Raw genomic sequence first — 57,671 nt, forward strand, 5'->3', positions numbered from 1 at the left:
ATTTCAGAAACCGATAACCTATCCATCCTTAAGAATCTTTTTTAAGTGTGTGTAAACCATTTGTTCCATAGGATCGTATTCACCATCAGCAAAAGCCATCAACTTAATGTCTGCAAATAAATCTACTAAATCATTACGGAAATAATCATGTGCATTTACGCCTTCAATAATATTTTGGAGTGCTTGATAATCATTATCAATTTCAAACTGCGTACTAACACGTTCGTAAACATGCTTATCAACCCGACTTAAAATATATTTTTTCTCTTTTCTAGATTCATACAAATCAGAGTTAGATACATACATTAAGATATACGCTAACAATTCATCTTTTGTCCATGTTTTTGGATTTTCCATATCACCTGTTGTTAAAGTACCATACTCTGTCCAAGAGCCATCATAAACTGAAATGTTTTTATATCCAGAAATTTCAGCGCCCAAAGCTAATACACAGGCAGTAAGTCCAGATCCACAAGAAAAAATAATGGGCTCATCCTGCTCTGCGACCATATAAAATGCTTTAGCTAAATCTTTTTTAGACTTCAAAACACCTTCATCTAATAAATCTATAAACGGCAAATTAACCGAATTCGGAATCGTCCCCATTCTTAATCCAGCTCTAGGTTCAGGTACTTCACAATTAAATCGACCTGCAGAACGTGCATCAATTATTTTGTGTGTTTTATGCTGTGAGGCATAATGTACATCCTGAAAAAACTGCATGTAACCAGATTGCAAATGCGCAACAAAATCACCTTTTTCACCGTTGTAATTTTGCATAAGTTCAGTATCATAATTAGCCTTTTTCCATGCCGGTAAACCGCCATTTAAAACAGCAACGTTATTAAACCCAAAAGCTTTAAATAGCCACCAAACACGGGCACTAGAATAAATACCTTTATCATCATAAACCACAAGAGTACTATCTTGATTTACACCTAAATTTCTAGCCTCTTTTTGAAATTGTTCAGCAGAAGGAAATGCACTAGGAAACGGATTAGATACATCACTAAATTTCTTTTTAATATCAAAAAGTCTAGCATTAGGAATTTGCTCTAAAGTAATATCAAAAACCTTATTAATCGTTCCATCTAGAATAATAAGATTCTCAGCATTCATATTCTCATTAAGCCATTCAACTGAAACTATTGGAGAATTTAGATTTATTTTTAAACTCATTTGAAACTAATTAATATCAATACTGCAACTGTGACTAAGACTGCGACTGCAACTGACAACTAAAACTAAGCATCCTGCACCGTTTTCCGTAACCTTGTACGTCTGTCAAACGCCTGAAGTTTATCTAAAACCTTCATTTCTAAAAAGTCAATCACTTTTTCTTCAATTTTAGTTTTCAGTTTATACACTTTATTAATGTATGTAATACCACCAGGCGACATCACATTAACCTCAACCAGTTTTCCACCAATCACATCAATCCCAACAAAATAGAGACCATCGTTTACTAACTTAGGTCCAATTTGTTTACATAATGCTTTTTCCTCTTTAGTAAGCGAATGCCTTTGCACACTACCCCCAGCTGACACATTAGACCTATGGTCATCACTCCCTGGAACGCGCTTCATGGCACCAACAGGCTCTCCATTTAGAATTAAAATCCTCACATCGCCTTGGTCAGCACCTTCAATATAATCTTGTAAAATAACATAACTAGAAGATCCATCGCTATTATTAATATAAAAATCCAACAACGAATTAATATTACTCATCGCTGATTTTTCAATCAAAATCACTCCCGACCCTCCAAAACCGTTCAAAGGTTTTAAAATCATTTTATCAGCAGTAGACTCTTTAATTTGTTTAATCAGGTAACGTTTACTTTTTGATACATGAGTAGCAGGAATTATATTACTATGTGCATCGCCAAAAGCAGCTGTGTACAATTTATTATTAGCCTCTCGCATACCTTCTAAAGAGTTCATAATAAACACATCGTCCTTAACCGAATCCAAGAAGTTTAACATAATTGGGTCTAGTGGTGGGTTAGCTCTAAAAAATATCACGTCAAACCCAGCAAGTGGCAACATTTCTTCACGCAATTCAGCCTTTTTATAAAACGATTTTAAAGAACCCGGTGTTTTCTCCATCCGTCCTATTACCCTGCAATTTGCAGTTGTTACACTATTCCTAATCGTCAAATCCGCTGGAATACACATCGCTACACCATGCTTTCGCTTCACACATTCCTTAATCAAAGCCAGCGTCGTATCATTATCAGGGTCAATATCCTCCCACGGATACATTATAAAACAAACGTTCATATCGTAATTTTTTGGTTTAGTTAAATTTAAAAGATTTTTAGTACATCCCAAAATTCTAACAAGAGTTATTTGGGCGTTACCTTGAAGGGGTCGAGCTTTCACTACTCAATCCCGCCTACGTCGGGGATTTCAAACAGGCCGTTCAATCCCTAACGCATACAAATCAGCCAGCAAAAGATCTACTTCACAGCATCATAATTATCATCCCACTCCTTAGGTTTTGGATCATGAAGTTTATCTAAAGATTTTGCAACAATCATAGAAACCGTAGCATCACCAGTAACGTTAACCACCGTTCTGCACATATCTAGAGGCCTATCAACCGCAAAAATAAGCGCAAGACCAATAGGTAATAATTCCGCAGGAAACCCAATCGATTCTAAAACAATAACCAACATCACCATACCAGCACTTGGCACAGCAGCACTACCAATAGACGCCAAAAGCGCTGTTAATACAATAACTAATTGATTTGTAAACGTTAAACCTTCTGGCCAAATAACCTGCATAATAAATACCGCCGCAATACCTTGATACAAACTAGTACCGTCCATATTAACCGTAGCACCAACAGGAAGCACAAAACCAGAAACCTCTTTATCTACACCTAAATGCTCTTCAACACGTTCCATAGTTACAGGAAGTGTTGCAGCACTACTACTTGTAGAAAACGCTAACAATTGCGCAGGACTTATTTGTTTTAAAAACCACATTGGTGATTTTTTAGTGTACACGCTTACAAGTAATAAGTAGAAACCAATCATTAAAATCAGTCCGCCTACAACACAAAACGCGTAGTATAATAGTTTAATTAAAATTTCAACATCATCAAAAGCAATAATAACGTTGGCTAAAAGTGCAAACACAGCATACGGTGCAAATAACATAATTAAATCTACCATTTTCATCACCACTTCATTTAGCGAATCAAAGAACTTAACTAAAGGCTTAGCTTTTTTATCTCCAATTAAGAGTAAACATATCCCAACAAAAATGGCGAAGAAAATCACTTGTAGCATAGACGCTTCAGCAAAAGATTTAAAAATATTACTCGGAAAAATATCTACTAAAGCTTGTAACGGTCCAGCTTCTTTTTGAGCAGAAGCTTTCATTAGCTTATCCGTTACGCCTGCATCATTTTCATATTTAAGCTTTATTTTTTCAATAGTTTCCTGTGGCATCCCATTTCCAGGCTTTACAATATTTACAATGCTTAAACCAATAACAATAGCAACTAAAGTGGTAGCAATATAAATACCTATAGTGCGTAAGCCCATAGATTTTATTTTAGAAATATCTTTTAAATCTGAAATTCCTTTAATAAGCGAAGCCAAAATTAGCGGTACAGCAATAAGCTTTAGGAGATTAATAAATATGGTACCAAACGGTGCAATCCAATCGGTTACAAAACCTTTTCCACCATCAACTGTATTCATAATAAACCCAAAAATGATTCCAAGAACCATTCCTATAATAATCTTCCAGTGTAATGCTAGTTTTTTCATTTCTTCTAATTGGTTTTTGATGTAAAAAATTCACTTACTTGTTTTCTAACAGCAATTATTAATAACCCAACAAAAACAGATATTAAGCTAATTTGAAGTTGATAATTATCTGCTTCAAGATATGGATTTCCTATAAATTGTTCTGAACTTATATTTTTTTGAAAATAAAGAAATAGCTCATAAATAAGACTCGGCAAATTATATGAAATAAGATATAAGCCTATTAATGCACAAGCCATTTTAACAACATACTTACTTTCTACGTTAGAAAAATTGAATGCATCACTTTCAAATCCCTTTGTGAGTTTCAATGCATTAGTAATTACATCAGCTTTTAAAAGCATCAAATAAATTAAAACAACGTAGAGTAAAATAGCCCCAAGTAATATAAAAAACGAGGATATATCTGAGTCAATCCAAAAAAACATATTTGGAATTATAGGCAAAATTCCATTTACAATTATTAGTAATGAGAGTATTTTAATTACTGCAATGAAGAAATCTTTAGGACTCATTTAAAACTTTTAAAAATTATTCTTTGACAAGATAAGTGTTTTCCTTGTTACTGCACAGAAATATGAAATTAGGTCTAATCTATCAAATTTAAACTTAATATTCTAACATCCTGCATAGGTCTATCTAAGTCATTAGTTTTAATATTAGCAATTGAATCTAAAACTTCAAACCCACTAATTACCTCACCAAAAACAGTATAATTTTGATCTAAATGTGGGGTTCCTCCAATAGTTTTATAAACTTCACGCTGTACTTCTGGAATGACATGATTCTTGAAATCTTTCTCCTTTTTCGCTAAATCTAGAATACTATCTCTCAATAACTTATAGTCATCAAATTTCCTGTTAAGCATAGCTAAATCTATTGCATTAGTTAATGATTTTCTTTTAAACTGTCTTTTAAAATAATCAACTGCATTATTTTTATTTATATAGCTTTCTACTTTATCAAGTAAGCTATCATTAAAAACCTTACCCTGCACAATGTAAAATTGCATTCCGCTTGATTCACGCTCGGGATGGTCTTCTCGTGCAGCAGCTAAAGCTCCTTTTTTATGAAACAAGTTTTTATTAAATTCTGCTTTAACCACGTAAGGTGCATCACCTTCGCCTAGAGTATCAGTTTCTTTAGCAGATTTACTATCTGGGTCGCCACCTTGAATCATAAATTCTTTTATAACACGATGAAAAAGTAAACTATCATAAGCACCATGCTTAACTAAGTTTACAAAATTATCACGGTGTAATGGTGTTTCATCATATAGCTCTATAACCATTTTACCAAAAGTAGTACTCATTTCTATTTGTTTCCTTGCTTGTTCTTTAGGCGCATTTTGGTGCTTATTACAAGCTATAAATATTAGAATGATTAATGTAATAAACGCACTAGAGTAAATTTTCATTTTCTATTATTTTAAATTATATTTTGACTAATGCTAAAGCCTTTTCAAAAGATTTAACAGACCTAGAAATATCGTTTTCTGTTGTTGCCCAAGAACACACACTAACTCGCATGACTTTTTTACCAAACCAAACAGAGCCTCCCAACCAACATTCTCTAAGCATTTGAATATTACTTAACACTATATCTGTTAATTCATCAGAGTCGCATCTTACTACTACCTGATTAAATACTACATCATTTTCAACATAAAATCCAGGTATTTGGCTAATTTCATTTGAGAATTGTTGTGCTCTTTTGTGCATAGTTAAAATCATCTCATCTATTCCATTTTTCCCTAAATACTTCATGATTGACCACAATTCAATAACTCTAGCTCTTCTAGACATTTCTGGTGTAAAGAACATACCATCTCTTTCTGTACTTTCTATAATATAACTTCCCGTCATATGAAGCGCAGAGGTTATAGCTTCTTTATCTGCACATAAAACAATACCGCTATCATAAGGGGTATTTAATGTTTTATGACCATCGACCGCCCAAGAGGATGCTTTTTCGATTCCTTTGGTTAAATATTTTAATTCATCTACAGCACCAGCCCACAATCCAAAAGCGCCATCAATATGAATCCAAGAATCAGCTTTATTTGCTTTTTTGCAGATGACATCAAAGTTATCAAAAGCGCCACTATTTACATTTCCTGCTTGTAATATGAGTATCGTATTTTCATCTAATTCTGGAATAGATTCTGGGATAATTCTACCTTGATTATCAACATCTACCCATTCTATATTTTCTTTTCCTAAACCTAAAACCGACACAGCTTTTAATACTGTAGAGTGTGCGTGTTTACCCGTTACTACTCTAATTTCTGGAGCGTTTCTGAGTCCTTTTTCATTAATATCCCAATTATTTTTTTTAAGAATTCTATATCTTGCAGCAGCTAACCCACATAAATTAGCAGCAGATGTACCGCTTACAAAACCAGCTGAAGTCTGTTTAGGCAAGTTAAATAAATCTATAAACCATTTTTCAACTACAGCTTCTAATTTACTTCCAATGGGAGAAAGCACATGTAATGCTGGTGACTGATCCCAGAATGTACCTAACTGTTTTGCTGCTAAACCAACAGGAACCACACTACCACACACAAAGCCAAAATAGCGCCCTCCCAAAGTTGCTGTAGTCGCTTCATTACCATATACATGCAATTGGTTTAATACATTTTCTGCTTTTGTAGACTCAGCAGGTAGGTCTTCATCAAAATTTGATAAATCGCTTATAGCATCTTCTGTGGGATAGACGTTTCTATCAAAAATATTTTCTAAATACTCAAAAGCATACTGTTGTGATTGCTCAAAGATGTTTCTGTTTTTAATTTCTTGAAACATTTTATCTTGCAGTTTGCTCATCAGATTGGTTTTTACTAGTTAGTTGATTCTAACAAATATATGGAATACGCAACTTTATTGTAAAGCTATTGATTAAAATCCTGTCTTTTGATAAATGACAAACTTTGGCAGATGGTTTAGCCCCGATTGAAGTGGCATCCTTTTTGCGAAGATTTAAGTAATGACCTTATAAAATACAACTCACCTAGGGTTAAGCAATATTCCTATACAAATTATGGACTACATCGCAGAAAGATATAGTAGAAAGCGGGAAATAGCTTCAAATAAAAATTCTAAATTCCCGCAATTTCGCCTATTTCAGCAATAAATTTATCGGCTAAAGTATCGGCCTCTTGCTGCGATTTTGCTTCAGTATAAATTCTAATAATTGGTTCGGTATTACTTTTACGTAAGTGTACCCAACTTTCAGAGAAATCTATTTTAACACCATCAATAGTTGTTAATTGTTCGTTTTGATAACGTTCTTCTATGGTTTTTAAAATTCCATCAACATCCAAACCTGGTGTTAATTGGATTTTCTTTTTACCCATAAAATAGCTTGGGTAGGTTTTTCTAAGCGCGCTTACACTTATGTTTTTATCTGCCAATAAACTTAAAAATAGTGCAACACCTACCAACGCGTCACGACCATAATGCGCCTCTGGATATATGATACCGCCGTTACCCTCGCCACCAATAACAACTTTGTTTTTTTTCATGAGTTTTACAACATTTACCTCGCCTACTGCACTAGCTTCATACATGCCACCGTGTTTTTCAGTAACATCACGTAACGCTCTTGTTGAACTCATATTACTCACTGTATTTCCTGGAGTTCTGCTTAACACATAATCTGCACAGGCAACTAAAGTGTACTCTTCTCCAAACATCTCTCCATTTTCATCCATAAAAGCTAAACGATCAACATCTGGGTCTACAACAATACCAAAGTCTGCTTTGTGCTTTTTAACAGCATCAGATAAATCTGTTAAGTGCTCTTTTAATGGTTCTGGATTATGTGGAAAATGTCCGTTAGGGTTGCAATGTATCTTTATAACATCAACCCCTAAACGCTCTAAAAGTAATGGTATAGCAATACCTCCTGTGGAGTTTACACCATCAACAACCACTCTAAAACGCGCTTCTTCAATGGCTTTAACAGTTACTAAATCTAAATCTAGAACTTCAATTATATGTAAATCTATGTAAGCTTTATTTTTTGTTATTTTACCTAAACTATCTACATCGGCAAAATCCATGTCGTCACTTTCAGCGATATCCAAAATTTTTGCACCTTCAATGGCATCTAAAAATTCACCTTTAGCATTTAAAAGTTTTAAAGCATTCCATTCTTTTGGATTATGACTTGCAGTTAATATAATTCCACCATCAGCATGCTCTAAAGTTACTGCAACTTCAACAGTTGGCGTTGTAGATAAACCAACATCTACAACATCAATTCCCAAACCAATTAGTGTATTCATGACTAAATTTTGAATCATTTTTCCAGAAATACGAGCATCTCTACCAACTACAACTTTATGATTATCTTTATCTCGTTGTTGTTTCAACCAAACGCCATAAGCTGAAGCAAATTTTACTGCATCTATAGGTGTTAAGTTCTCGCCTACTTGCCCTCCAATGGTCCCTCTAATTCCTGAAATTGATTTTATAAGTGTCATATATATTTTTATTAAAAAGCAAATATAGTATTTCAAAATCGGTTTTCTTAATACGGAATTCGTAAATTTCACGAATGAATTACCTAGCGCACATTTACCTATCTGGTGATAACGATTTAATTACCATCGGAAATTTTATTGCAGATAGCATAAAAGGTAAGCAGTACAAAAAATATCCGAAACACATCCAAATTGGTATTCTATTACACCGACATATTGACACTTATACTGATGCGCATAAAACATTTAGATTAAGCACAAAAAGGCTTCATGAAAAATATGGACACTATTCTGGGGTAATTGTTGATATACTTTACGATCATTTTTTAGCAAAAAACTGGAATACATATTGTGATATACCATTAGATGAATACGTAGAACATTTTTACGATTCTCTAGAAGCTAATTTCGATATACTACCTGTAAGAATCCAAAAAATGATGCCATATATGTTAGCAGATAATTGGTTATTAAGTTATGCATCTATTGAAGGCATCTCTAGGGTTTTAGACGGCATGAATAGGCGCACAAAAAATCGCTCTAGCATGAATGAAGCTGTTGTGGAACTAGAAACCTTTTATTCAGAGTTTGAAAATGAGTTTTCTACTTTTTTTGATGAACTAATTAACTCTACTAAACAAAAACTAAACGATTTAAACCAAGAACTAAATGATTAAACATTGTTTACCCATCGTACTAGCACTATGCCTTTTTATTTCGTGTAAAAAAACTAAAAAAGAACCCGTAAAAGGTTTAATTACTAAAAACGCCATGGTTGTTTCTGCCCGTGCAGAGGCTTCTCAAATTGGTAGTGATATTCTTGAAAAAGGTGGTAACGCTTTTGATGCAATGTGTGCTACGCAATTAGCCTTAGCAGTTGCTTACCCATTTGCTGGTAATATAGGTGGTGGCGGTTTTATGGTTTACAGAAAAGCAAATGGCGAGATAGGTTCTATCGATTTTAGAGAGAAGGCTCCAATGACGGCCACCAAAGACATGTATTTGGATGAAAACGGAGAAGTAATCCCTGAAAAAAGCACCTTAGGAGCTATGGCTGTTGGAGTTCCTGGAACAATAGCTGGTGTTTTTGATGTTCATAAAAAGTTAGGTGTTTTACCTATGGAAGATATTCTAAAACCCGTAATAGCTTTAGCGCACAAAGGTGTTGTTGTTACTAAAAAACAAGAAAAAAAAATAAAAAAATACCAGCCTCTATTTTTTAAAGCAAATAAAGATTCTATTCTCTTTGATAAAACTTGGAAAGAAGGCGAAGTTATCAAATATCCTAAATTAGCCAATACCTTCGAGCGTATTTTAAAACATGGTAGAGATGAATTCTACAAAGGTGAAACAGCCAAAAGACTTGCCAAATTCATTCAAGATAACGGAGGTATTATTACAGAGGAAGATTTAGCATCATACGAAGCGAAATGGAGAGAACCAGTTACGTTTACTTATGATGATTTAAAAATCATTTCCATGGCGCCACCTTCAAGCGGCGGTGTGTGTTTAGCACAAATCATGAAAATGATTGAGCCATTTCATTTGGATGAATACGGGCATAATTCATTAAAAACAATTCAAGCCATAACAGAAGCTGAACGACGTGCATATGCAGATAGAAGTTTCTATCTAGGAGATCCTGATTTTGTTAAAATCCCCTTAGAAACATTAATTAAAGAAGATTATTTAAGCGGAAGAATGTCAAATTTTTCCTTTGACAAAGCTACCATATCAAGTGATGTGTCTCACGGCAACATTCAAATAATAGAAAGTAATGAAACTACACACTACTCTATTGTTGATCAATTTGGAAATGCTATTGCTTGCACAACCACATTAAATGGTGCTTATGGCTCTAAACTGTATTGTTCAGAACTTGGTTTTTTCTTAAATAATGAAATGGACGACTTCAGTAGTAAACCTGGAGTTCCAAATATGTTTGGGCTTATTGGAGCTGAAGCTAATAGTATTTTACCTGAAAAACGCATGCTAAGTTCTATGACTCCTACTATTGTTGAAAAAGATGGTAAATTACTTATGACGGTAGGGACCCCTGGAGGTTCAACCATCATCACATCTGTATTACAAACTATTTTAAATGTGCATGAATTTGATATGACAATGCAAGAAGCTGTAAATGCGCCTCGTTTCCATCATCAATGGCTACCAGACGAAGTTAGAATGGAACCCAATTTATTTGATAGAAACTTAATTAAACAACTTGAAAATTTAGGTTATTCGATTAACGAAAAAGACTCACCAGTAATTGGCAAGGTCGACGGAATACTTGTTTTAGAGGATAACTCGTATGAGGGTGGTGCAGATTACCGAGGAGATGATACTGCTGTCGGTTTTTAAGCATTTTCTTTTCCTAAACCATTCTTGTTTAATAATTTAGCCATTAACAAACCCAAACTAAAAACCCGTTTTATGGCGGTTAAACCTAAAAAAATATTAAAAATAATAACAGGCGTCATCATTTTTTTGACACTTCCAAGTCTGTTGTTCTTTGGATTTCTTTACTTTAAATACAACGAAGATTTACCTACAGGAATAGAAAGCGAACAAGCTGATACTTTGGCTTATAAAATGTTAGAAGCTCTTAATTACGAAGCTTTCAAAGAAACCAATTATATAGAATGGACCTTTAAAAAAAGACGCCACTACGAGTGGGATAAAAAAAATAACATTTGCACAGTTTTTTGGAAAGAAAATAAAGTTGTTCTTAATTTAAATGACACTTCAAAAAGCAAAGTCTATATTCATAGCTTTAAAAATGAAAGTGACATGGCCAAAGAACTTATCGAAAAAGCTACTAATTACTTTTACAACGATTCTTTTTGGATGTTTGCGCCTTACAAGGTTTTTGATAAAGGTGTAGAGCGCAGAATAATAAAAAACAACAAAAACGCATTATTGGTAACTCATACATCTGGCGGCGTTACACCTGGAGACACATATTTATGGCTGCTTAATGATAACGGCAAACCAAAAGCCTTTAAAATGTGGACATCTTTACTACCAATAGATGGTTTAGAAGCCACATGGAGTAATTGGACAACTACAGAAAGTGGCGCGCAACTACCAACGTTTCATAAGTTTTTGTTTTTAGGTCTAGAGATTGATGGTGTAAAAGGAACCAAATAATTGTTTTTCATGGCGCAACCCTAAAGGGTCGGGCTATCCGTTACAAGTCCTCGCGCAAAAAAGCGCTGTGGGCTATCCACTTCTATCCCTTGCGCATCAATCCGCTAAATTTAACATTCAAACCATAAGGCAAAATTATCCGCATAAAACTTTATACCAATTCTCAAACCAAAAGTTAAAATTTTGTTAAACACTAAAAAGTGGCTTCAAAGTAATTCCCTATAAACTAATACCCCAAAAACAGAAAATTAGCAAATCCCCTAACACTAACATATACTCCTAAAAAGGTTAAAACCACTATAAATCAAAATTTTAAGTTTTATACCCTCCAATAAATAGGGTTGTCAAAAATCAGCTAAAAACAAAATGATAGTTTTACTATTAGTAAAGCATATTTTACTTTTTTATTTTTGTTAAACAAGTCAAAAATCTAACAGTTATGAAAAAAATCCTTTACTTATTATACTTTGTTTGTGGTGTTTCTTTTGCAACTACAAGTACAGATTTGAACAATAATGACCCAAAAGTTGGAGATGTTTTAAAAATTAAACAACCAAAAAGTGTATCATTTAAACACATTCATTTTCCAAGATTAAACTTCATTGTTAAACGTGGAGGTTTAGCTAATTATAATAGCGTTTATGAAGAGTTGGTAATTGTTAAAAAAGTTACAGATAAAAACGGAAAGGTTCAAGTTACTCTTGAAAGAAAAGACGGGAAAAAGTTTTTCGGGTATTTAAAAAATGTTACTGCTAACTATACGGAATCTATTGATGCTGGAGAAATTGTTAAAGTAAAACCATAATTAATAAGCAAAAACAAAAAAAGGAAGTAGATTACTACTTCCTTTTTTTTGTTTTATGAGGGTTTAACTTATCAATAATTTAACAAACTACAATCTAAACCCACTTCCTTTTTAAACTCAAAACTCGTAACTTCGCAACTTTTGCCAATTTATGAGCCAATTCACAGATAATATTGAAGTTAAAGGAGCTAGAGTACACAATCTTAAAAATATTGATGTATCTATTCCTCGTGAAAAACTTGTAGTTATAACAGGCTTATCAGGTAGCGGAAAATCCTCTCTAGCTTTTGATACTATTTATGCTGAAGGACAACGCAGATACATCGAAACATTTTCCGCTTATGCAAGACAATTTCTTGGTGGATTAGAACGTCCAGATGTGGATAAAATTGATGGCTTATCCCCTGTTATTGCCATAGAACAAAAAACAACAAGCAAATCGCCACGGTCTACAGTAGGCACCATTACTGAGATTTACGATTTTATGCGTTTACTCTTTGCTCGCGCCAGTGATGCTTACAGTTACAATACAGGCGATAAAATGATTAGCTATAGTGATGAGCAAATTAAAGCGCTAATAATAAAAGATTTTAAAGGCAAACGCATTAATGTGCTTTCACCAGTAATTCGTTCAAGAAAAGGACATTACAGAGAATTATTTGAGCAAATAGCAAAACAAGGATTCGTTAAAGTAAGAACAGATGGGGAGATTCGTGACATTGTAAAAGGTATGAAACTTGACCGCTACAAAACTCACGATATAGAAATTGTTATTGATAGGCTAGTTATAGACGATACTATTGATAATGATAAACGCCTTACCGAAACTATAAATACAGCCATGTATCATGGTGAAGATGTGCTTTTAGTCATCGATCAAGACACTCAAGAAACACGTTATTTTAGTAGAAGTTTAATGTGCCCAAGCTCTGGTATATCCTATCCAAATCCAGAACCAAATAATTTTTCATTCAATTCTCCAAAAGGCGCTTGTTCAAATTGCAACGGTATTGGAGAACTTTATCAAATCAATGAAAATAAAATAATTCCAGACCATTCTTTATCAATAAAATCTGGAGCTTTAGCGCCTCACGGTCCTCAAAAAAACAGCTGGATTTTTAAGCAATTTGAAACCATTGCTCAACGCTTCAATTTTAAATTAAGCGACCCCTATAAAGACATCCCTGAAGAAGCAAAACAAATTATTCTTTATGGAGGTAATGATAAATTTTCAGTAGAAAGCAAAACTTTAGGTGTTACTCGAGATTATAAAATCGATTTCGAAGGTGTAGCAAACTTTATAGAAAATCAATACAAAACAGCAGAATCTCGCTCTCTAAAACGATGGGCAAAAGATTACATGGACAAAATTAAATGTCCAGTTTGCGAAGGGTCTCGTCTAAAAAAAGAATCACTTTATTTCAAAATAAACAACAAAAATATAGCAGAACTTGCTAACACAGATATAGTTGAACTCGCAGAATGGTTCAAAAATCTAAATGAACAACTATCTGAAAAACAATTAAAAATTGCAGAAGAGGTTGTTAAAGAAATTAAATCTAGACTTCAGTTTTTATTAGATGTTGGTTTAGATTATTTATCACTAAACAGAAGCTCAAAATCATTATCTGGTGGTGAAGCACAACGTATTCGATTAGCAACTCAAATAGGTTCGCAACTCGTTGGTGTGCTTTACATTTTAGATGAACCAAGTATTGGGTTACATCAACGTGATAATGAAAAACTTATCAACTCGTTAATTTCACTTAGAGATATTGGTAACTCAGTAATTGTTGTTGAGCACGATAAAGATATGATTGAGCGTGCTGATTACGTTATTGATATTGGTCCAAAAGCAGGAAAACATGGTGGAGATATTATAAGTATTGGAAATCCTGATGAGTTAAAATCTCATAACACCCTTACTGCTGATTATTTGAATGGTAGTAAAGAAATTGAAGTTCCAAAAAAACGTAGAAAAGGCAATGGCAAGTTTTTAGAACTCAAAGGTTGTACAGGAAACAATTTAAAAAATGTTTCAGTAAAATTTCCATTAGGAAAAATGATAGGCGTAACAGGGGTTTCAGGAAGCGGAAAATCAACATTAATAAATGAGACGCTCTACCCTATTTTAAACGCTCATTATTTTAATGGTGTTAAAAAACCAATGCCATATAAAAGTATTAAAGGGCTAGATCATATTGATAAAGTCATTGACATAAACCAATCGCCAATAGGCAGAACACCAAGAAGTAATCCTGCAACTTACACAGGAACATTTAGTGAAATTAGAGCATTGTTTGCAAAAATACCCGAAGCTATGATTCGTGGTTACAAAGCAGGTCGTTTTAGTTTTAATGTAAAAGGTGGGCGATGTGAAACCTGTCAAGGTGGAGGTTTACGTGTTATAGAAATGAATTTCTTGCCAGATGTTTATGTGGAATGTGAAACCTGCCAAGGCAAACGTTTTAATCGTGAGACTCTAGAAATTCGATACAAAGGTAAAAATATCAGTGATGTTTTGAATATGACCATGAATGAGGCTGTAGAGTTCTTTGAACATATTCCGAAAATCTATAAAAAATTAAAAACCATAAAAGATGTTGGCTTAGGTTATATCACGCTTGGTCAACAAAGCACAACACTTTCGGGAGGTGAAGCACAAAGAATAAAACTAGCAACAGAACTTTCTAAAAGAGATACAGGAAACACCTTTTATATTTTAGATGAACCTACTACAGGGCTTCATTTTGAAGATATTCGTGTTCTTATGATAGTTCTTAACAAACTTGCAGACAAAGGTAACACTGTGCTAATTATTGAGCATAATTTAGATGTTATAAAAACCGTAGACCATATTATCGATATTGGCTATGAAGGCGGTAAAGGTGGTGGACAAATTATTGTAGAGGGTACACCAGAACAAGTTGTTAAACACAAAAAAAGCTACACCGCAAAGTTTCTTAAAAAAGAACTAAATTTGAAATAATTGGATATTTTAAAAACAAATAAACAATTTAAAGCATAAACGCATAAACTTTAAATATGAGAAAAGAAAAACACTACAAAGGCTGGAATGAAATAAAAACAAACGATTCTTGGGCTATTTTTAAAATCATGGGAGAGTTTGTAAATGGTTATGAAAAGATGAGCAAAATTGGTCCTTGTGTTTCTATTTTTGGTTCAGCTAGAACTAAACCAGATCATAAATACTACAAACTTGCAGAAAATGTAGCTAAAAAGATTGTAGAAGCTGGTTATGGGGTTATAACTGGTGGTGGACCAGGAATAATGGAAGCTGGAAATAAAGGCGCTCATTTAGGAGGAGGAACCTCTGTTGGTTTAAATATAGATTTACCATTTGAACAACACGATAACCCATATATAGATTCGGATAAAAGTTTAGATTTTGATTACTTTTTTGTTAGAAAAGTAATGTTTGTTAAATACTCTCAAGGTTTTGTTGTTATGCCTGGTGGCTTTGGTACTTTAGATGAACTTTTTGAAGCCATCACATTAATTCAAACACATAAAAGTGAAAGATTCCCCATTATTCTTGTTGGAACTGATTTTTGGGAAGGCCTTATGGACTGGGTAAAAAAGACACTTTTAGATGAGTTTGGAAATATTAGCGCTAAAGACCTAGATCTTATTCATTTAGTTGACACAGAAGAGGAAGTAATATCTATTCTTGACGCATTTTATAAAGAATCTGGCTTAAGTCCTAACTTCTAAAAACAATCAAGTAAAATTAGATAATATTTATTAGTAATTATGTATGCATAATAATTATTAAGTCAATTCTCAAACCACCATATTTTACTATATTGCGACGCCTTACATGAAATTATTAACCGTAAATGCTATAGAAATTGAGAAAATACACTCTTAATTGTATTATTTTACTATTTATCTGCTTTTCTACTTTTAGTCAAAATAAAATTGACTTAAAAGCAGATTTTGATATTGAAAATAGGCAAATAGCGATTTCTCAAACCATTCAATATCAAAACACAACAAATGATGTTTTGCAAACTATCTATTTGAATGATTGGAACAATAGCTTTTCTACAAAAAAAACACCTTTAGCTATTCGAATAGCAGATGAATATAATAATGATTTTCATCTAGCAAAAAACAAAGATAGAGGTTACTCTGTAATAACTTCAATTAAGCAAAATGGAGAAGATCTTACTTACAACCAATTAAAAAATCAAATAGATGTTCTAAAAGTAGAATTAAAAGAACCTCTAAAGCCAAATACATCTTACACTATTCAATTAGAATATTTAGTAAAAATACCTAGTGCAAAATTCACAAAATATGGTATTACAAATGAAGGAGATATCAACTTAAGATACTGGTATATTACACCTGCTATTTATGACGGAAAATGGCAATACTACAGTAATAAAAATTTAGATGATTTATTCATTCCTAAATCTGATGTTTCTTTGGAAATCGAATACCCAAATGGATACGCATTAACTTCTGAATTAAATTCAAGTAATACAACTCAATATCCTGACAAACAAATAATTAAATTAAAAGGAAAAGGCAGGGTTGATAATAAATTATTTTTAAATAAAAATTCTAATTTTAAGACACTTCAAACAGATAAGCTCTCCATAATATCAAATATAAAAGATGAAGGATTAGAGGTGCTTGACAAAGTATTAATCACTGAAAAAGTAACTAACTTTATTTTTGAAAATTTTGGTGATTATCCACATAAAAAATTACTACTTACTCAAATTGATTATGATAAAGATCCGCTTTATGGACTTAATTTTTTACCCAGTTTTATCAAACCATATCCAAATCATTTTCAATATGAATTGAAAATCCTAAAAATAGCATTACACAATTACCTTGAAAATACACTTTTAATAAATCCTAGAACAGAACAATGGCTTCTTGATGGTATTCAGATTTACTATCTGATGAATTATGTAGAAGAACATTACCCAGACATGAAGTTTCTTGGCACCATAGCTAATTTATGGGGCGTTCGCTCATTTCATGCTGCAGACATGAAGTTTAATGATAAATATGTTTTAGCATACATGCTTATGGCAAGAACAAATAGAGATCAACCATTAACTATGGCTAAAGATTCTTTATTAAAGTTTAACAAAAGCATTGCTAACAAATATAAAGCTGGTGTTGGTCTTAAATATTTAGATGATTTTGTTAATCAAGATATTGTAGAAAAAAGTATTGAAGCTTTCCTAAAACAAAATAAGCTAAAACCAACAACAACAGCTAGTTTTGAAAATTTCATTAAATCAAAAACTAATAAAAACATCAATTGGTTTTTTGAAGATTATATATCAACAAGAAAGAGTATCGATTTTAAAATCAAAAAAGTAAAAAAAACCGAAGATTCCATCACTTTAACCATAAAGAATAAGAATGAGAATAAAATGCCAATTTCTCTTTATAGTCTAAAAAATGATAGTATTATATCTAAAACTTGGGTTGAAAATGTTAATGGCAATAAAACTATTACAATACCTAGATTAGACGCTAACAAACTCGTTTTAAATTACAATAATAAAATCCCTGAATTTAATTTAAGAGATAACTGGAAGTCATTAAAAGGTTTCTTTTTTAACAACAAACCATTGCAATTTAGAGTTTTTCAAGATGTTGAAGACCCAAATTATAATCAAGTCTTTTTTATGCCTATTGCAGAGTTTAACAATATCTATGATGGTTTTACAGCTGGTGCAAAAATTTACAATAAAACAGTACTAAGAAAACTGTTCAACTACAAAATTGCTCCTCGTTACGCTTTTAAGTCTAAATCAATAACTGGGTCTGCTTCAATATTCAAAACACACTACGTTCAAAACAAAAATCTTTATGCTATTCATTATGGAATTGCGGGAGGTTATAACTCTTATGCCGAAGATTTATTTGTTAGACAAATTACCCCTTCAATACAATTTCAGTTTAGACAAAATGATGATTTTAGGTCTAATAAAAGGCAATGGTTAAGTTTAAGACATGTAAACATTAATAGAGATAGAGACGTTAATAATATTTTAACCACAACAGAACCAAACTATAGTATTTTCAATATTCGATATGTTAATTCTAATGACAATTTGATTAATTATAGTAAATGGAATACTGATTTTCAAGCTGGTAAAGACTTTAGTAAAATCTCTTTCAATTATGAATTTAGACGCCTTTTTGAAAGTAATCGACAAATAAATATTCGATTTTTCGCAGGGACATTTTTAAAAAACAATACTGACCCAGCTTCTAACTATTTTAGTTTTGCCTTGGATAGACCAACAGATTATCTATTTGACTACAATTATTTAGGACGCTCAGAAGCTTCAGGAATTTTTAGTCAGCAATTTATTGAGGCTGAAGGTGGCTTTAAGTCAAAATTAGAAACACCTTTTGCAAACCAATGGATAACCACAGTAAATACTAGTACAACACTTTGGAAATATATACTTGCATATGGTGATTTAGGCTTCGTTAAAAATAAGTTTGACTCAGCTAAATTTGTTTACGATTCTGGAATTAGAATCAATTTAGTTACTGATTATTTTGAAATTTACTTCCCAATGTATTCTAATTTAGGATGGGAAATTGGTCAACCCAACTATGATCAAAAAATCAGATTTAAGTTTACTGCAGATCCTCAAGTACTGCTAGGTCTTTTTAGAAGACGATGGTATTAAAATTGAATTATTCTTATTTAAAATCGAATAATTTTACATAATTTGTAAATTATTTATTTTAAAAACAAAATAATTACATTATTCGTATTTTTTTAACACAAATTTAAATTGCAAAAAAGCTGGATTTTCGCTACTTTTGCAAAACTAAAGCATGAACCTATGCAAACCTTAACCAACTTGAAAAACAATTTATCATTCGAAGATTTTAAAGCTGAAGTCATTAATGACTATAAGACAGCTGTAGTAAGTCGTGAGTGTAGTTTACTAGGGCGTAGAGAGGTATTAACAGGTAAAGCAAAGTTTGGGATTTTTGGAGACGGTAAAGAAGTTCCGCAATTAGCAATGGCTAAGGCTTTTATGAAAGGAGATTGGAGATCTGGATACTACAGAGATCAAACCTTTATGATGGCCATTGGTGAATTAACTCCTGAGCAGTTTTTTGCTGGATTGTACGCAAACACAGATATTAAAGAAGAGCCAATGTCTGCTGGTCGACAAATGGGTGGTCATTTTGTTACACATAGTTTAAATGACAATGGGAGTTGGAAAGATCTAACTAAGCAATACAATTCTAGCGCAGATATCTCCCCTACCGCTGGACAAATGCCACGTTTACTCGGTTTAGCACAAGCTTCAAAAATATTTAGAGAAGTAAAAGGTATAAACACCACCAACTTTTCAGTAAAAGGTAATGAAGTTGCTTGGGGAACTATAGGTAATGCCAGTACAAGTGAAGGCTTGTTTTTTGAAACCATAAACGCTTCGGGAGTCTTACAGGTCCCGATGATTATAAGTGTTTGGGATGATGAATATGGTATTTCTGTTCATGCAAAACACCAAACTACTAAAGAAAATATTTCAGAAATCTTAAAAGGATTCCAAAGAGATAAAGACAATAAGGGCTACGAAATTTTACGTGTTAAAGGTTGGGATTATGCAAATTTGATTGAAACGTATCAAGAAGCAGCTGCAATTGCTAGAGAAGAGCATGTTCCTGTTTTAATCCATGTTCTAGAATTAACCCAACCTCAAGGTCACTCAACTTCTGGTTCTCATGAACGTTACAAATCTGCAGAAAGATTAGATTGGGAAACGCAACATGATTGTAATACCAAACTACGCGATTGGATTATAGAAAGTGGTATTGCCACAAATGAAGCCTTAGTAGAAATTGAAAGAATAGCTAAAAGAAATGTACGAGAAGCAAAAAAGAATGCTTGGAATACATTTTTAAGACCCATTAAAAAAGAACATCAAGAGTTAATTTCAATTTTAAAACAAGTTGAATCTAAGAGTGTTAATCGCGTATTTTTATCTAAAATAAAAGATAGCTTAATTACTATAGATGAACCAACGAGAAAAGATATTTTATCTCATGCTCGTAAAGCACTACGCTATATTGTAGGTGAATCTTTTACTGAAAAAAGCATATTAACCAAATGGATAAATGATATTTTTGAAAATGCGCAACCAAAATTTAGTTCGCATTTATATTCTGAAACTCAACGTTCAAATACCAGAATTAACGAGGTAAAACCAACATACAACGATGATGCTCAACAAGTTGATGGCAGAATCATTATTCGAGATAATTTTGATGCTATTTTCAACACCTACCCTGAAGCCCTAGTCTTTGGAGAAGATACTGGTAATATTGGAGATGTTAATCAAGGTTTAGAAGGTCTACAAGAAAAATATGGAGAACTTCGTGTAGCTGATGCTGGTATTAGAGAGGCTACCATAGTTGGCCAAGGTATAGGTATGGCATTACGTGGATTAAGACCTATTGCGGAAATTCAATATTTAGATTATATTTTATACGCTTTACAGATTATTAGCGACGATTTAGCTACTACACATTATAGAACTAAAGGCAAACAAAAAGCACCACTTATTGTTAGAACTCGTGGACATAGACTTGAGGGCATATGGCACTCTGGATCGCAAATGGGCGGCATACTAAATTTAGCAAAAGGCGTTAATTTATTAGTGCCCCGTAACATGACTAAAGCCGCTGGTTTTTATAATACGCTTTTACTTGGTGATGATCCAGCTATTGTTGTAGAATGCTTAAATGGTTACAGACTAAAAGAAAAAATGCCTAACAACCTTGGTAACCTAAAAACACCTATAGGCGTTGTTGAAACCATAAAAGAGGGAACAGACATTACTCTAGTTTCCTATGGTTCTACGCTTCGTATTGTAGAGCAAACTGCCAAAGATTTATTAGCAGTAGGTATTGATGTAGAAGTTATAGATGTACAATCTCTAATGCCTTTTGATTTAAACCATGATATTGTTAAAAGTATAGCTAAAACTAATAGAGTCATGATTATTGATGAAGATGTTCCTGGTGGCGCCTCTGCTTATATTCTAGATAAAATTTTAAACGAACAAGATGCTTTTCAATATCTAGACAGTGCACCAAAAACCTTAACTGCAAAACAACACAGACCTGCCTATGGTAACGATGGCGATTATTTTTCAAAACCATCAGCAGAAGATATTTTTGAAGCTATTTACGACGTTATGTACGAATTGAGCCCTAATGATTTTCCAAAGCTGAGATAATAATATTATTTTAGAGTTCTAAAATAAATTATTGATTGTTTCCAGATTTTAATATAAGAAGTACCCCACTCTTAATTCTTGTTATTCAAGGATTGATTTTTGCTATTTTGCTACTTATAAAGTATAAACGTAGGGGTAACATATCCGATTTATTTCTAGCCCTTATTTTATTATTAACATGTTATAGTCAAACATGCTACACCTTAGGTTTTATGGGTTGGTATGATGAGTTTAGAACAACAAAAATCAACTATTTTCTATACAATATCACAATCTTACTTGCTCCTCTGATATATTTTTATGTAAAATCAGTTACAACTTCTGACTTTAAATTTAGAAAGCAAGATTGGTGGCATTTTACTTTTGCTATCACATTTGTAATTTATAAATTAAGCATATTTGTTTATGATGCTCTACAGCCTGACTTTAATGAAACCCAAAATGGAATTTTAAAAATTGATATAGATGAAGCTATAATACAGCCTACTATGAGTTTTATTGAGTTTCCTTTTATGTTATTATATCTGGCTTTCACACTACAATTATTCTATAACTACAGAAAAAAAATAGAACAGTACTTTTCGAACACATACAAGCTAGAACTCAATTGGATTTTAAGTTTTTTAGTCTTATTTACTTTGATGTTTTTATATGATACTATTCAAACACTTATAGGTTCATTAGTTACCGATTTAAATTATGAGCAACGCTGGTGGCTAAATTTATTCGCAGCTCTAATAACATTATATATTGGTATTAAAGGCTATTTTACTGATACTACTAAACTTCAAAAACTTAATTTTAGTTTTTCTCCTAGTTTAGATGCTATTCCTGAGATTAATCAAAATAAAGAAAAAACAATATCAGATAGAGACATAAAATTAATAACGCATTTAATGGAAAACAATAAGGTTTACTTAAACCCAGAACTAAATTTGTCTGATTTAGCAGAACAAGCCAACATGTCTCGTGGGCAACTCTCAGAAATTATAAACTCCGGTTTCAATAAAAACTTTAATGACTTCGTAAACATGTATCGTGTAAGTGCCTTTAAAAATATGATTAAAGAAAACAAACACAAACAACTTTCTTTATTAGGTATTGCACAAGAATGTGGTTTTAACAGCAAAGCAACATTCAATAGGGTATTTAAAAAACTAACAAACCACTCGCCAACTGAATATTTAAAGTCTACTACAAATTAAGACGTCTCAAATCGTATTTTAAGTCGTGCCAATACTATTTAAGTCGTCTATCGACTCATAATGCTAGAATTTTGTATCAGAAACAAAAACAAGTATTATGAAAATCATTAAACGAATTATTACTCCTATCACACAAGAGCATTGGTTTGCAGATGTGTTATTCGCGTGTATCCGCTTTATATGTGGTATGCTTTTAGCCATCGATTTTGGGGCGTCAAAATTTGGTATGCCTTGGACGCCAGATGATAAAAATTTAAAACTATTTGAAGTTGCTTCATGGTTCCCAGAAGATGTTGCCTCTTATGGCGGTTTATTCGCCATTGCTCCTTTACTATTTGCTTGGTTGGGAGGTTTTAGTGAAGCCGTTGGAGGGCTATTTTTAGCTTTCGGCTTAAAAACAAGACTTGTCTCCTTCTTGATTATGTGTACCATGCTAGTAGCCATTTTTATGCAAAAATGGGGACAAGGAACTTGGGGTATGCTTCCAGCCATGGGATTTCTTTGGATATCTATTTACAATCTATACTTAGGATCAGGACGCTTCGGCTTAGATTATTTAATCAGCAAAACTTTAAATTAAAAATTATGAAAAACTTATTATTTACAACAGCAATTTCCTTATTCACATTAATGCTACATGCCCAAAGTTCAATATCTCTATCAGATTTAGAAATATTGAATAATACTGAATGGGAAGGAAAACTAACTTATATAGATTATCAATCTGGAGAAGCTACAAGTATTGATACTAAAATGCAGATAAAGATTGATGATGGTAAGATCATTTATAATATGCAATATGTATATGAACCTAAAAAAAACAATAACTCATCAGTAAGCATAAAGAAGAATGGTACTTATTATGGCAATGAAAAAGTAATTTCAAACACGGTAAATAATGATTCTAGAACAATTATCACTTCATATAAAGGAAAAGATAATGGTAAAAAAGCTACTATGTTTATTTCTCGAATATTTAACGAAACAAATTTATCAATCATTAAAAAAGTTGTGTTTAAAGATGGAAGTAAGCCCTTAATTAGAAACACTTACACATTCACTAAAATTAATTAAGATGAAAAAAATAACACTATTACTAATACTTGTTACAGCAACGGGATTAGCACAGATAAAAGGAAATGAAAATATTGAAACAAAAAAATTCAATATTGAAAACATTAGGCAAGTTAAAATCAATTTTTATGCAAATATAACTATTGATGCTTCTTTAGAAGAGTCGTTAACTATCACAACAGATTCAAACTTATTTGATTTAATAGATAAAAAAGTTATTGATGGCATCTTATATTTAGATCAAAAAGAATGGATATCATCATCACAAAAAACAATCATAACCATTGGCGCACCTAATATATATAGGGTTGAACAAAACACTCATGACACCACACGTATTATAAATATTGACAATGAAGAATTTAGGATAAATGCTCCAAATGGAAATATATCTATAGAAGGAGAAACTGATGAATTAAGAATTGGCTCTGAACGTTCTAATATAGATGCTACAAAAATAATTGCAAAAAAAGCATTTATTAACCTTTGGGACCGAGGGAAAGTTAAATTAAACGTAACAAATTTCCTTTGGGCAAATGTTTCAAATAATGGCACATTAATTTACACTAAGAAACCCAAAAAAATAGATATAAAAACTAACGCCAATGGTAAAGTAGTTGCATTAAGCAATACTGAAAAATTAAAAAATCCGGATGCGAAGTATATCAATTTCAATATAAAAAACAATTCATTTAATAGAAATCATTTCTTCGTTATTGGCCCCAAACCTAATGGTCAAAAATTCAGTTATGGTTTTCCTATGATGCCACAAGCAAAAAGGCAGGAGTATTGGACAATAGGAACAAAAGTGTATAAGGTTAATAAATTAGGCTTGAGAAAATTATTAATTACCTTAAAAGCAGAAGACGAAAACAAAACGGTTAAACTTTTTTGATCAAAAAGAATTAAAACCATAAAAACCATTGCGCTAGTAATGGTTTTTTTATATTTATAAACTAATCAAAACTATGAATAACAATTCTAAACTAATAACCAGAGATTGGCTAGCGATAGAGCGTACCAAACTAGCAAATGAACGCACGTTTTTAGCTTACTTCAGAACCTTTATCGTATTTCTAGGAACAGGTATAACTTTACTTAAGCTCGAGTTTTTTTCAGAGATGAAATCGTTTGGATATATTTTACTCATCATCTCTCCAATAATTTTAATCATTGGGTTAATGCGCTTAATTTCTGTAAAACGAACTATTAGAAAACACTATAACCTATAAAATGAAAGCTATACCATTACCAGAAATAAAGAAAGAATTAAAAACCCTTTCAACTCAAGAGATTGAGGCCTTGTGCTTACGGTTAGCTAGATTTAAAAAAGAAAACAAAGAACTCCTCACCTATCTATTATTCGAATCACATAACGAAAGTGGTTACATAGAAACTGTAAAACAATACATGGACGACGAGTTTGATCTCATCAATACGGATAGTTATTTCTACATCAGAAAAAGCGTTAGAAAAATACTTAGAAACGTTAAAAAATTTATTCGCTACTCTCAAAAAAAAGAAACAGAAGTAGAACTCCTAATCTATTTCTGTGGTAAACTAAAAGATTTTAAACCAAGTATAAATAGAAGTACACAACTTTTCAATATGTACAATAGGCAAATCGCTTTAGCTAAAAAAACAATTGATAAATTACACGAAGATTTACAGTACGATTATAATTTGATGCTTCAAGAACTATAGTTTTACAATTGATAAACTTATTTATTCATTCAACAACCCCTCAACAAAGCCTTCAAACTCTTTTTTGAAAGCTATATATTTTTCACCAGTAGCTGGTCCGTTAAACCCAGTATGTATCTTTCTTACCTCACCTTTTTTATCAATAAAAATAGTAGTTGGATAAGACAGTACATGATTTAGCATTGGTAGTTTTTCATTCGCTTTTACTTTACTTGCAGAGCCATATTGCGCTAATAGAATAGGATATTCTATACCAACATCGTCTTTTAATCTTTTTATGTTTTTAAAGGCTTTATCTTCAGTTTTAACATACTCAAAAGCCAATGCAACAATTTCTAAATCTTTGTTTTTATTACTTTTATAAAACTCAGAATAGTATTTACTTTCATCTAAACAATTAGGGCACCAAGTTCCCATAATTTGTATCAATACCACTTTATCTTTAAAACGTTCATCATTTAAAGACACTTGATTCCCATTTTCATCAGGAAAAGAAAATTCCACTTTATTATAACCTTCTTTTAAATACGTAAGTTTATTTGAATCTGGTAATTCAAAATTATCATTTCGCTTTGCAACAAAAGGTTCTTTCCAATGAGTTCCAGAATAAAACATACCTTTCATTTTGCTATCATTAACTTCAGCAGTAAAAAGAAAAGCATGCGCACCATCAAACGTAGAAAGCTGCAATTGATTTGCATTTAAAACACCTTCTAAATAACGATAATCTCCAGTTGTTGTCCTAAAAGTACCTCTAACCTTATTCCCTTCTTGTTTAAAAACACCCTTTGCTATGTATTTATTATCTTCAGAATTTGGGCTAAAGGTGGCTTCCCAATTTCCCGAAATATTATATTTTGAAAGACGCTTGTCTGTTTTAAATCTGATAGGGTTCTTTTGAGCAGTAAAGTCCATAACTCTATTTAAACTAGGCTTAACAAAACTTCCATTTAGCTTTCCGTTTTCAATTTTAGCAACTATAAATCCTTCAAAAACGGGCATTTGTATATAAACTGAATCATTCTTATAAGTAATATCTTTAATTTTAATAATTTCTTCAGCATTAAAAACTTGAAATTCTTCTTCAGAGACTACTTCAAAATTAAAAGGTAAACCTAAAGTATCATTTACTTTTAACTCAGCTCTATATCTGCCTTTATCTAGTTTAACTATTTTATTTTCTTCTTTACAAGAAACCAGTAAAACAGCAAATATTATAACTACTATATATTTCATAAAAAGGAATTTAAAATTTATTAATCGAAATCATAGCAATATACTAACAAAATATTAGGCTTTGTTTGAATGCTAGCTTCAATATTTTATCTTTGTTGACTTAAATAGGATATTGATTTATGAAGATTTCTTACAACTGGTTAAAACAGTTTTTAAAAACAGATTGGACTCCAGAACAAACAAGTGAATTACTTACTGATTTAGGACTTGAAGTGGAAGGTTTAGAAACTTATCAATCTGTAAAAGGCGGATTAGAAGGTGTTGTTGTTGGAACCGTTTTAACTTGTGCAAAACACCCAAATGCAGATAAACTTAAAGTAACTACTGTTGATATTGGTGGAGATGAACCATTACAAATTGTTTGTGGTGCCCCTAATGTTGCTGCTGGACAAAAAGTACCTGTTGCAACCATTGGAACAACTTTATATACTGATGAAGGAGAAGCTTGGAAAATTAAAAAAGGTAAGATTAGAGGAGAGGAAAGTCATGGAATGATTTGTGCCGAAGATGAATTGGGCTTAGGGAAATCTCATGATGGTATTTTAGTTTTAGACGATAAAATTAAAACTGGTACCCCTGTTGCAGATATTTTTGATATTGAAAATGACTACGTTTTTGAAATTGGTTTAACTCCAAATCGTGCAGATGCTATGAGTCACCTTGGTACAGCCCGTGATTTAAAAGCTGGCTTAGTACAAAAAGACATTAATCTAGAACTTATAACACCATCAGTTAGTGCGTTTAGAGTAGATAACAGAACTGCTAAAATTGATGTAGATGTTATTAATAAAGAATTAGCGCCACGTTATTGTGGCGTAACCATAACTGGTTTAAAAGTTGCTGAATCTCCTGCTTGGTTACAACACCGTTTAAAAGCAATAGGATTAAGTCCTATTAACAATATTGTAGATGCAACTAATTATGTATTGCATGAATTGGGTCAGCCACTACACGCTTTTGATGCTGTTAAAATTTCTGGAAATAAAATTGAAGTTAAAACTTTAAAAGCGGGAACAAAATTTACAACTTTAGATGACATTGAGCGCGAATTACATGAAGATGATTTAATGATTTGTGATGCTGAAAAACCAATGTGTATTGCAGGTGTTTTTGGCGGTATACATTCTGGAGTTACAGAGAACACAACTAGTATTTTCTTAGAAAGTGCTTATTTCAATCCAGTAAGTGTTAGAAAATCTGCAAAACGACACGGATTAAATACGGATGCTTCATTTAGGTTTGAACGAGGTATTGACCCAAATATTTGTGAATATGCTTTAAAACGCGCAGCCATACTAATACAAGAAATTGCTGGCGGTGAAATTACTTCAGATATTATTGATATTTATCCAAATAAAATTAAAGATTTTGAAGTGCGTTTGAGTTTCGAAAATGCTAAAAAACTAATTGGAGAAGAGATTCCTAAAGAGACTATAAAACAAATTTTAACGTCTTTAGACATAAAAGTAAATAATGTTACTGAAACTGGCTTAGGATTAACCGTTCCTGCTTATAGAAACGATGTTGAACGAGAAGCTGATATTATTGAAGAAATTTTACGTGTTTACGGTTATAACAATATTAAAACTACTGAAAAACTAAATGCTTCAATTTCTTCTACAAGCCGTTTTGAAGATTATAAAATTCAGAATGTTGTTGGCAATCAGTTAGCATCTCAAGGGTTTTATGAAATTCTTTCTAACTCACTTACAACACCTAATTATGTGGCTTTAAGTGAGCAATTAAAAGAAGATCATAATATAACTATGCTGAATCCTTTAAGTAATGATTTATCTGTTTTAAGACAATCGTTACTCTTTTCTGGTTTAGAAGCAATATCATTCAATATAAACAGAAAACGCTCAGATTTAAAGTTATTCGAATTTGGAAAAACGTATCATGGGTATGATGATAAACGGGAAGAGTTTAAGCATTTATCAGTATTTATAACTGGTAATGATTCTTCTGAAAATTGGCAAGGAACAAACAAGAAAACAGATTTTTTCTTGATGAAAGGTATTATCTCATCTGTTCTTGAACGTTTAGGAATTTCCAGATTCCAAGAATCACCAATCAAAAATGATTTATTTGCTGAAGGTATTAGCCTAGGTTTAGGAAAAAACAAATTAGTTGAATTAGGTTTAGTAAAAAAATCTGTTTTAAAACATTTTGATATTGCGCAAGATGTTATTTATGCAGATTTTAAATGGGATACTATTTTAGACTTTTGTAAGCATAATAAAATTAAGTTTCAAGCCATTTCTAAATACCCTGAAGTCAGACGTGATTTTGCTCTATTATTAGACGATAACGTTACTTTTGAATCTATTTATAAAATAGCAAAACAAAGTGAGAAACAGTTATTAAAAGCTATTAATCTATTTGATGTGTATCAAGGAAAGAACTTGCCGAAAGGTAAAAAAAGCTATGCAGTTAGTTTTACACTTCAAGACGAGAACAAAACCCTTACTGACAAACAAATTGATAAGATTATGAATAAACTACAAAGCAATTTTGAAAAACAACTCGGTGCTGAATTAAGATAATTTTACTATGTATAAACAATACTTAAGCCAGCTATATGCTGGCTTTTTTTGTCGGGCGTGTTCAAAAATTTCGTATATTTAAGAAGGAACCTCTAAAACTTTAAGCTATGTCTAATTACATCAGAGTATTTACAGGAAACTTTATTGAAGTACAACGTATCTTTAAAGCACTTGAAAAAGTGAACATTTGCGCCATTATCAAAGATGAGTCAGAATCTGGAAGATTAGCTGGCTTTGGTGCTTCTATTCAAGGTTTACAAGAAATTCATGTTCATAAAGAAGAGCTTGAAAAAGCAACACCTTTAGTGGAATCTTTAACTAAAGAGCTAGAAGCTTAACTAAGCCGTTACAGAATACATTTTATCGCGTAACTCCTTTATTTTTTTGTCTTGCATGTACTCATCAAAAGTTGTGTAACGGTCTATAACGCCATTGGGTGTTAACTCAACTACTCTATTTGCTACAGTTTGAGCAAACTCATGATCGTGTGTTGTAAATAAGATAGTGCCTTTAAAGTTTTTAAGGGAGTTGTTAAATGCTGTTATACTCTCTAAATCTAAGTGGTTTGTTGGCTCATCTAATTGTAAAACGTTAGCTCTCATCATCATCATTCTAGATAACATACATCTTACTTTCTCTCCTCCAGAAAGTACTGATGATTTTTTAAAAGCCTCTTCTCCACTAAAAATCATTTTACCTAAAAATCCACGAATATTAACTTCCTCACGTTCTTCTTCAGTTGTTGCCCATTGACGTAACCAATCTATTAAGGTTAATTCATTATCAAAAAACTCACTATTATCTAATGGCAAATAAGATTGTGTAGTGGTAACACCCCACATAAACTTACCAGAATCCGCTTTTTCTTTATTATTTAATATCTGATAAAATGCAGTAGTTGCTCTAGAATCTCTAGAAAACACTACTACTTTATCACCTTTTGCAAGGTTTAAATCAATGTCTTTAAACAACGTTTCACCTTCAAGTGAAGCTGTTAAACCATCAATATTTAATATTTGATCACCAGCCTCTCTATCACGTTCAAAAATAATAGCCGGATAACGACGACTAGTTCTTCTAATGTCAGCAATATTAAGCTTCTCTATCATTTTCTTTCTACTAGTTGCTTGTTTGCTTTTTGCAACATTGGCAGAAAAACGACGAATAAACTCTTCTAATTCCTTCTTTTTCTCTTCAGCCTTTTTGTTTTGTTGAGCGTGTTGTCTTGCTGCTAATTGCGAAGATTCATACCAAAACGTATAGTTTCCAGAATAATGATTTATTTTTCCAAAATCAATATCAGAAATATGCGTACACACTGCATCTAGAAAGTGCCTATCGTGAGATACAACTATAACACAATTATCATAATTAGCTAAAAAGTTTTCCAACCAAGCAATAGTTTCATAATCCAAATCATTGGTAGGCTCATCCATAATTAGCACATCAGGATTTCCAAATAATGCTTGTGCTAATAAAACACGTACTTTTTGTTTACCATCTAAATCTGCCATCATAGTGTAATGATGTTCTTCTTTAATACCAAGATTAGAAAGCATTGCTGCAGCATCACTATCTGCATTCCATCCGTTCATCTCCTCAAACTTCACTTGAAGTTCTCCTATTTTTTCAGCATTTTCATCAGAATAATCAGCATACAAAGCATCTATTTCAGTTTTAATCTTAAATAGAGGTTTATTTCCTATTAAAACCGTTTCTAAAACTGTATTATCATCATATAAATTATGATTTTGCTCTAGAACAGACATACGCTTTCCAGACTCTAAAGACACATGACCCGAAGTAGGTTCTTGCTTACCTGAAAGAATCTTTAAAAAAGTAGACTTTCCAGATCCATTAGCGCCAATAATACCATAACAATTTCCATTATTAAATGCGGTATTAACTTCATCAAAAAGTACACGTTTTCCAAACTGAACTGAAAGATTTGATACTGATAACATATAGCCAAATATTAATTTTTGCAAAAGTAGAAAATTACATTGGTTAGACGAAAAATAACCCATCTAATTTTAAGCATTTAAGCACGTTTTGATTAGTAAATTTTTAACAGCGCATTAACAGGACTTTATAATAACAAGCTATATTTTTGTTGAAATAAATGACTCAGGAGGGATTTATGAAGTTATACATTACTTTTATTTTTATTCTTATTACACTAATTGGTTGCAAAAAAGATAGTAATGAAGCTATTGTTGACTATGCATACCTTGGTGGTGAAATAATTAACCCAACCGCAAATTATATAGTTTTATCAAAAAATGAGACCATTATTGATACTGTTAATTTAGATGGAAGAAATAGGTTTTTATACAAAATTGATAATTTAAATAAAGGGATATACACTTTTAGACATGGTGGAGAATACCAATTAATTCTACTAGAACCAGAAGATAGCCTATTGTTTAGATTAAACACATTGGATTTTGATGAATCTCTTGTATATAGTGGCAAAGGAGCTAAAAAAAATAATTACTTTATAAATGAGTTTTTAGAAAACGAAGAAGAAGAAAAATACATACTTAAGCTTTGTCAGAAAGAAGGTGTTACCTTCCAAAAACGTGTAGACTCAATAAGAAATTTTAAAATAAAAGCCTTAGAAAGTTTTACAAATAAATATGAACCTTCTGATTTATTTCTAAAAATAGCAAATGCTAATATTGATTACTCATATTACTTTAGTAAAGAAGTTTACCCATTTGCACATTATGGAAGTAATAAAATATCAATTTTAAAATCGTTACCTGAAGATTTTTATAATTACAGAGAAACTATAAATTATAATGATGAATTTCTAAGTAGCCATCATATATACAATAAGTTTTTACGCTATAACTTGAGCAACATCTCTCTTAATTCTCATGACCAACATGATAAGAATGCATGTTATGACAAGAAATCTTTATGCTACAATTTAGACAGGTTAACATTAATTGATAGTTTAATAACGAACCCAGCTATTAAAGACGAACTATTATATCATTTTGCTATAGGTTATCTATCAAAAAGTAAAAATGAAGAACATAATAACAAACTTTTAAAATCTTATCTAAACAAAACAAAAAGTGAAAAAGGCAAGGTTATGATGGCTCGTTATACTAATTCTATTAACCGCCTTAAGGAAGGACATGAGCTACCTGTTGTGAAATTAGTAAGTTTTAATAATGATGTACATAAAATTAATTCTCTAATAAGTGGACCAACTGTACTAAGTTTTTGGTCTCGAACATATTACGAGCATTTTAAAGAAAGTTATTATAAACTTAAAGAACTAAAAGTAAAATATCCAGAGGTTACTTTTATTTCTATTAATATAGATGATTACGACTTAGAAAAATCTAAAAAATTGTTAGAAGGCCATGGGTTCTACAATTCAAATCAATACAAGCTTAAAAACATTGAAGATGCTCAAAAAGTTTTAGCTGTTTATCCAATGACAAAAACTATTCTTGTTAAGAAGAACAAAAAAATTGCCAATAGTAATACTAATATTTTTTCAGCTGAATTTGAAGAACAATTACTAGGATTGATAAATCGGTAATAACATAATTTCAAAAACACTTTACACTTCTGAAAATAATTTTCGCTAAATTTATGATTTAGTCTTAAGCATATATCTTAATGAAAATTATTAGAATTAAAAGATACATATTACTATTTTCATCATTATTTATGATTTTTTTCTGTTGCAGTAAATCAAATAATGAGGATATAGCCCCTGTTAAAATAAAAGAATTAAAAACTTATGAGGTTATTCCTTTTGAGGTTCCAACAAATAACGTTGAATATATTTGTGAAAGGAAAGACCTAGGAGTTACGAAGGGAGATTCTACAACCATTGTTCCGTATTATTTTGATATGTCATTAACATCTGAAAAATTATGGAATATAAAGTACTCTGAAAATACGCTTGAATTAAACCATTTGAGTTCTGGTTGCGGTGATGAATGTGTATCTTGGGATATCTATAAATTCAAAATAGATGAAAATTGTATCGGTTTAAGTTATGCTTATTATAGAACACAGGATTTTTTTGATGGCATAAGAGATATAGAGAAAATTGAAACTAATATTTCTCTTCAAGTTCAAAATTGGATAAAAAATGAACATTTTTCAGGTCAATTAGTAATAAGTAATCCGCTTGATGGCACTGAAAAAATTAAAAAATTCTGGGTAGATATTAAACCCGAAAATTATAGTGAACTAAGTGAAACAAATCCGCTATCTTTTGACGATTGCTTAAAATCTAAATTACCATTATATATAGATTTAAACAATGATAATGTCAATGATTTCGCCATACATTATAATGTTCAACAATATCTAAATAAATCTCCACAAAGAAATAAGTATGCAATAAATCTAGTTTCCTTAAATGAAAATAATTTTATTTTGTACAATAGAAATGGGTTTATACACTCTAATAAAGAAAATAATATAACTACTGAAAACAAAGATGAGACAACAAATGATTCATTTTTGGATGTTTACACAGATTTTAATTTACCGTATCAAGAATATAGTTATTGGCTAAGAGATATAATTGCTTGGTCTCGTCCTGCCACCTTTCCAGATCTAGAAAACAATTATTTTTTAGTAAAAAAAATAGTTAATAACAAGTCCTTCTACGGTTGGATAAATTTTACTATTGATACTAATAACTGTTCATATCAGATTCACGAAACTTTTTTAAACTCTGAACCTGATAAACATATCATTATATAAACTATAATTTATAATGATTCATCAAAAGTTTTTCATAAACCTTATCTGGTAAAATTCGTTTTAAAACAATAGAAAACTTCTGCATAAACTCCCCTACTTTATAATGCACTTTCGGGTTTTTTGTGTTTATAATTTTGTAAACCGCTTTAGCCATCATATCTGGGTCGCTTCCATTATCTACATGATTATTCATCAATTCTAAAGTATCACCATAAGGTTTTTTATATGGAGAATCATCAAGTAATGGTGCATGATATCTACCTGCAGCAATATTAGTAGCAAAATCACCTGGAGCAACATTAGTCATATAAATACCAAAATCTTTTATTTCCATTCTAAAGGCTTCAGTTAAAAGTTCTAGAGCGCCTTTACTAGCGCTATAAATACCTCTGTATGGTAGCCCCATATAACCAGCAATAGAAGTAACATTTATAATTAACCCAGAATTTTGTTTTCGCATTTGCGGTAATACAGCTTTTATAACGTTTATTGGGCCAAAGAAATTAGTATCAAAATTATTCTTAATTTCATCGTTTGGCGTTTCCTCTATAGGCCCTGTAATTCCTGCACCAGCGTTATTAACAACAATATCTAGCTTGCCTTCTTTATCTATAATTGTATTTACTGTATTGGTAATTGTGGCTTCATCTTTTACATCTAAAGCCAAAATAGGAAATTTGCTATCTGCATATTTTTCAGGACTTCTGCTTGTTCCGTAAACGATATATCCTTTTTCTTTTAAAAATTCACCAATAGATTTACCAATTCCTGAAGAACCACCAGTTATTAAAACGACTTTAGACATAAAAGAAGAAATTATTAATACAAAGTACCAAATTACAAAATAGAAATGATAAGAATATCTAAATTTAGCGTACAAAAAAAGGCAAGCTACCTACATCACACCGCTACGACCATTTACCTTTGCTTCGTTCCCGACCTGGAGGATTCAACAGGAGCTGGTTGTGTAGGACTTGCCGGCTGCAAAGATACAACCTTTTAAAATTTTCACAATAATTTTTTAAACTGTTTTTAAATAAATATCTTGCTTCAAATTATAATTTTAAAATGGGTACATTCAAATATCTCACTATCATATTTTTAGGTGTTTTACTGGTTTCTTGTGGATCAAATTCTGGTCAGAAAAAAAGCGATTTTACTATTAAAACAAATGCCGAAAAAGGTAATATTGCTAATAATCAGACCTTAAAACTATCCCTAGAAAACAAAAAAAATCATACTATTGATTCTATTTCATATCGCTTAAACGGTAATAGAATTAGTGCAAATACTGCATTAAAAAACTTTAAGTTAGGAAAACAAACTCTTGATGCTACTGTGTATTTTGAGGGTGAGAAACAAACAACAACATCGACCGTAACTATTTTAAATAGTGAGTTACCAAAAGTTTACACTTATAAAATTATAAATGAATATCCGCATGATATCACATCATACACGCAAGGTTTAGAATTTCATAATGATACACTTTATGAAAGCACAGGCCAGCTTAAAGAATCTAAGCTTAGAAAATTAGATTATAAAACTGGGGAAGTTCTTAAAAATATAAATTTAGCAGATGAATATTTTGGTGAAGGATTAACTATCTTAAATAATAAAGTATATCAATTAACATGGCAAAAAGGAACTGGGTTTGTTTACGATGTAAATACATTTGAAAAACTGAGTAGTTTTAGATACGGAAATAGTAAAGAAGGATGGGGTTTATGCAACTATAACAACATTATTTATAAAAGTGATGGTTCTGAAAAAATATGGCAACTAGATTCTGAAACTCTAGCTGAAAAAGAATATATCCAAGTATATACCAATAAAGGCAAAATAGTTGGTATAAATGAAATGGAATGGATTGATGGAAAAATTTATGCTAATCGTTATCAAAAAGATGGTGTAGCTATTATTAATCCTGAAAACGGTGCTGTTGTTGGTGTAATAAACTTCAAGCCTCTAAAAAAACTAGTTACTCAACATGACGGTCTAGATGTTTTAAATGGCATTGCCTATAATCCAAAAACGAAAACTATTTTTGTTACAGGAAAACGATGGGATAAATTATTTGAAGTTGAGATTATAGAGAAATAATTTTACACTCTACGAAACAGCAAATTTATTTATTGTTAGTTTTCGCTTACCAGATGATAATTGAGGTATTTCATCCACATACTCAACATTAATTATAGCGTCATCCCCTAAGAAGTCTTGTAACATTGTCTTCAATTTTTCTTCATGTTGAAAAACTTCATCCAAATTAAGTTTAACGAGATATGTATTCTTATTAGTTTGAATTAATTGAAATTGTTTAAACTCAGGAAAATGTTCTAATTCATAGACAACAGAAGTCATTGGTTTTCCTTTAGTATCATAGATTACATCCATTCTTCTTCCTTCAACTTTCGAAAAAGAAGGCGCTCCATTAAAAAAGTTTTTATCAATTTCCATTACCGCTATATCACCTGTATCATATCTAATCATAGGCACATGGTAATTGAATAAGTCAGTTACTACAACTCGCCCTGGCACACCATATTCAACTGGCTTATCGCTATTCATATCTAAAATTTCAATATAATAACTAGCCCAATTAATATGATAAGCATCTCCTCCATTTTTTATCTGTTGAGAAAGTATACCGTTTTCCATGTTAGAATACCTGGAAAGTATGTCAAAACCAAAATATTTTTTTATAGTTTTTTTTGTATAATTACCCATTGCCTCTGCATTAGCAATCATAGAAGTGACATTAGCTTTAATTGGCTCAGAATTTGTTCTATCTAAATATTTACAAATTTCTTTAAATGCTGAAGTGTAACCTAGAAAAGCTTTTGTGGAATTATTTTTTTTTATATCTTCTATTAGTTTGCAAAAAATTTCATCTTCAATAGACCTAACATTTACTTTTTTAATGTTTTGCACAAATGTAGATAGTCTCCCTTTTGAAGGTACACTATCCCAAGATCTCATATAATACAATTTTTGCCCTAAGAAATAACCGGACTTCTCACTAAAATAAATAGTATCGGCTGTATTTCTACTTTTTTTATTTTTGTCTAAGTAAACTGTAAATGGTGTTCCTGTAGAACCGCTTGTATACACTTTAAAACAAGGCTTGTCCTTATATTCTTTTGACACAAAATCATCATACTTACTTCTTATGTAAATTTTATCAACTACAGGAAAGTCTTCAATTGATTTTAATTTTTGATATTCTTTGTAATAAGGGACAGTTTCTACTGCATGTTTGAGTAAATTTTCTAAATTGAGTGCCCTTTTTTTCTTTGAGGCATCTGCATTGTAATTTTCTAGAATAAATTTTACATCGTTAAAATGAGAGCGTACTTTACTTCCTTTTAAGAAATCTACTCCCCAATAAGAGTAGTATCTTAATTTCTCCAAAAATTTCATTAATGTTAGGGTTGTTACAGCACCTAGGGAAGGTTACAATACGAATATCCAAAAAAAAGAAAGAAAATTAATGCTTTTTTAGATGAACAGTAGTTTTCTTAGTCAAAGAAAACTATAATGTTCTGATTATCAGGTATTATTTTCCTCAATGAAATAAAATGAGTTTAATTTTTTTTGATTAACAAAAAATGAAGATATTATAATAATTTGATAAAAAGATAACGCTAAAACAAATTATAACTTAAACCAATTCTTAGTTATGATAGATTCAATTTGACTGTTACTTTTATGAACAAACTCATTTTTTATAACGTTATACTCATAATCATTTGCCCATGCTTTACAATTTTCAGAAACTTCTTTAATAGCATCACAAATAAATTCAATCTCTTTATTTGTCATTGTTGGATGAATAGACATTCTTATCCAACCTGGACGTTCCATCAAGCAGCCTTCAAGAATTTTCTCTTCAATAGCTTTAGAAGTTAATTGATCAACATGTAATAAATAATGACCGTAAGTTCCTGCACAAGAACATCCCCCACGTGTTTGAATACCAAACTTATCATTTAAAAGCTTAACTATTAAATTATAATGTACATCTTCAATGTAAAATGAAAATACTCCTAACCTATCTTGATGCTTTGGAGCTAAAATAGTAAGATTTTCAACAGATGATAGTTTTTCAAAAACAACTTTATTTAGCTCATGTTCTCTATCTAAAATATTTTGAATACCCATTTCTTCTTTCAATTGAATTGAAAGTGCAATTTTTATTGCTTGCAAAAAACCAGGAGTACCACCATCTTCACGAGTTTCAATATCATCAATGTAATCATGATCTCCCCAAGGATTAGTATAACTAACAGTTCCTCCTCCAGGGTTATCTGGCACTAAATTTTTATATAATTTTTTATTGAATATTAATACACCCGATGCTCCCGGGCCACCTAGAAACTTATGTGGAGAAAAAGTAATTGCATCTAAATACTCTTCCTGATGCTGTGGATGCATATCTATAGCTACATAAGGTGCTGAACATGCAAAATCGACAAAGCATAAGCCATTATTTTGATGCATTACTCTAGCAACTTCATGATAATTGGTTCTTATACCTGTTACATTAGAGCAACCTGTAATTGCTGCTATTTTAATAGGAGTATCTTGATATTCTTCTAATAAAACTTTTAATTTATTTATACAAGGTAATCCTTCATCGTTAGACGGAATTACTTTTACATTTGCTATAGTTTCTAGCCATGAAGTTTGGTTAGAATGATGCTCCATATGTGACACAAAAATGATGGGACGCTTCTCATCTGGAACTATTGTATTTTCTTTTAGATTTTCGCAAAGCTTAAGCCCTAAAATACGTTGAAACTTATTTATAGCACCAGTCATACCAGTACCAACAGTCAAAAGAACATCGTCTTCTGAAGCGTTAACATGCTTTTTGATAATATTTCTAGCATCATGATATGCATGAGTCATAGCTGACCCTGTGATAGAAGTTTCTGTATGGGTATTCGCTACAAACGGACCAATTTCATTAAGTATTTTTTCTTCAATTGGTCTATATAACCTACCGCTAGCTGTCCAATCTGCATAGATTATTTTTTTTCTCCCATAAGGTGAATCAAAATATTCATCAACACCTACTATATTGTCTCTAAATGGCTTAAAATACTCTTCTAGACTATCAATATTAACCTTAGTACTCAACATATCTTGTCGCTTTATAATAGATTATAACTTATTGTAGACAATAGTAATCTAATAAAAAAATATCAAAGTAACTTTTGTTACTAAAACAGTAAAACTATTTAGTCTATTTACTATTGAAAACCTTTAAACCACTCTCTAAAAATTTAGCATATTCATCTTCATCTGGTGTATATCCTACAGGTTCATTTAAAACTTGATTCCCATCAGAGTTTAATAACACATAATATGGCTGCGAATTTGTTTGAAAAAATTGTGTTTGAAAATTAGCCCATTTATGTCCGTAATTCTTTAACAATCTTTTACCACCATTCACTCTATTCACTTCAACTTTTTCGTTAGTTGGCAAATCTTTCTTATCATCAACATAAAGTGAAATCAAAACATATTCATTTCTCAAATAATTATCAATTTTTTCTAATGGCCATACATGTTCTTCCATCTTTCTGCAGTTAACACAAGCATAACCAGTAAAATCAATCATAATCGGCTTATTAACTTGTTTAGCATAAGCAATACCTTCTTTTAGGTCTTTAAATGTTTTAAGATTATTTGTTGAAGTACTTGGATACAGCCAACTATACCCAACAGGTGGAGCTAAACCACTTAATAAAGTTAAAGGTGTAAACGTATTAGTCTCTTTATTCACTCTAAACCCTGATGCCAAATAGATAGTAAATGCAGCAACTAAAATAGCTCCGCTAATTCTAAAAAATGATAATTTCTTAATTGGCGAATCATGAGGAAACTTTATTTTCCCAAATAGATATAATGCTAATCCTGCAAAAATGATAATCCAGATTATTAAAAATGGTTCTATCTTTAATAGTCCCCAATGTTTAACTAAATCTGCATTTGACAAAAATTTAAATGCTAATGCTAACTCTAAAAAGCCTAAAATAACTTTAGTTGTATTTAACCAACCTCCAGATTTTGGCAAAGCATTCATCATATTAGGGAACATTGCAAATAATGCAAATGGCAAACCTAAAGACACTCCAAATCCTGCCATTCCTGCTGTAAGTTGCCATGCGCCTCCATCTGCAGTTAAAGAACCAGCAAGTAAGGATCCTAAAATAGGCCCTGTACATGAAAATGAAACAATGGCAAGCGTTAATGCCATAAAGAAAATACCAATTATACCTCCTGCATTTTCTCCTTGCGTTGTTTTATTTGTCCAACTTGATGGCAATGTCAATTCATAAAAGCCAAAGAAAGAAAAAGCGAAAAACAGAAATACAGCAAAGAAAATCACATTTAGCCATACATTAGTAGAAATTTCATTTAAAATATCTGGATTAACAGAATCTAAAAGATGAAATGGTATACTTAAAATTAAATAAACTAATAAGATAAAAAAACCATACAACAGTGCTTTTCCTATACCAGAACTCTTATTTTGACTTCCTTTTTTAGTGAAAAAACTAACCGTTAAAGGTATCATTGGAAAAACACACGGCGTTAAAAGTGCCAATAAACCACCTAAAAATCCTAAACCGAATATAGTCCAAAGGGATTTTTTTTCTTCAATTGTTCCAGACACTAAAGTGATATCTTTAGGTGTCATTCCATAAAGTTCTTTATTTACTAAATCATTATCAATTGTTTGCCCTCCAACAATATCAACAGTTTCTTTATTAACTTTCTTATTAATGTTAAAAACTAAATCTACTTCTGTTGGTGGTAAGCATCTTGCATCATCACAAACCATAAATTCAACAGTAGCATTTACAGATGTAACATCTCCTAATAATTCTACTCTTTGTACAAAAATGGCAGATTCTTCAAAGAATTTTATTTTCATTTGAAAAACGGGATCGTTTACAACTCGTCCTGCTCCTTCTCCAGTATTTCCAATAAACTTGAAAGCACCATTAGCATCATCAAAAGTGAATGTAGTTGGTATTGGTCCATCTTCTGGTACATCTTGAGAGTATAAATGCCATCCTGGGTCAATTGTTGCCTGCGTAACTAAATTATATTCTGTATCTGAAAATTTTTCTAAAGATGTTTTCCATTTTACTGGTTCTAATATTTGAGAATTACCAATTGAAAATGTTATTAATGCGATTAAAAGAATAAAGTATTTTTTCATTTAATTATATTTATTTTAAATCGAAAACAAGAATTTCTGGTTCTGGCATAATACATTTAGAATTATCACAAACCATATAACTCACTTCAGAATTAATTTTAAAAGGCGGTTTACTTTTGAGTTTTATACGTTGAACAAATTTAGTCTTAGTTTCAAAATACTTAACTTCCATATTAAATGTTGGATCATTAACTACAATTCCTTTTTGTTCTTTAGTATTACCCTTTTTAAGGTATTTATTGTTTCCTACAAATGAAAAACTTGTAGAAACAGGACCTCCTTCAGGAACATTTTGAGAATATAAATGCCAATTTTCTTCTATTAACGCATTAGTAATCAACTCGTATTCTACATCTGACACCTTTTTAACTTCAGTAGACCATTTTACAGGTTTTAGTATTTGAGAATTACAAATGGTAAAACCAGCAAAAACAAACAAAATAATAAGGCAATTCTTCATCTTACTTTTTTTATTTACAAACTCATTTAAAAAATACATGCAACAAATGTATAAAGAAAGATTTTGTGTTTTAGTTAAAGAGTCGATAAAAGCTATTACCCCTTATTAATGAAATGTTAAAAAAATAAAAAAAAACCTTAAATAAAAAAGCACACCAAAAAGGTGTGCCTTAAAATATATTTTTTAGTTCTAAAACCTAACAGATACTTTCCCTCTTAAGAAAAAAGGTGACCCAGGTGTAAAATGAATTTCTTCAACAGAATTAGCTTCATTGAACAGTCTACTTTCTGTAGCAAATTGTGTTTCATTCCATTCACTATCAAATAAGTTTTCTACAATTATACCAAACGTCCATTTTTTATGAGTATAATTTAAATTTAAATCGGTAATAAAATACCCTTCTGCAACAATAGAATTATCCTCATTAGCTGGTCTGTCTTTAATAAACCTGTAACTAAGTCCTCCTGAAAAATTATTTAAATTTTTAAAATTTAGCCCACCAGATGATGTTAAATCTGGAGCTAATGGAATGTAGTCTTCTCCACTTGGTTCTTCACTACTTCTGGCATGTGTATAATTAACATCAGTATTGAAATACAACCAATCAGTAAATTGATAGCGTAGTCCAAAATCAACTCCATATCTTGTTGTTTTCCCACTAGGTTCAACAATACCAGCATCTCCAACATAAACAAACTCTTGCTGTAAAAACAAACTCCAAAAAGCAGCATTAATCACTAACCTGTCGTTAGGCTTAGTTACAAAACCTATGTCTGAACCAAATGCAGTTGGTAATATTTCTTTACCATTATTAGCATTTACCACTCTTGAATCATTTGAATGGTATCCTAAACCTGTTTTAGCAAATAACTGTAATTTAGGAGACGCTGCATAAATAATGTTCAGTTTAGGGCTAATCAATGTTTTATTTTCACTTTGACTATCATAAGTTTCAGTTAATAAATCCTCATAATCAAACGTAAAATAATCTAATCTAACACCAGGATTAAATGTCCATTTATCAACTTTATAGTTAAGATCAGCAAAAGAAAATGCGTTAAGTTCATCAACATTACCATAGGCCAGTCTTTCTAAAAGTTCTTTTCTGTTTTTAGTTCTTGATAATTGAACATCATTCACATCATCATAACGAAAACCAACTCCTACTCTATATTTTAACTGTTCATCATGATTATCTAAATGAAATGATTCTTCATAAACACTTTTTGCCCCAATAATGGTTCTATCCTCATATTGTCTTATTTGATCTGCATTTACAGGGTCTTCTAAAAAGAATGTGAAATTCGAAAATAATTCAAAATCATATTGAGAGATATAAGCAGATGATTTTAAACTGGAATGTTCATCAATATGTTTAATATGATTCATCCAAATATTAGTTCTACTCGTATTTCCTCCCTCTGTATCATCAATAGCTCCAAAACGACTTATTTGTCCGCTTTCCACAGCTCTAACTGGAATTTGTCCAGATGCGTCCCATTTACTTTGAAAATGCGAAAGAGACAGGTTAAACTCTTGGTCTTTATAATTATTGTAATTATATCGACCCATTATATTTAAACGATTAAAGTTTTGTGGAGATTCAAAAACACCATCACTTAAATTCATCTCACTTGCTACGTATGCATTACTGTTTTCACCATCCCAAATTTTAAGCATACTCATAGCACGAACGGTATTAAATTGTCCAGCCTCAACAGAAATCAAGTTATCACTAATCTTTTTCTTAGTAACAATATCAACATACCCAGCGGTATTAAAATTTCCTTTATCAGCATAGTACGAACCTTTTCCGAAATCTAAATTTTCAATAGTCTCTGGAATAATAAAGTGCATATCTGCATAACCTTGACCATGTGCATGAGATACCATATTTACTGGCATACCATCAACATCAATAGCTATATCGGTTCCATGATCAATATCAAAACCTCTCAAAAATATTTGTTCTGCTTTTCCACCACCAGCATGCTGACCAATAATTAAACCTGGTATTTTTCGCAATATTTCTTGTGAGGATTTAACAGGACTCGCTTTAATATCAACATTTACAAAGTTACTCAACACATTAACCTTAGATACAATGAGTACTTGGTCTAGAGATGCAGAGGATATCACAAGGTAAATATTTACCGTGCTATCTAAATGAGATTCGTTAATTATAAGTTCTTGATTTTCATAACCCAATTGATAAAAAGTGATAACATCCCCTACTGAGATATCATCTAATTCAAAATACCCAGAAACATTTGTATATGTGTATGCTCCTGTATTCTTATTATAAACACCTACGCCTTGTAAGGGTTTTTCATTTTCTTCTGAAATTACTGTTCCGCTTAATTCGTGAGCGCTAACGCTACCAAAAACAGCTATAAATAAATATAAAATAATATGTTTTTTCATTTTCTTTTTTTTTGAATAAATAACACAATGAATAGTTAAGCATAATAATATGCAATACACTACTTGTATTATTTTAAATAATAAATATGATTTTAAAATAACTTTTGAGGCAAGTAAGAATTTGTAAATGCTTAAGTTATTTTTGAATTGAGTATTATATTAATTGAGGAGGCTGCAGTTTACTTTTCAAAAAGCCTTGATGTATATTTTCCTTTAGAAACGAAAATTTGTGTTTTATATGTGATTCAAAAAACGAATCTCGTTTATTATACATTTTCTTAGTTCTTAAATGTTTATCTATTTTTTGAAACACTATTTTTTTATTATCAGGTTCATCATCTAAACCACAAATTTTCATAATCTCACTCAACATATCTAAAACAATATGTTGGTGCTCTTTATTATTAGATTTAAAACTATGCTCAATATGATATTTATCTTCTAGTTTTGAATGTGTAAGTAAAGATTCAGGTTGTTCTAATTGGTGGACAATAAAATGTAGCATTTTGTCTATCTCATTATGTGATGGTCCTAGAACATAGCAAATGCTCATGGAAATTACCATAATTTTAATTACAAACGACTCCCAGCCTTTTCTGTTATTATTATTCATTCAATAATTCAGTAATCACTTTTTCTATATTTTGTGAGTAAGCTTCAATAGTTGGATAGTTAAAAACATCTACAATAGATACATCAAGCTCTAAAGCATGTTTTAATCTAGAAGTAATAGAAATAGCATTAAGAGAATTCCCGCCTATCCTAATAAAGTTTTCATTTACACCTATTTTATCTATTTCTAAAACCTCTTTCCAAGCTTCGTGAACAATCTCTTCTATTTCATTTCTAGGTTCGGTTTTAGTTATTAGGGTTTCAACTTTATCATTAATATTATATTCTGGTAGCTTTTTTCTATCTATTTTACCACTAGATAGCAATTCAAAATAATCAAGATGCATATAGAATTGTGGAACCATATAATCAGGTAATTTTAATTCTAATTTTTTAATGATTTCTGAATCAGTAATCTTATCTCCTGTGTAGTAAGCTACAAGATTACTTTTCTCATCAACAACCACAATAGCTTGAGATATTGATTCTAAAATTTCTATAGTTTTTTCTATCTCACCAAGTTCTACCCTTAAACCTCTTATTTTTACTTGATTGTCTGTTCTTCCATGATATTCAATAACACCATCCTTTCTATACCTTGCTAAATCTCCTGTTTTATACATTACTGCATTAGGATGTTCAGAAAATACATTATCCACAAAGCGTTCTTTAGTAAGTTCTTCTCTATTCAAATAGCCACTTGCAACTTGAATTCCTGCTATATAAAGTTCTCCTCTTAATCCTATTGGCAAAGGATTCAGGTTTTTATCTAAAATATAAAGTTGTGTATTTGCTACAGGTTTTCCAATAGGAATTCCGTTTTTAATATCTGATTCTTCACAATACCAACTAGTAACATCTACTGACGCCTCAGTTGGTCCATACAAATTATGAATTTCAAGATTCAACTTTTCATATGTTTTTTCAACTATTGGAACAGATAAAGCCTCACCACTACAAAATATTCTTTTAAGACTTGCACAGTTTTCTACACTATCAGTTTGTGTAAAGACATTTAACATTGAAGGCACAAAGTGAATATTAGTAACCTTATGCTTATTTATGGTATCAATTAATTTTTCTGGATTTTTATGTCCATCTGGGGTTTCAATAATTAATTTTGCTCCTTCTTGAAGTGGCCAAAACAACTCCCAAAGTGAAACATCAAAAGTGATTGGTGTTTTCTGAATAAAAACATCTTCACTAGTTATTTGATAATCGTTATTCATCCAATTTAATCGATTACAAATACCTTCATGATGACATTTTACACCTTTAGGTTCTCCTGTGCTACCTGATGTATAAATAACATATGCCAAATCCTTTGATGAAATTTCTATTTGATTTTTTGATGTATTTAATGAATCCAATTCATCTTTAACATCACTAACATTATAACATTGAAAACTTTCTAAAATAGAATCTTCAATATTGCTATGATTATAAAACAAGATTTTGCTATTTGCATCCTTTAAAATAAACTCTAAGCGTTCAGAAGGTAAATCGGTTGCAAGTGGTAAATATGCAGCACCAGCTTTAACAATTCCGTATATACAAACCATCATTTCTAATGATCTATTCATACTTATTGCTACAATATCATTGTTTTTTATTCCCTTTTGTAATAAAAAATGAGCCACTTGATTAGATTTTTCATCTAATAATTTATAAGTTAAAGATGCTTCTTCAAATACAAGGGCTATCTGATTAGGTGTTTTAGATACTTGAACTTCAAACTTAGAAAGTAATGTTTCATTTTTTGGATAATCAACATAAGTATCATTCCATGTATTAATTTTTGAAATTTCAGATTCTGTAATAAGGCTTACCGTATCAATTTCATTAGAAACATCTTCTATAAATGCATCTAATAACTTAATAAAATGCTGAGGAACTTCTTTCTTTTTTTCAGCATAAAAAACTTTAGAATTTAAATCAAAATATAATTGGATTTCGCCTGTATTATCAAAGTCATGCACATGGAAACGTATATGATGCCTCGGATCTGTATACCCTGAATGCACCCAAGACGTCTTAACTTTAGCGCCATTAAAATTTGAGTTACTTGTATTTATATAATTAAAAAACACGTTAAACCCTCTGTTTAATTCTGGTGTTGAAGTTCCAGCTTTTGCATTTTTTAAAAAACTATTGCTTTCTAGCTGTATCTTTTGAAATAATGATGCAAAAGTTTCGTTTTCATCTACCTCAGTAGACAGAGGAAAGGTTTCTACGAAATACCCTAATACATTATGAAAACTTTTTTTAGTTCTGTTATGTGTTGGCGAACCAATAACCAATTGTTCTTGATCAGTTACCCTATATACATAAGCAAATAATGTAGTTAAAAAGATATTATATAATGTTAAATCTAAACTCCAACCTCTAATTCCTTTTTTATTTGCTAGCTGATGTATTTTTTCTGTACGTTGTTTACCTAAACTTAAATGTAAACGCTCTGAAGCAGTATCTAAAATCTCATCTTTTTTATGATACAATGCTGGTATAGATGGGAATTTATTTTGTTTTTCTACCCAATGATTCAATACTTGATTATGCTTTTCATTTGCTTTAGCTTCCTCTAAATGATTAACAAATTCTTTATATGAAGACACATCTATAATTTCAATATTATTCTGCAAAACTTTCGCATACAAATCAGACATTTTAGAGAACATTATTGTAGTACTCCAACCATCTGTAATAAGATGATGCTGATTTATGTACCAAATATAACGTTGCTCAGAAAGCTTAATTAAAACACAATCAAAAACACATTTTTTTATATCAAATAGTCTAGTTACCCTTTCTTTTTCCCAATTAGAATAAGCTTCTTGAGGATTATTTTTATTTGATAAATCTTCAAACAAAACTTCATAATCTAACGTCTTGTTATATCTCTGTATTGGCTCTCCATCTTTCAGTTCGAAAACAGAACGAAGTACATCGTTTTCATTCACTAATCTTTCAAAAGCTTGAGTAAAATGTGGCACGGAAATAACATCATTAATTTCATAAGTCATAACCATATTATACATAGGAGATTCAGGATTTAATTCCTGCCCTATCCAAAGTAATTTTTGATTTTGAGTTAATGATGTGTAGTTGTTTTCCATGTAGTTATAACTATTTTTTATTAACCTTTACTGCTTATATATTCGCATATATTTTCAACAGTCATAAAATTTTCAATAACCATATCTTCTGGCGCTACCTCTATGTTAAAGGTTTCTTCGATAAACGTAATAAGCTTCATCATACCTAATGAATCTAGAATACCACCACCCAAAAGATCGTCAGTAGCCTCTAATCCGCCATCAATTTCCTCACTTGCTAATTCTTCTTCTATATGCTTTATAATGGTTTGTTCCATTTTATAATGCTTTAATTATTTTTTCAATTTCTTTTCTATTTATTTTTCCTGAACTTGTTCTTGGAAATGACTCAAATATCAATATATCTTTAGGTACTGCATAAACAGGTAAATTATTTTTACAATGTGTTTTTAAATCTGATTCGAGAATTTCTAATTTTTCATCAATTAAAACTGTAGCAATTAATTCTTTTTCTTCTTGAAAATTGGCAACTATTACAGCTGCTTCAGTAACTCCATCAAACTTCAAAAGTGTATTTTCAACCTCTCCTATTTCAATTCTAAATCCTCTAAGCTTAATTTGATTGTCTTTTCTCCCTAGAAAAAGAAGCTCATTGTTTTCATTTAATTTTACTAAATCACCTGTTCTGTAATAAACATGCTCAAACCCTGGAGCAATTTTATGCTTATACAAAGAAGCCTCAGTTAAAGCCATATTATTCCAATACCCTTTCATCATGGTTGCAGACCTTACTACAAGCAAACCTTCATCTCCATCATTAACAGAGTTATCATTTTCATCTAAAATCATATATTCCGTGTTTTCCCAAGTAGTTCCTATTGGAATGGGCTCATCAGTAATTGGTGGTACTTTCAAATTATAATATGTACATTGATTAAGTTCTGTTGGCCCATAGATGTTGCTGTATTCAGCATGAGGCCATAACTCCATTAAGGCTCTTAATTGTTTGGTAGCAAAAACTTCACCTGCAAATAAAACCCAACGCATACAGGTGTAATCTTTATTCTGAATTCCACCTTTGTGGAGTAATTCTATTAAAAGTAACGGAACAGAGTACCATATTGTAACCTTTTCTTTTTCAACCAAGTCTGCTAAACTAACTGGAAATTTTAAATGCGCATCTGAAACAATCACTGTAGTTGCACCTGCTAAAGGAGCCGAACAATAGCCCAATATAGAGACATCAAAATGTAACGGTGCACTATTTGCAACAATATCAGTATGTTTAAAAGCATACAGATCAACTACTAATTTTGCAAACGCTAAACCACTAGCATGTGTATGCATAATGCCCTTGGGTGTACCTGTGCTTCCTGAAGTGTAAAGGATATAAGATAAATCATCAGCTAAAATATTTACAGGTTTATATTCTTGCAATGGTTTTACAAACACTTCTTCCCAAGAGATAGTTTCAATATTTTGAGTCTCAGATAAACCTATAATTGTTTCAAGGTTTTCTTCTTCAGATACTACTTTTTTAATTTTTTTAGATTGTTTGTTGGTAGTTACCACATGCTTAATACCACAATCATTAATCAAAAACTTAACTCTTTCACTTGGTAAAAATGGATCTATTGGAACATAAGCTGCTCCAGATTTTAAAATACCATAAATAGCAATACAGGTTTCTAAACACCTGTGCATTAATATCCCTACACGGTCTCCTTTTTTTACGTCTCGAGATAATAAACAAGCAGCTAATTGACTAGATTTAATATTTAAATCTTCAAATGTGATGGATTCATTCAGAAACCTGAATGCCACCTTTTCTGGGAACTCTTTAGCAGAATTCTCTACGATTTGAACTAAGTTATATATCAATTTTTCTTTTTTATTGATCTTTTAAAGACCCAATAGTTTAGCAATAATATTTCTTTGTATATCTGATGTTCCAGCATAAATTACACCGCCAACGGCATCTCTTAAATCACGCTCAACTTCATTTTCACTTAAATAGCCATAACCTCCATGATTGCGAATATTATCAATACTTGAGGTAACAAAACTTTCACTTAATTGTAATTTTAAAAGAGCGGATTCTAACATAGCAGATTTGCCTTCACTTTTAATCCAAGCAACTTTATATAAAAGTAACCTAGAAGTTTCCAAACGTAATTTCATATTTGCAATTCTGTTAGAAACAGATTGAAATTCAGCTACAGATTTACCAAATTGCTTTCTTTTTTTTACAAATTCTATAGATTGCTCTAACTGGTATTCCATAGCACCTAATTGACTAGCTAAAATACTACAACGGTCATGCTCTAACGAATGGTTTGTAATGCTCCAACCTGCACCTTCTTTTCCTAACCTATTTGCTTCAGGTACAAAACAATCTTCAAAAAACAAACTTCCAATAGGTACTGTACGTAATCCCATTTTCTCTTTGTTTTCACTAACTGAAAAACCTTTTGTTCCTGTTTCAATTAAAAAGGCTGTAACACCCCATTTACCTAGTTTAGGGTTTATAGTAGCAAAAACCAAAGCTAAATTAGCAACTGGTGCTAATGATATTAAACATTTAGAACCATTTAGAATATAACCACCTTCAACCTTTTTTGCTGTAGTTTGCATACTAAAAACATCAGATCCAGCCTCAGGTTCTGTTAAAGCATGACAAGCAATAGATTTACCAGATGCAAGCTCTGGCAAATATTTTTCTTTTTGTGCTTCTGTTCCAAATTGAGCAATTGGTAATTGAACTGTCCACATTTGAGCGCTTAAAGCAAACGGCAATCCATTATCTTTACAACCATAGCCTAACCCTTCCATAGCCAAAGTAGCGCTTACTAAATCTAGCTCATTTTTATTTCCACCATAAGTTGGTGGTACAGCCATGGCTTGAATGCCAAAATCAGCACACTTATTCCAATTATCTCTAGAAAAAGTACATGTTTTGTCATTTTCAAAAACAGGCGAATTTAATTCTGCTTTTGCAAAATTAATGCAGTCTTCTTTTAGCTGGAGTTGCTCTTCAGTATATGAGAAATTCAATTTTTTTTATTTCAATTAACTTTAATAATTAATATTAAGCAAAAACTATCGATAGGAAACTTTTTAAATCGATTAAAATTTAAAACTAGAAAATACTGTACACTTTATCGACAAAAATGAACAAATGAATACTTTATTATTTTTTTAATTATATTCACAATATCTTTAAAAAAAATTGTATTAATTAAAATATCGTAAATAGTTACATTGATTACTAAAAAATCAATAAAACTATTATTAAAGTAGAAATTAGTTTGATTCTTAAGTTAACCTCTAAGATGGTCAAATTCATTTCTTAATTTATGACGTTTTATAACCAATCGACTATGAAAAAAATTACATCTAAGTTATTATTTGCTTTTTTCCTTTTTATATCTACGCTTTCATATTCTCACGAGCCTAACCAAAGTTATGTCTTTTTAAGAATTTATGAAAATGATGGTATTCAAGGACGTTTTGAAATTGATTTTAAAGAGCTTAACAAGGTTTTTAATTTTAATTTACCTGATAATGGATTAGTTAAAGATGCAAAACCTTACGCAGACCAGATAAAAGCTTATGTACTAAAAAATGCTGGGTTTAGTTCTGGAAATACCACATACGATGTAATATTTACAGATATTGGTGTAACAGAAACCGGAACTGGTAATTATTTAAAACTCCTCTTTAAATTAAAAGGCTCTGAAAATATTCCAGACAAGTTGGATGTGTATTATAATCTAGCTTTTGAAAAAGATCCTAGCCACAAAGGATTTTTAATTATGGAATACAACTGGAAAGCGGGTGTAATAGATGGATATACCAATATAGTAGAAGATTTTGGTCCTAAGGATACAAAAGGGACTCTAGCATTGGATGAATCTAGTGTATTTACTGGGTTTATGGCTATGGTTAAACAAGGAATTTGGCATATTTGGATTGGTTTAGATCATATTCTTTTTCTACTAGCATTAATACTTCCTGCTGTTGTAAGAAGAAAAAATAATAGTGTTTTTGGTTGGGAACCAGTTAAAACATTTAAAGCCGCTTTTATATATATTATCAAAGTAGTGTCGTTTTTTACAATTGCACACACAATCACCCTAACATTAGCCTCATTAGAATTAGTTAATCTGCCTTCACAAATAGTAGAATCTATAATTGCTTTTTCTATAGGTTTAGCTGCTTATCATAACATCAAACCAATTTTTAAAATGAAAGATTGGGTAATTGCTTTCATTTTTGGTTTATTCCACGGTTTTGGTTTTGCTAGTGTATTAGGTGACTTGGGTTTAACAGGTGAATTTTTAACCCTATCACTTCTTGGATTTAATGTTGGTGTAGAAATTGGTCAATTAGCAATTATTGCTGGAATTTTTCCAATTTTATATCTAATCAGAAAATACAAGTTTTATCCTAAATTTTTAGTTTACATGTCTATACTACTCATTATAATTTCTTTATACTGGTTTGTAGAACGTGTTTTCGACATCAATTTAATGGTTGATGATTATATAGTAAAATTTACTTACGAGTTGTCTAAATGGCTTGGTATTAAATAACTTTATAGGTATAGTTATTTTAAAATAAATCAATATTAAAGACTTGTGGAGAAAAAGCTTAATAAAGAATCATTATTAGATAAGTGGAAAAATAAGCAGAAAAAGGAAAACGCTTTAGCAGTAATACAAAAAGCGCCTTCTGATGCAATAATACCATTATCTCATGGACAAAAAAGATTTTGGTTTTTGCAACAAATGTATCCCCAAAACCCTTTTTATAACCTTTCTGAAATTTATGAATTTCAAGGTGACTTAAATGTTGATGTTTTAGAAAAAAGCTTAAAATTAGTTTTTGAAAATCATAAAATATTCAAATCGTTTTATACTGCTGAAAATGGCTCTCCAAAACTAAATATTAGTGATTCTGTTTCTTTAGAATTAGAAAAAAAAGAATTTAGTAAAACATCTAAAATAGATGTACAATCTTTTCTAGATGAACAAGCTCATATAAATTTCGATCTTGATTCTGCACCTTTAATAAAAGCATCTCTTTTAAAGCTAAATAAAAGCAAATATATTTTGTTTTTAACAATGCATCATATCATTGCAGACCAATGGTCGATGAGGGTTTTAAGGGAAACTCTAGCTAAAAACTATAAGAGTTTATTAAATGATGAATTTGTAGAAGAAACAAAAACAGAAATCAATTTTTTTGATTATGCATACTGGGAAGAAAATAGTCAAAATTATGATAAAGAAATAAAATATTGGAAAACTAAGCTTTCTGGTAAAATACCAAATTTAAACCTTCCAAATGACTTTAACAGACCAGCAAAACCTTCATATAAAGGGGACTTTAATTCTATAGAGTTTTCAAAAGAAACTTCTTTACAGGTATTAGAAACCTCAAAAAAATTAGGTATTACGCCTTTTGTTTTATTCTTATCAGCCTATTACATATTACTTAGAAATTTTTCTCAACAAGAAGATATTTTAATTGGCTCACCAGTTTCTAATAGAAATCAAAAAAATTTAGAAGATGTATTTGGTCTCTTTATAGACACAATAGTACTTAGAACATCTGTAAATAAATCCTTAACAATATTTGATTTTATAAATGAGGTGAAAAAGATGTTTTCTGAAGCACTTTCAAATAAAGATATTCCTTTTGATAATTTAGTAAAAGAGCTGAATTTGGAGCGATCTTTATCTACAAACCCTCTTTTCCAAGTCATGTTTGTGTATTCTACAAAATCAGAGCTTCCCGACTTTGGAGATGATTTAACCTTAACTAAAAACTCTGAATATAATGCCAAAGTTTCAAAATTTGACTTAACATTATTTATTACTGATAATGATGGAAAATTAACTTCTACTTTTGAATATGCCACAGATTTATTTGAAGAAAAAACTATTATTAGATTTCAAGATTATTTAAAATATACTTTAAATTTTATAATTAATGACGTTAATAATAGAATTAACAGTATACCTGTTTTTACAGAAAATGATGCGAAATTATTTAGCTTAAATGATTCACAAAACCTTAATTCATTCTCTAATTATAAAAGTATTCATAGTATAATTGAGGATGTCTCTAAAAAGCATCCAAGTAATACTGCCTTAACTTTTAAAAATGAATCAATTACTTATAAAGTACTAAACGAAGAAGCAAATAATGTTGCTCGAAAAATATTAGAAAATCCTCCTGATGGTGAAATAATAGCTTTATGTTTAGAGCGATCTTTAGATATGATAATTAGTATGTTAGGCATACTAAAATCTGGTTATGCCTACTTACCAATAGATCCAGAATATCCGCAAAAGCGTATTGATTTCATACTAAAAGATGCAGGAGTTGATAGTATTCTTACTCATACATTACTTTCAAAACATCTAAACAACTGTGATGCAAAACAAGTTTTAATTGATACCATTAACAAAAAAAGCATTGCATTTCCGAAAGAGTTACCAAATGTAGAAGAAACTAATTTGGCCTATGTAATTTATACTTCAGGGAGTTCTGGAAAACCCAAAGGTGTTCCAATTACTCATAAAAACATAATTAATTCTACTGCTAGCAGATTAGATTTTTATGATAACAATCCAACTTCATTTTTATTAATGTCTTCTATTTCTTTTGATAGCTCAAAAGCAGGGATATTTTGGACTTTATGTACTGGTGGAAACCTAGTAATTACAGAAAAACGTATAGAACAAGATATTGATGAGATATCTAATGTAATTGAACAACAAAAGGTTAGTCATACATTAATGCTACCTTCATTATATCAAGTTATTTTAAATAATGTAAACCTCTCAAAATTAAGAAGTTTAAATACTGTTGTAGTTGCGGGAGAAGCCTGCTCTAAATCACTTTGTAAAACACATTTTAAAACTTTGCCTAATGCTTCGCTATATAATGAGTATGGCCCTACAGAAGCTTCAGTATGGTGTATAGCACACAAAATAAAACGTGAAGACGTAAACAGAACACAAATTCCTATAGGTAAACCAATAGCAAATTCTAGAATCCATTTATTAAGTACTGAGAAAAACAATGTACCTATTGGTGTTTCAGGAGAAATATATATTGGTGGCGCAAACCTATCAAAAGGATATATTAATAGGCCAGAGTTAACAGAATCTGCATTTATAAAAAACCCATTTAGCAAAAATGAAAAACTATACAAAACAGGTGATTTAGCCAAATACAACAATGATGGTAGTATTCAATTTTTAGGTCGTGCAGACCAGCAAATAAAAATTAGAGGTTTTCGTGTTGAACTAGATGATATAGAGAATACTATTGATAAAAACGAACAGGTTGAAAAATGTATTATTTTAGTAAAAAAATATAATAAAGGAAATTTAAAACGCTTGGTTGCCTACATAAAACCTGCTAATACATTTAATGAGGAAGTATTAAAAAGTGCTCTAAAAAAAGAATTACCAGATTATATGATTCCAAGTAGTTTTATTTTAATAGATGAAATGCCTTTGCTTCCTAATGGTAAAATTGATAGAAGTTTACTTAATAAAACAATTCCTGAATCAACAGTACTTGATTCTGAAAATATAGAAAAACCTAAAAATGAAATTGAAGAAAAACTATTAAAGATTTGGGAAGAAACCCTAAACATTTCTCCAATTAGTACTAATGATAATTTCTTTGAAATTGGAGGTGATTCTATTATGAGTATTCAAATAATTTCAAAAGCTAGAAAAAATGGAGTCATGTTATCTCCAAATCAACTTTTTGAACACCAAACTATATCTGGGCTTTCTAAATTACTAATAGATGCAAAAAAACAAAAAGATGAATGGAGTTTTATGGCAAAAATCCGAAGTGAAGGGAATAAAAAACCTCTTTTTTGTATTCATTCTGGAGGAGGCCATGTTTTTTTCTATGGGTTACTTAAAAAATATCTAAAAGCAGATAGACCCATATATGCTGTTCAACCGGTTGGTTTGTATGGTTCTGAAGACATGCATAAAAGCATTGAAGAAATGACTTCTGAATACCTGAAAGCTATTAGAAAAATACAACCCAAAGGGCCATATAATATCTTAGTGTATTGCTTCAGTACTTCAGTTGGAAATGAAATGGCTATTCAATTAGATAAAATTGGAGAAGAAATAAATATAATAGTAGCAGATACCATGGCATCTCCATGGAATGCAACTGATAGTGATAGTCTAAAAACTCGGGTATTTTCCTTTTTAAAACGATTCCTTATGAATCCTTTTAAAGCAATAAATACATTTTTAAAAGATCGAGTTTACCTTTTAAAAGCTATAAAAGGCAAATATTTTGGTAAGTCAAAAGAGAAACAATTAGAAGAACTAAAAGCGAATCTTAGAAAAATTAGCGTAGATTATACATGGAAAAAAAATAAAGGAAATGTATCTTTATTACTAACAGAGAAACCAGATGAAAACTTCAACAAGTTTATTGTAAAGTCTTGGAAAAAATATGCTAAAGGAGGTATAACCATTTATCCAACCAAAGGAAATCATCCCACGCTGTTTGAAGAACCAGATGTACAATTTGTTTCTGAGCAAATTGATAAATGTATTATTGATTAAATAATTACTAAATGGCACATGTAGCAGTAATAATGACAGGTCTTACAGGTAATTTACATGCAAGTCTTGAATTAGCATCTCGCTTTAAAAAAGAAGGAAATAAAATCACTTATTTAGCCATTAGAGATGTAAAAATTAAAGTTGAAAATAACGGCTTTAACTACATTCAACTACCAGAAATAACACATTCAATTTCTACTGAAGATTTAGGTTTAACTCAAGGAGCTACTTGGTTTAAAAAATTTATTTTTAGCCTAAGGGATAAGAGAAATAATCATAAAAAAATTGAGGATCTTTTAAAACTTGAAGAGTATAAGAATATAATTGCTTCAATAAAACCTGATATTACTATTATTGACAGGGAGCTACATGATATTATATTTGCTGTGTTTTCTCTTAAAATCCCAATAGTAATAAGTACTACATGGTTTTCCAACAAAATGGGAAGTGGATTAAAACTACCACCAATAAGAACAAATATTATACCTGGTAAAGGAATAAAAGGAACGTCTCTATTTATTTTATTTAATTGGATATATATCAAATTAAAAGTTAGGGCACGTATTATCGCAAACAAGATTTTTTTTAAAGATTATAGGCGTCAAGGGTTACTTAATTATGCAAACAAGGTTGGATTTCCAATCAAAGAAATAGTTGCTAGTAATTTACCCAATTTATTTGTTTACCCTTATATAAAGACCCTAAGTATGACTATGAGTGAAATGGACTTTAATCATATTCCAGATAAAGAACTACACTATATAGGGCCAATGGTTTTTGAATCAAGAGATAATAATGCTTCTTCAAAAATTAGCGAGAAATTAAAAACAATATTTAATCAGAAATTAAATGATAATAAAAAATTAATTTTCTGTTCTGTGAGTACATTAGTATCTGGAGATATTATTTTTTTAAAAAAACTTATAAGTGCAGTAAGCAATGTAAATAATTACCAATTAATCATAACTCTAGGAGATAAAATAGACAAAAACATATTTAAAAATACCCCAGAAAATGTTTACTTATTTAATTGGGTTCCTCAATTAGAAGTCTTAAAACATGCAGATTTAAATATTAATCATGGAGGTATTAATAGTATAAATGAATGCATTCATTTTAAAGTACCCATGCTGGTATACTCTGGCAAGAATTTTGACCAAAACGGTTGTGCGGCACGAATTCATTATCATAGACTTGGAATCATGGGAGATAAGGATAAAGATTCTTCAAAAGAGATA

At 30.9% G+C, this 57,671-nt stretch carries 43 protein-coding genes and 1 other RNA gene (2 of these 44 only partly in view); 22 read left to right on the top strand and 22 right to left on the bottom strand.

All coding sequences use genetic code 11. From position 1 onward, the window contains the following. From DIS18_RS09655 to glmM, 8 genes are all read right to left on the bottom strand, one after another. Positions 1–26, bottom strand: partial view of an N-formylglutamate amidohydrolase gene (locus tag DIS18_RS09655; RefSeq protein ID WP_109352874.1) — the 5' end (the start) only. 802 nt of this gene lie to the left of the window's left edge; 26 of the gene's 828 nt are visible here — the first part of the coding sequence; the start codon lies at positions 24–26; its stop codon lies off the left edge, out of view. Continuing rightward, entirely contained in the window at positions 19–1,179 is a 1,161-nt protein-coding gene (locus DIS18_RS09660) for a sulfurtransferase (RefSeq protein ID WP_109352875.1), read from the bottom strand. The genes DIS18_RS09655 and DIS18_RS09660 overlap by 8 nt, the downstream gene beginning before the upstream one ends. 65 nt (positions 1,180–1,244) lie before the next feature. Continuing rightward, complete coding sequence (gene gshB / locus DIS18_RS09665) at positions 1,245–2,282, bottom strand: glutathione synthase (protein WP_109353233.1); 1,038 nt, start codon at positions 2,280–2,282, stop codon at positions 1,245–1,247. A gap of 179 nt (positions 2,283–2,461) precedes the next feature. Continuing rightward, positions 2,462–3,787, bottom strand: a complete 1,326-nt coding sequence (locus tag DIS18_RS09670) for a dicarboxylate/amino acid:cation symporter (RefSeq protein ID WP_109352876.1) — start codon at positions 3,785–3,787, stop codon at positions 2,462–2,464. A gap of 5 nt (positions 3,788–3,792) precedes the next feature. Continuing rightward, on the bottom strand, positions 3,793–4,302 hold the full coding sequence (locus DIS18_RS09675; protein WP_109352877.1) for a hypothetical protein: 510 nt from the start codon (positions 4,300–4,302) through the stop codon (positions 3,793–3,795). Positions 4,303–4,376: 74 nt separating this feature from the next. Beyond that, positions 4,377–5,204 carry a peptidylprolyl isomerase gene (locus DIS18_RS09680; protein ID WP_109352878.1) on the bottom strand — a complete coding sequence of 276 codons (828 nt, stop codon included), beginning with the start codon at positions 5,202–5,204 and terminating at the stop codon, positions 4,377–4,379. A gap of 16 nt (positions 5,205–5,220) precedes the next feature. After that, the gene (locus tag DIS18_RS09685) at positions 5,221–6,615 is read right to left on the bottom strand and encodes a pyridoxal phosphate-dependent decarboxylase family protein (protein WP_109352879.1); all 1,395 of its coding nucleotides are present in this window, start codon (positions 6,613–6,615) and stop codon (positions 5,221–5,223) included. A 272-nt stretch (positions 6,616–6,887) separates the two neighbouring features. After that, complete coding sequence (glmM, locus tag DIS18_RS09690) at positions 6,888–8,276, bottom strand: phosphoglucosamine mutase (protein WP_109352880.1); 1,389 nt, start codon at positions 8,274–8,276, stop codon at positions 6,888–6,890. 74 nt (positions 8,277–8,350) lie between these two features. Here glmM and DIS18_RS09695 point away from each other — a divergent pair, with 74 nt between their 5' ends. From DIS18_RS09695 to DIS18_RS09760, 14 genes are all read left to right on the top strand, one after another. Next, the gene (locus DIS18_RS09695) at positions 8,351–8,953 is read left to right on the top strand and encodes an acyl carrier protein phosphodiesterase (RefSeq protein ID WP_109352881.1); all 603 of its coding nucleotides are present in this window, start codon (positions 8,351–8,353) and stop codon (positions 8,951–8,953) included. Then, entirely contained in the window at positions 8,946–10,637 is a 1,692-nt protein-coding gene (ggt, locus tag DIS18_RS09700) for a gamma-glutamyltransferase (protein ID WP_109352882.1), read from the top strand. The genes DIS18_RS09695 and ggt overlap by 8 nt, the downstream gene beginning before the upstream one ends. Positions 10,638–10,709: 72 nt before the next feature. Continuing rightward, entirely contained in the window at positions 10,710–11,426 is a 717-nt protein-coding gene (locus tag DIS18_RS09705; RefSeq protein ID WP_109353234.1) for a hypothetical protein, read from the top strand. Between the two features lie 439 nt (positions 11,427–11,865). Further along, positions 11,866–12,231 (top strand): hypothetical protein, encoded by a 366-nt coding sequence (locus DIS18_RS09710; protein WP_109352883.1) that lies wholly within the window; start codon positions 11,866–11,868, stop codon positions 12,229–12,231. Positions 12,232–12,382: 151 nt separating this feature from the next. Further along, positions 12,383–15,220 (top strand): excinuclease ABC subunit UvrA, encoded by a 2,838-nt coding sequence (gene uvrA, locus DIS18_RS09715; RefSeq protein ID WP_109352884.1) that lies wholly within the window; start codon positions 12,383–12,385, stop codon positions 15,218–15,220. A gap of 56 nt (positions 15,221–15,276) precedes the next feature. Continuing rightward, positions 15,277–15,966, top strand: coding sequence for an LOG family protein (locus DIS18_RS09720; RefSeq protein ID WP_109352885.1), 690 nt, complete (start codon positions 15,277–15,279; stop codon positions 15,964–15,966). A gap of 137 nt (positions 15,967–16,103) precedes the next feature. Then, complete coding sequence (locus DIS18_RS09725) at positions 16,104–18,935, top strand: gluzincin family metallopeptidase (protein ID WP_109352886.1); 2,832 nt, start codon at positions 16,104–16,106, stop codon at positions 18,933–18,935. A gap of 159 nt (positions 18,936–19,094) precedes the next feature. After that, complete coding sequence (locus DIS18_RS09730) at positions 19,095–21,506, top strand: alpha-ketoacid dehydrogenase subunit alpha/beta (RefSeq protein WP_109353235.1); 2,412 nt, start codon at positions 19,095–19,097, stop codon at positions 21,504–21,506. 212 nt (positions 21,507–21,718) lie between these two features. Beyond that, a complete protein-coding gene (locus DIS18_RS09735) occupies positions 21,719–22,711 on the top strand; it encodes a helix-turn-helix domain-containing protein (protein ID WP_109353236.1) in 993 nt (330 codons plus the stop codon). A 97-nt stretch (positions 22,712–22,808) separates the two neighbouring features. Beyond that, a complete protein-coding gene (locus DIS18_RS09740; RefSeq protein ID WP_109352887.1) occupies positions 22,809–23,291 on the top strand; it encodes a DoxX family protein in 483 nt (160 codons plus the stop codon). A 5-nt stretch (positions 23,292–23,296) separates the two neighbouring features. Beyond that, complete coding sequence (locus DIS18_RS09745; protein WP_109352888.1) at positions 23,297–23,785, top strand: hypothetical protein; 489 nt, start codon at positions 23,297–23,299, stop codon at positions 23,783–23,785. Between the two features lies 1 nt (position 23,786). Continuing rightward, on the top strand, positions 23,787–24,680 hold the full coding sequence (locus DIS18_RS09750) for a GIN domain-containing protein (RefSeq protein ID WP_109352889.1): 894 nt from the start codon (positions 23,787–23,789) through the stop codon (positions 24,678–24,680). A 73-nt stretch (positions 24,681–24,753) separates the two neighbouring features. Continuing rightward, entirely contained in the window at positions 24,754–25,017 is a 264-nt protein-coding gene (locus DIS18_RS09755; protein WP_109352890.1) for a DUF202 domain-containing protein, read from the top strand. A 1-nt stretch (position 25,018) separates the two neighbouring features. Next, the gene (locus DIS18_RS09760) at positions 25,019–25,489 is read left to right on the top strand and encodes a hypothetical protein (protein WP_109352891.1); all 471 of its coding nucleotides are present in this window, start codon (positions 25,019–25,021) and stop codon (positions 25,487–25,489) included. Positions 25,490–25,510: 21 nt separating this feature from the next. Here the strand turns inward: DIS18_RS09760 and DIS18_RS09765 are convergent, their stop codons facing one another. Continuing rightward, positions 25,511–26,725 carry a peroxiredoxin family protein gene (locus DIS18_RS09765; protein WP_109352892.1) on the bottom strand — a complete coding sequence of 405 codons (1,215 nt, stop codon included), beginning with the start codon at positions 26,723–26,725 and terminating at the stop codon, positions 25,511–25,513. A gap of 119 nt (positions 26,726–26,844) precedes the next feature. On the opposite strand from DIS18_RS09765, the gene pheT reads away from it, so the two are divergent. Further along, entirely contained in the window at positions 26,845–29,271 is a 2,427-nt protein-coding gene (pheT, locus tag DIS18_RS09770; protein ID WP_109352893.1) for a phenylalanine--tRNA ligase subunit beta, read from the top strand. A gap of 107 nt (positions 29,272–29,378) precedes the next feature. After that, complete coding sequence (locus DIS18_RS09775; protein WP_109352894.1) at positions 29,379–29,609, top strand: putative signal transducing protein; 231 nt, start codon at positions 29,379–29,381, stop codon at positions 29,607–29,609. Here DIS18_RS09775 and DIS18_RS09780 read toward each other — a convergent pair whose 3' ends face one another. Continuing rightward, positions 29,610–31,235 carry an ABC-F family ATP-binding cassette domain-containing protein gene (locus DIS18_RS09780; RefSeq protein ID WP_109352895.1) on the bottom strand — a complete coding sequence of 542 codons (1,626 nt, stop codon included), beginning with the start codon at positions 31,233–31,235 and terminating at the stop codon, positions 29,610–29,612. A gap of 176 nt (positions 31,236–31,411) precedes the next feature. On the opposite strand from DIS18_RS09780, the gene DIS18_RS09785 reads away from it, so the two are divergent. Further along, entirely contained in the window at positions 31,412–32,833 is a 1,422-nt protein-coding gene (locus tag DIS18_RS09785; protein ID WP_109352896.1) for a TlpA family protein disulfide reductase, read from the top strand. 80 nt (positions 32,834–32,913) lie between these two features. Next, positions 32,914–34,017, top strand: coding sequence for a hypothetical protein (locus tag DIS18_RS09790; protein ID WP_109352897.1), 1,104 nt, complete (start codon positions 32,914–32,916; stop codon positions 34,015–34,017). 1 nt (position 34,018) lies between these two features. On the opposite strand, the gene DIS18_RS09795 is transcribed toward DIS18_RS09790, so the two are convergent. Together DIS18_RS09795 and ffs are read right to left on the bottom strand one after the other, a co-directional pair. Further along, positions 34,019–34,822 carry an SDR family oxidoreductase gene (locus tag DIS18_RS09795; RefSeq protein WP_109352898.1) on the bottom strand — a complete coding sequence of 268 codons (804 nt, stop codon included), beginning with the start codon at positions 34,820–34,822 and terminating at the stop codon, positions 34,019–34,021. 76 nt (positions 34,823–34,898) lie between these two features. Beyond that, positions 34,899–34,997, bottom strand: an RNA gene (gene ffs / locus DIS18_RS09800) — signal recognition particle sRNA small type. An 88-nt stretch (positions 34,998–35,085) separates the two neighbouring features. On the opposite strand from ffs, the gene DIS18_RS09805 reads away from it, so the two are divergent. After that, complete coding sequence (locus DIS18_RS09805; RefSeq protein WP_109352899.1) at positions 35,086–36,120, top strand: glutaminyl-peptide cyclotransferase; 1,035 nt, start codon at positions 35,086–35,088, stop codon at positions 36,118–36,120. A 9-nt stretch (positions 36,121–36,129) separates the two neighbouring features. Here the strand turns inward: DIS18_RS09805 and DIS18_RS09810 are convergent, their stop codons facing one another. The 10 genes from DIS18_RS09810 to DIS18_RS09855 all read right to left on the bottom strand — a co-directional run bounded on the left by DIS18_RS09810 (position 36,130) and on the right by DIS18_RS09855 (position 50,863). Continuing rightward, complete coding sequence (locus DIS18_RS09810) at positions 36,130–37,431, bottom strand: phenylacetate--CoA ligase family protein (protein ID WP_181364028.1); 1,302 nt, start codon at positions 37,429–37,431, stop codon at positions 36,130–36,132. Between the two features lie 243 nt (positions 37,432–37,674). Then, the gene (locus DIS18_RS09815) at positions 37,675–39,165 is read right to left on the bottom strand and encodes an aminotransferase class V-fold PLP-dependent enzyme (RefSeq protein WP_109352901.1); all 1,491 of its coding nucleotides are present in this window, start codon (positions 39,163–39,165) and stop codon (positions 37,675–37,677) included. Positions 39,166–39,268: 103 nt separating this feature from the next. Continuing rightward, positions 39,269–41,257: a protein-disulfide reductase DsbD family protein gene (locus DIS18_RS09820; RefSeq protein ID WP_109352902.1), complete on the bottom strand. Its 1,989-nt coding sequence runs from the start codon at positions 41,255–41,257 to the stop codon at positions 39,269–39,271. 10 nt (positions 41,258–41,267) lie between these two features. Then, the gene (locus DIS18_RS09825; RefSeq protein ID WP_109353237.1) at positions 41,268–41,717 is read right to left on the bottom strand and encodes a protein-disulfide reductase DsbD domain-containing protein; all 450 of its coding nucleotides are present in this window, start codon (positions 41,715–41,717) and stop codon (positions 41,268–41,270) included. Positions 41,718–41,906: 189 nt separating this feature from the next. Further along, positions 41,907–44,141, bottom strand: a complete 2,235-nt coding sequence (locus DIS18_RS09830; protein ID WP_109352903.1) for a TonB-dependent receptor — start codon at positions 44,139–44,141, stop codon at positions 41,907–41,909. A 154-nt stretch (positions 44,142–44,295) separates the two neighbouring features. After that, positions 44,296–44,754: a hypothetical protein gene (locus DIS18_RS09835; protein ID WP_109352904.1), complete on the bottom strand. Its 459-nt coding sequence runs from the start codon at positions 44,752–44,754 to the stop codon at positions 44,296–44,298. Beyond that, a complete protein-coding gene (locus DIS18_RS09840) occupies positions 44,747–47,869 on the bottom strand; it encodes a non-ribosomal peptide synthetase (protein WP_109352905.1) in 3,123 nt (1,040 codons plus the stop codon). The genes DIS18_RS09835 and DIS18_RS09840 overlap by 8 nt, the downstream gene beginning before the upstream one ends. A gap of 20 nt (positions 47,870–47,889) precedes the next feature. After that, a complete protein-coding gene (locus DIS18_RS09845; RefSeq protein ID WP_109352906.1) occupies positions 47,890–48,126 on the bottom strand; it encodes an acyl carrier protein in 237 nt (78 codons plus the stop codon). A gap of 1 nt (position 48,127) precedes the next feature. Next, a complete protein-coding gene (locus tag DIS18_RS09850) occupies positions 48,128–49,690 on the bottom strand; it encodes an amino acid adenylation domain-containing protein (RefSeq protein WP_181364029.1) in 1,563 nt (520 codons plus the stop codon). A gap of 21 nt (positions 49,691–49,711) precedes the next feature. Then, complete coding sequence (locus DIS18_RS09855) at positions 49,712–50,863, bottom strand: acyl-CoA dehydrogenase family protein (protein ID WP_109352908.1); 1,152 nt, start codon at positions 50,861–50,863, stop codon at positions 49,712–49,714. A gap of 326 nt (positions 50,864–51,189) precedes the next feature. Between DIS18_RS09855 and DIS18_RS09860 the strand changes: the two genes are divergently transcribed. The 3 genes in view from DIS18_RS09860 to DIS18_RS09870 are tightly spaced (at most 45 nt apart) and all read left to right on the top strand, a layout consistent with a single transcriptional unit that may run on beyond the window. After that, entirely contained in the window at positions 51,190–52,404 is a 1,215-nt protein-coding gene (locus DIS18_RS09860; RefSeq protein WP_181364030.1) for a HupE/UreJ family protein, read from the top strand. 45 nt (positions 52,405–52,449) lie between these two features. Further along, positions 52,450–56,433, top strand: a complete 3,984-nt coding sequence (locus tag DIS18_RS09865; protein ID WP_109352910.1) for a non-ribosomal peptide synthetase — start codon at positions 52,450–52,452, stop codon at positions 56,431–56,433. Between the two features lie 11 nt (positions 56,434–56,444). Further along, positions 56,445–57,671, top strand: the 5' portion of a protein-coding gene (locus DIS18_RS09870) for a nucleotide disphospho-sugar-binding domain-containing protein (RefSeq protein ID WP_109352911.1). The gene runs 123 nt beyond the window's last position; 1,227 of the gene's 1,350 nt are visible here — the first part of the coding sequence; its start codon is at positions 56,445–56,447; its stop codon lies off the right edge, out of view.

Source organism: Algibacter marinivivus (assembly GCF_003143755.1).
In the GTDB taxonomy this organism is placed as follows: Bacteria; Bacteroidota; Bacteroidia; order Flavobacteriales; family Flavobacteriaceae; genus Algibacter_B; species Algibacter_B marinivivus.

Excerpts from the sequence above, each read along its gene's own strand:
- DIS18_RS09660 (WP_109352875.1), bottom strand. The coding sequence starts at position 1,179 with ATGAGTTTAAAAATAAATCTAAATTCTCCAATAGTTTCAGTTGAATGG.
- gshB (WP_109353233.1), bottom strand. The coding sequence starts at position 2,282 with ATGAACGTTTGTTTTATAATGTATCCGTGGGAGGATATTGACCCTGAT.
- DIS18_RS09670 (WP_109352876.1), bottom strand. The coding sequence starts at position 3,787 with ATGAAAAAACTAGCATTACACTGGAAGATTATTATAGGAATGGTTCTT.
- DIS18_RS09675 (WP_109352877.1), bottom strand. The coding sequence starts at position 4,302 with ATGAGTCCTAAAGATTTCTTCATTGCAGTAATTAAAATACTCTCATTA.
- DIS18_RS09680 (WP_109352878.1), bottom strand. The coding sequence starts at position 5,204 with ATGAAAATTTACTCTAGTGCGTTTATTACATTAATCATTCTAATATTT.
- DIS18_RS09685 (WP_109352879.1), bottom strand. The coding sequence starts at position 6,615 with ATGAGCAAACTGCAAGATAAAATGTTTCAAGAAATTAAAAACAGAAAC.
- glmM (WP_109352880.1), bottom strand. The coding sequence starts at position 8,276 with ATGACACTTATAAAATCAATTTCAGGAATTAGAGGGACCATTGGAGGG.
- DIS18_RS09695 (WP_109352881.1), top strand. The coding sequence starts at position 8,351 with ATGAATTACCTAGCGCACATTTACCTATCTGGTGATAACGATTTAATT.
- ggt (WP_109352882.1), top strand. The coding sequence starts at position 8,946 with ATGATTAAACATTGTTTACCCATCGTACTAGCACTATGCCTTTTTATT.
- DIS18_RS09705 (WP_109353234.1), top strand. The coding sequence starts at position 10,710 with ATGGCGGTTAAACCTAAAAAAATATTAAAAATAATAACAGGCGTCATC.
- DIS18_RS09710 (WP_109352883.1), top strand. The coding sequence starts at position 11,866 with ATGAAAAAAATCCTTTACTTATTATACTTTGTTTGTGGTGTTTCTTTT.
- uvrA (WP_109352884.1), top strand. The coding sequence starts at position 12,383 with ATGAGCCAATTCACAGATAATATTGAAGTTAAAGGAGCTAGAGTACAC.
- DIS18_RS09720 (WP_109352885.1), top strand. The coding sequence starts at position 15,277 with ATGAGAAAAGAAAAACACTACAAAGGCTGGAATGAAATAAAAACAAAC.
- DIS18_RS09730 (WP_109353235.1), top strand. The coding sequence starts at position 19,095 with ATGCAAACCTTAACCAACTTGAAAAACAATTTATCATTCGAAGATTTT.
- DIS18_RS09735 (WP_109353236.1), top strand. The coding sequence starts at position 21,719 with ATGGGTTGGTATGATGAGTTTAGAACAACAAAAATCAACTATTTTCTA.
- DIS18_RS09740 (WP_109352887.1), top strand. The coding sequence starts at position 22,809 with ATGAAAATCATTAAACGAATTATTACTCCTATCACACAAGAGCATTGG.
- DIS18_RS09745 (WP_109352888.1), top strand. The coding sequence starts at position 23,297 with ATGAAAAACTTATTATTTACAACAGCAATTTCCTTATTCACATTAATG.
- DIS18_RS09750 (WP_109352889.1), top strand. The coding sequence starts at position 23,787 with ATGAAAAAAATAACACTATTACTAATACTTGTTACAGCAACGGGATTA.
- DIS18_RS09755 (WP_109352890.1), top strand. The coding sequence starts at position 24,754 with ATGAATAACAATTCTAAACTAATAACCAGAGATTGGCTAGCGATAGAG.
- DIS18_RS09760 (WP_109352891.1), top strand. The coding sequence starts at position 25,019 with ATGAAAGCTATACCATTACCAGAAATAAAGAAAGAATTAAAAACCCTT.
- DIS18_RS09765 (WP_109352892.1), bottom strand. The coding sequence starts at position 26,725 with ATGAAATATATAGTAGTTATAATATTTGCTGTTTTACTGGTTTCTTGT.
- pheT (WP_109352893.1), top strand. The coding sequence starts at position 26,845 with ATGAAGATTTCTTACAACTGGTTAAAACAGTTTTTAAAAACAGATTGG.
- DIS18_RS09775 (WP_109352894.1), top strand. The coding sequence starts at position 29,379 with ATGTCTAATTACATCAGAGTATTTACAGGAAACTTTATTGAAGTACAA.
- DIS18_RS09780 (WP_109352895.1), bottom strand. The coding sequence starts at position 31,235 with ATGTTATCAGTATCAAATCTTTCAGTTCAGTTTGGAAAACGTGTACTT.
- DIS18_RS09785 (WP_109352896.1), top strand. The coding sequence starts at position 31,412 with ATGAAGTTATACATTACTTTTATTTTTATTCTTATTACACTAATTGGT.
- DIS18_RS09790 (WP_109352897.1), top strand. The coding sequence starts at position 32,914 with ATGAAAATTATTAGAATTAAAAGATACATATTACTATTTTCATCATTA.
- DIS18_RS09795 (WP_109352898.1), bottom strand. The coding sequence starts at position 34,822 with ATGTCTAAAGTCGTTTTAATAACTGGTGGTTCTTCAGGAATTGGTAAA.
- DIS18_RS09805 (WP_109352899.1), top strand. The coding sequence starts at position 35,086 with ATGGGTACATTCAAATATCTCACTATCATATTTTTAGGTGTTTTACTG.
- DIS18_RS09815 (WP_109352901.1), bottom strand. The coding sequence starts at position 39,165 with ATGTTGAGTACTAAGGTTAATATTGATAGTCTAGAAGAGTATTTTAAG.
- DIS18_RS09820 (WP_109352902.1), bottom strand. The coding sequence starts at position 41,257 with ATGAAAAAATACTTTATTCTTTTAATCGCATTAATAACATTTTCAATT.
- DIS18_RS09825 (WP_109353237.1), bottom strand. The coding sequence starts at position 41,717 with ATGAAGAATTGCCTTATTATTTTGTTTGTTTTTGCTGGTTTTACCATT.
- DIS18_RS09830 (WP_109352903.1), bottom strand. The coding sequence starts at position 44,141 with ATGAAAAAACATATTATTTTATATTTATTTATAGCTGTTTTTGGTAGC.
- DIS18_RS09835 (WP_109352904.1), bottom strand. The coding sequence starts at position 44,754 with ATGAATAATAATAACAGAAAAGGCTGGGAGTCGTTTGTAATTAAAATT.
- DIS18_RS09840 (WP_109352905.1), bottom strand. The coding sequence starts at position 47,869 with ATGGAAAACAACTACACATCATTAACTCAAAATCAAAAATTACTTTGG.
- DIS18_RS09845 (WP_109352906.1), bottom strand. The coding sequence starts at position 48,126 with ATGGAACAAACCATTATAAAGCATATAGAAGAAGAATTAGCAAGTGAG.
- DIS18_RS09860 (WP_181364030.1), top strand. The coding sequence starts at position 51,190 with ATGAAAAAAATTACATCTAAGTTATTATTTGCTTTTTTCCTTTTTATA.